At 59.5% G+C, this 57,671-nt stretch carries 52 protein-coding genes and 1 tRNA gene (1 of these 53 only partly in view); 27 read left to right on the top strand and 26 right to left on the bottom strand.

Annotated elements, in window-relative coordinates:
• Positions 1–51 precede the first annotated feature (51 nt).
• Positions 52–333, top strand: coding sequence for an MliC family protein (locus ACP15V_RS12385; protein ID WP_424944010.1), 282 nt, complete (start codon positions 52–54; stop codon positions 331–333).
• A gap of 45 nt (positions 334–378) precedes the next feature.
• Here the strand turns inward: ACP15V_RS12385 and grxD are convergent, their stop codons facing one another.
• The 5 genes from grxD to ACP15V_RS12360 form a co-directional block, all read right to left on the bottom strand.
• The gene (gene grxD / locus ACP15V_RS12380) at positions 379–741 is read right to left on the bottom strand and encodes a Grx4 family monothiol glutaredoxin (RefSeq protein ID WP_424944009.1); all 363 of its coding nucleotides are present in this window, start codon (positions 739–741) and stop codon (positions 379–381) included.
• A 123-nt stretch (positions 742–864) separates the two neighbouring features.
• Complete coding sequence (locus ACP15V_RS12375; protein ID WP_424944008.1) at positions 865–1,101, bottom strand: BolA/IbaG family iron-sulfur metabolism protein; 237 nt, start codon at positions 1,099–1,101, stop codon at positions 865–867.
• 191 nt (positions 1,102–1,292) lie between these two features.
• Positions 1,293–1,805: a hypothetical protein gene (locus tag ACP15V_RS12370; RefSeq protein ID WP_424944007.1), complete on the bottom strand. Its 513-nt coding sequence runs from the start codon at positions 1,803–1,805 to the stop codon at positions 1,293–1,295.
• Positions 1,806–1,819: 14 nt separating this feature from the next.
• Positions 1,820–3,979 carry a phosphoribosylformylglycinamidine synthase subunit PurL gene (purL, locus tag ACP15V_RS12365; protein WP_424944140.1) on the bottom strand — a complete coding sequence of 720 codons (2,160 nt, stop codon included), beginning with the start codon at positions 3,977–3,979 and terminating at the stop codon, positions 1,820–1,822.
• A gap of 375 nt (positions 3,980–4,354) precedes the next feature.
• On the bottom strand, positions 4,355–5,248 hold the full coding sequence (locus ACP15V_RS12360; RefSeq protein ID WP_424944006.1) for a LysR family transcriptional regulator: 894 nt from the start codon (positions 5,246–5,248) through the stop codon (positions 4,355–4,357).
• Positions 5,249–5,460: 212 nt separating this feature from the next.
• On the opposite strand from ACP15V_RS12360, the gene ACP15V_RS12355 reads away from it, so the two are divergent.
• From ACP15V_RS12355 to ACP15V_RS12300, 12 genes are all read left to right on the top strand, one after another.
• Positions 5,461–8,877: an indolepyruvate ferredoxin oxidoreductase family protein gene (locus ACP15V_RS12355; protein WP_424944005.1), complete on the top strand. Its 3,417-nt coding sequence runs from the start codon at positions 5,461–5,463 to the stop codon at positions 8,875–8,877.
• A 179-nt stretch (positions 8,878–9,056) separates the two neighbouring features.
• Positions 9,057–9,869, top strand: a complete 813-nt coding sequence (gene murI / locus ACP15V_RS12350; protein WP_424944004.1) for a glutamate racemase — start codon at positions 9,057–9,059, stop codon at positions 9,867–9,869.
• Positions 9,870–9,923: 54 nt separating this feature from the next.
• Complete coding sequence (gene argC, locus ACP15V_RS12345; RefSeq protein ID WP_424944003.1) at positions 9,924–10,952, top strand: N-acetyl-gamma-glutamyl-phosphate reductase; 1,029 nt, start codon at positions 9,924–9,926, stop codon at positions 10,950–10,952.
• Positions 10,953–11,016: 64 nt separating this feature from the next.
• The gene (gene ccmE, locus ACP15V_RS12340; protein WP_424944139.1) at positions 11,017–11,460 is read left to right on the top strand and encodes a cytochrome c maturation protein CcmE; all 444 of its coding nucleotides are present in this window, start codon (positions 11,017–11,019) and stop codon (positions 11,458–11,460) included.
• A gap of 65 nt (positions 11,461–11,525) precedes the next feature.
• A complete protein-coding gene (locus ACP15V_RS12335) occupies positions 11,526–12,137 on the top strand; it encodes a holin-associated N-acetylmuramidase (RefSeq protein ID WP_424944002.1) in 612 nt (203 codons plus the stop codon).
• Entirely contained in the window at positions 12,128–12,712 is a 585-nt protein-coding gene (locus ACP15V_RS12330; protein ID WP_424944001.1) for a holin family protein, read from the top strand. The genes ACP15V_RS12335 and ACP15V_RS12330 overlap by 10 nt, the downstream gene beginning before the upstream one ends.
• Positions 12,702–12,896, top strand: coding sequence for a hypothetical protein (locus tag ACP15V_RS12325; protein ID WP_424944000.1), 195 nt, complete (start codon positions 12,702–12,704; stop codon positions 12,894–12,896). The genes ACP15V_RS12330 and ACP15V_RS12325 overlap by 11 nt, the downstream gene beginning before the upstream one ends.
• Positions 12,893–13,018: a hypothetical protein gene (locus ACP15V_RS12320; RefSeq protein WP_424943999.1), complete on the top strand. Its 126-nt coding sequence runs from the start codon at positions 12,893–12,895 to the stop codon at positions 13,016–13,018. Before ACP15V_RS12325 ends, ACP15V_RS12320 begins: the two co-directional genes overlap by 4 nt.
• Complete coding sequence (locus ACP15V_RS12315) at positions 13,015–13,437, top strand: hypothetical protein (protein WP_424943998.1); 423 nt, start codon at positions 13,015–13,017, stop codon at positions 13,435–13,437. The genes ACP15V_RS12320 and ACP15V_RS12315 overlap by 4 nt, the downstream gene beginning before the upstream one ends.
• Before the next feature lie 117 nt (positions 13,438–13,554).
• A complete protein-coding gene (locus tag ACP15V_RS12310) occupies positions 13,555–15,528 on the top strand; it encodes a heme lyase CcmF/NrfE family subunit (RefSeq protein WP_424943997.1) in 1,974 nt (657 codons plus the stop codon).
• A gap of 8 nt (positions 15,529–15,536) precedes the next feature.
• Positions 15,537–15,995, top strand: coding sequence for a cytochrome c-type biogenesis protein (locus tag ACP15V_RS12305; protein ID WP_424944138.1), 459 nt, complete (start codon positions 15,537–15,539; stop codon positions 15,993–15,995).
• Between the two features lie 164 nt (positions 15,996–16,159).
• A complete protein-coding gene (locus ACP15V_RS12300) occupies positions 16,160–16,936 on the top strand; it encodes an enoyl-CoA hydratase-related protein (protein WP_424943996.1) in 777 nt (258 codons plus the stop codon).
• Between the two features lie 6 nt (positions 16,937–16,942).
• Here the strand turns inward: ACP15V_RS12300 and ACP15V_RS12295 are convergent, their stop codons facing one another.
• From ACP15V_RS12295 to gltX, 4 genes are all read right to left on the bottom strand, one after another.
• Positions 16,943–17,311: a GFA family protein gene (locus tag ACP15V_RS12295; protein WP_424943995.1), complete on the bottom strand. Its 369-nt coding sequence runs from the start codon at positions 17,309–17,311 to the stop codon at positions 16,943–16,945.
• A 68-nt stretch (positions 17,312–17,379) separates the two neighbouring features.
• A complete protein-coding gene (locus ACP15V_RS12290; protein WP_424943994.1) occupies positions 17,380–17,880 on the bottom strand; it encodes a GNAT family N-acetyltransferase in 501 nt (166 codons plus the stop codon).
• 67 nt (positions 17,881–17,947) lie between these two features.
• Entirely contained in the window at positions 17,948–19,243 is a 1,296-nt protein-coding gene (gene gltA, locus ACP15V_RS12285; RefSeq protein WP_424943993.1) for a citrate synthase, read from the bottom strand.
• 57 nt (positions 19,244–19,300) lie between these two features.
• On the bottom strand, positions 19,301–20,704 hold the full coding sequence (gene gltX, locus ACP15V_RS12280; protein ID WP_424943992.1) for a glutamate--tRNA ligase: 1,404 nt from the start codon (positions 20,702–20,704) through the stop codon (positions 19,301–19,303).
• Positions 20,705–20,792: 88 nt separating this feature from the next.
• On the opposite strand from gltX, the gene ACP15V_RS12275 reads away from it, so the two are divergent.
• The 4 genes from ACP15V_RS12275 (at position 20,793) to ACP15V_RS12260 (ending at position 25,994) form a co-directional block, all read left to right on the top strand.
• The gene (locus tag ACP15V_RS12275) at positions 20,793–22,859 is read left to right on the top strand and encodes a ComEC/Rec2 family competence protein (protein WP_424943991.1); all 2,067 of its coding nucleotides are present in this window, start codon (positions 20,793–20,795) and stop codon (positions 22,857–22,859) included.
• 64 nt (positions 22,860–22,923) lie between these two features.
• Positions 22,924–23,886 carry a LysR family transcriptional regulator gene (locus ACP15V_RS12270; protein WP_424943990.1) on the top strand — a complete coding sequence of 321 codons (963 nt, stop codon included), beginning with the start codon at positions 22,924–22,926 and terminating at the stop codon, positions 23,884–23,886.
• Positions 23,887–24,061: 175 nt separating this feature from the next.
• Entirely contained in the window at positions 24,062–24,367 is a 306-nt protein-coding gene (locus ACP15V_RS12265) for a DUF1992 domain-containing protein (protein WP_424943989.1), read from the top strand.
• A 103-nt stretch (positions 24,368–24,470) separates the two neighbouring features.
• Entirely contained in the window at positions 24,471–25,994 is a 1,524-nt protein-coding gene (locus ACP15V_RS12260) for a malonate--CoA ligase (RefSeq protein WP_424943988.1), read from the top strand.
• An 84-nt stretch (positions 25,995–26,078) separates the two neighbouring features.
• Here the strand turns inward: ACP15V_RS12260 and ACP15V_RS12255 are convergent, their stop codons facing one another.
• From ACP15V_RS12255 to ACP15V_RS12230, 6 genes are all read right to left on the bottom strand, one after another.
• A complete protein-coding gene (locus ACP15V_RS12255) occupies positions 26,079–27,398 on the bottom strand; it encodes an NAD(P)/FAD-dependent oxidoreductase (RefSeq protein WP_424943987.1) in 1,320 nt (439 codons plus the stop codon).
• Positions 27,399–27,418: 20 nt separating this feature from the next.
• Entirely contained in the window at positions 27,419–28,765 is a 1,347-nt protein-coding gene (locus ACP15V_RS12250) for a glutamine synthetase family protein (RefSeq protein WP_424943986.1), read from the bottom strand.
• Positions 28,765–29,574, bottom strand: coding sequence for an ABC transporter permease (locus ACP15V_RS12245; RefSeq protein ID WP_424943985.1), 810 nt, complete (start codon positions 29,572–29,574; stop codon positions 28,765–28,767). The genes ACP15V_RS12250 and ACP15V_RS12245 overlap by 1 nt, the downstream gene beginning before the upstream one ends.
• Before the next feature lie 76 nt (positions 29,575–29,650).
• A complete protein-coding gene (locus tag ACP15V_RS12240) occupies positions 29,651–30,541 on the bottom strand; it encodes an ABC transporter permease subunit (protein WP_424943984.1) in 891 nt (296 codons plus the stop codon).
• Positions 30,538–31,683 carry an ABC transporter ATP-binding protein gene (locus ACP15V_RS12235; RefSeq protein WP_424943983.1) on the bottom strand — a complete coding sequence of 382 codons (1,146 nt, stop codon included), beginning with the start codon at positions 31,681–31,683 and terminating at the stop codon, positions 30,538–30,540. Before ACP15V_RS12235 ends, ACP15V_RS12240 begins: the two co-directional genes overlap by 4 nt.
• A gap of 72 nt (positions 31,684–31,755) precedes the next feature.
• Positions 31,756–32,841: a polyamine ABC transporter substrate-binding protein gene (locus ACP15V_RS12230; protein ID WP_424943982.1), complete on the bottom strand. Its 1,086-nt coding sequence runs from the start codon at positions 32,839–32,841 to the stop codon at positions 31,756–31,758.
• A 163-nt stretch (positions 32,842–33,004) separates the two neighbouring features.
• Here ACP15V_RS12230 and ACP15V_RS12225 point away from each other — a divergent pair, with 163 nt between their 5' ends.
• Both ACP15V_RS12225 and ACP15V_RS12220 read left to right on the top strand, forming a co-directional pair.
• Entirely contained in the window at positions 33,005–33,664 is a 660-nt protein-coding gene (locus tag ACP15V_RS12225; protein WP_424943981.1) for a GntR family transcriptional regulator, read from the top strand.
• Between the two features lie 97 nt (positions 33,665–33,761).
• The gene (locus ACP15V_RS12220; RefSeq protein WP_424943980.1) at positions 33,762–35,156 is read left to right on the top strand and encodes an aspartate aminotransferase family protein; all 1,395 of its coding nucleotides are present in this window, start codon (positions 33,762–33,764) and stop codon (positions 35,154–35,156) included.
• Between the two features lie 61 nt (positions 35,157–35,217).
• Here ACP15V_RS12220 and ACP15V_RS12215 read toward each other — a convergent pair whose 3' ends face one another.
• Together ACP15V_RS12215 and speB are read right to left on the bottom strand one after the other, a co-directional pair.
• Positions 35,218–36,225, bottom strand: a complete 1,008-nt coding sequence (locus ACP15V_RS12215) for a GlxA family transcriptional regulator (RefSeq protein ID WP_424943979.1) — start codon at positions 36,223–36,225, stop codon at positions 35,218–35,220.
• A gap of 183 nt (positions 36,226–36,408) precedes the next feature.
• Complete coding sequence (speB, locus tag ACP15V_RS12210) at positions 36,409–37,374, bottom strand: agmatinase (protein WP_424943978.1); 966 nt, start codon at positions 37,372–37,374, stop codon at positions 36,409–36,411.
• A 164-nt stretch (positions 37,375–37,538) separates the two neighbouring features.
• Here speB and ACP15V_RS12205 point away from each other — a divergent pair, with 164 nt between their 5' ends.
• A complete protein-coding gene (locus tag ACP15V_RS12205) occupies positions 37,539–38,444 on the top strand; it encodes a LysR family transcriptional regulator (RefSeq protein WP_424943977.1) in 906 nt (301 codons plus the stop codon).
• A gap of 107 nt (positions 38,445–38,551) precedes the next feature.
• Positions 38,552–39,844 (top strand): polysaccharide biosynthesis/export family protein, encoded by a 1,293-nt coding sequence (locus ACP15V_RS12200; RefSeq protein WP_424943976.1) that lies wholly within the window; start codon positions 38,552–38,554, stop codon positions 39,842–39,844.
• 260 nt (positions 39,845–40,104) lie between these two features.
• On the opposite strand, the gene ACP15V_RS12195 is transcribed toward ACP15V_RS12200, so the two are convergent.
• From ACP15V_RS12195 to ACP15V_RS12165, 7 genes are all read right to left on the bottom strand, one after another.
• The gene (locus tag ACP15V_RS12195) at positions 40,105–40,329 is read right to left on the bottom strand and encodes a hypothetical protein (protein WP_424943975.1); all 225 of its coding nucleotides are present in this window, start codon (positions 40,327–40,329) and stop codon (positions 40,105–40,107) included.
• A gap of 54 nt (positions 40,330–40,383) precedes the next feature.
• The gene (locus ACP15V_RS12190; protein WP_424943974.1) at positions 40,384–41,136 is read right to left on the bottom strand and encodes a hypothetical protein; all 753 of its coding nucleotides are present in this window, start codon (positions 41,134–41,136) and stop codon (positions 40,384–40,386) included.
• Between the two features lie 161 nt (positions 41,137–41,297).
• Positions 41,298–42,449 (bottom strand): glycosyltransferase, encoded by a 1,152-nt coding sequence (locus tag ACP15V_RS12185; RefSeq protein WP_424943973.1) that lies wholly within the window; start codon positions 42,447–42,449, stop codon positions 41,298–41,300.
• 1 nt (position 42,450) lies between these two features.
• Entirely contained in the window at positions 42,451–44,724 is a 2,274-nt protein-coding gene (locus tag ACP15V_RS12180) for a hypothetical protein (protein WP_424943972.1), read from the bottom strand.
• Between the two features lie 506 nt (positions 44,725–45,230).
• Complete coding sequence (locus ACP15V_RS12175) at positions 45,231–45,959, bottom strand: sugar transferase (protein ID WP_424943971.1); 729 nt, start codon at positions 45,957–45,959, stop codon at positions 45,231–45,233.
• 251 nt (positions 45,960–46,210) lie between these two features.
• The gene (locus ACP15V_RS12170; protein WP_424943970.1) at positions 46,211–47,467 is read right to left on the bottom strand and encodes an O-antigen ligase family protein; all 1,257 of its coding nucleotides are present in this window, start codon (positions 47,465–47,467) and stop codon (positions 46,211–46,213) included.
• A complete protein-coding gene (locus ACP15V_RS12165) occupies positions 47,464–48,882 on the bottom strand; it encodes a GumC family protein (protein WP_424943969.1) in 1,419 nt (472 codons plus the stop codon). Before ACP15V_RS12165 ends, ACP15V_RS12170 begins: the two co-directional genes overlap by 4 nt.
• 452 nt (positions 48,883–49,334) lie before the next feature.
• Here ACP15V_RS12165 and ACP15V_RS12160 point away from each other — a divergent pair, with 452 nt between their 5' ends.
• From ACP15V_RS12160 to ACP15V_RS12150, 3 genes are all read left to right on the top strand, one after another.
• Positions 49,335–49,982 carry a GntR family transcriptional regulator gene (locus ACP15V_RS12160; protein WP_424943968.1) on the top strand — a complete coding sequence of 216 codons (648 nt, stop codon included), beginning with the start codon at positions 49,335–49,337 and terminating at the stop codon, positions 49,980–49,982.
• Positions 49,983–50,112: 130 nt separating this feature from the next.
• On the top strand, positions 50,113–51,489 hold the full coding sequence (locus ACP15V_RS12155) for a glutamine synthetase family protein (protein WP_424943967.1): 1,377 nt from the start codon (positions 50,113–50,115) through the stop codon (positions 51,487–51,489).
• Between the two features lie 54 nt (positions 51,490–51,543).
• On the top strand, positions 51,544–52,845 hold the full coding sequence (locus tag ACP15V_RS12150; protein ID WP_424943966.1) for an NAD(P)/FAD-dependent oxidoreductase: 1,302 nt from the start codon (positions 51,544–51,546) through the stop codon (positions 52,843–52,845).
• 202 nt (positions 52,846–53,047) lie between these two features.
• On the opposite strand, the gene ACP15V_RS12145 is transcribed toward ACP15V_RS12150, so the two are convergent.
• Positions 53,048–53,121: transfer RNA gene (locus tag ACP15V_RS12145), tRNA-Cys, on the bottom strand.
• Between the two features lie 209 nt (positions 53,122–53,330).
• On the opposite strand from ACP15V_RS12145, the gene ACP15V_RS12140 reads away from it, so the two are divergent.
• The 3 genes from ACP15V_RS12140 to ACP15V_RS12130 all read left to right on the top strand — a co-directional run bounded on the left by ACP15V_RS12140 (position 53,331) and on the right by ACP15V_RS12130 (position 56,781).
• Positions 53,331–53,984: a protein-L-isoaspartate O-methyltransferase family protein gene (locus tag ACP15V_RS12140; protein WP_424943965.1), complete on the top strand. Its 654-nt coding sequence runs from the start codon at positions 53,331–53,333 to the stop codon at positions 53,982–53,984.
• Between the two features lie 76 nt (positions 53,985–54,060).
• Entirely contained in the window at positions 54,061–55,452 is a 1,392-nt protein-coding gene (locus tag ACP15V_RS12135) for a TolC family outer membrane protein (protein WP_424943964.1), read from the top strand.
• A gap of 156 nt (positions 55,453–55,608) precedes the next feature.
• A complete protein-coding gene (locus tag ACP15V_RS12130; protein WP_424943963.1) occupies positions 55,609–56,781 on the top strand; it encodes a hypothetical protein in 1,173 nt (390 codons plus the stop codon).
• Between the two features lie 3 nt (positions 56,782–56,784).
• Here ACP15V_RS12130 and ACP15V_RS12125 read toward each other — a convergent pair whose 3' ends face one another.
• On the bottom strand, positions 56,785–57,671 hold the 3' portion of the coding sequence (locus ACP15V_RS12125; RefSeq protein ID WP_424943962.1) for a cobyric acid synthase. 559 nt of this gene lie beyond the right edge of the window; 887 of the gene's 1,446 nt are visible here — the last part of the coding sequence; the start codon falls outside the window, past its right edge; it ends in the stop codon at positions 56,785–56,787.

Here is a 57,671-nt window from a genome sequence, read left to right as displayed (position 1 = left end):
CTGTGTCTGCTTGCCCCAATGGCGCCACGCCTTGCATGGGCGGGGGTGGCAATGAACGGCGATGTTTATGACTGTGCCCGGGGGGCTGTGGTTCAGGCCACCTATATGAACGCGGGCGATGCGTCATATGCGGTTGTCCTGGTTGAGGGCCGTCAGGTGGGCATGGACCGGGTGCAATCGGCATCCGGTGCAAAATACGCGCAAATTCAAGAAGACGGCAAAGATGCGGCCGGGTATGTCTGGTGGACCAAAGGGGACGAGGCGTTCTTGCTTTGGGTTGACCCTGACACCGGAACGGACGACATGATCCTGACGGGGTGCAAGGCGCGATAAAGGGGCCGCGCCTCGCGTTTGATGTCAGATACTACGCTGTGCCGATCAGGCGTTCGCTTCGCGGATCTTGTCGGCGGCTTCTTTGGAATAAGCCACACCATTGTCGTCAAAGAGCGTGTCCAACTCACCCGACAGGGTCATCTCGGTGACGATGTCGCAGCCGCCGACAAATTCGCCCTTTACGTAAAGCTGCGGGATGGTCGGCCAGTCGGAGTATTCTTTGATGCCATTGCGGATCTCTTCATCCGCCAGCACGTTCACGTCGGCGTAATCCACGCCCATGAAGTTCAGAACGCCGGCCACGCGCGAGGAAAACCCGCATTGCGGCATGTCCTTGGTGCCTTTCATGTAAAGCACCACGTCGTTGGATTTGACGAGTTCATCAATTTGGGTTTTTGCGTCAGTCATGATTGTTGTCCTTACGCGCTTTGGCGCTTTCTTTCATTTGAGAGATGTATGGGAGTAATTTCAGCCAGATCAGCGCTGCAAATATGCAGATTGCCAGTGCTGATATACCCCAATCGTGTAGGTTCACTCGGGTGCCTTTGTGGTCAGCGCCAGCGCGTGCAGTTCTCCACTGTCGATCTGCGCCTTCACCGTGGCGTTCACCGCGCGTTGCTGCTGCACGCGGTTCATATTGCGAAAGCTTTCGTCCACCACCTCGGCCGCCCAGTGATTGCCGTCGCCGGCCAGGTCGGTGATGGTGATTGTGGCGTCAGGAAAACCTGCGCGGATCAGGTCTTCGATGTGTTGCGCTTCCATGGCCATGTGGCGGGATCCTTGTTCATGCGTTTGTTGGAGCAAATCTAAGTGTGCGGAGCGGGGGCTTCAAGCCAGAAGCGTGTTTGGGGGTGTCTTCTGAGGTCTCGCTGCTGGATTTTCACTAGAAAACTAGAAAACTAGAAAACTAGAAAACTAGAAAACTAGTTTTGTGCTAGATGGTCACACGCGATGCAGGGCTATTCCTTGCGGGCATATGCGGACCGAAAGCTGCTGAGCGCCTTTTGCAAATCGGCAAACAGCCCGTTGGCCTCGGCTTCTATCAGGTCGTCAACACTCCATCCGTCTTCCGGTGCCAGCAAGGATAAGGCGCGCTTGCGTGTGGCCTCTTGATCCGCGTCAAGTGGAAGGGATGCGGCCAACGTGAAGATTTCCAGCAGGTCATGCACCCGGCGCAACCGGCGATAGCTTTCCGCCATCTCCGCCTTCAAGTCCGGGCTGTCGCGCCAGGATTTCCCGGGATAGAGCACTTGGCTCAGATATTGTCCGGCGCCCTTGCAGTCAAAGGCCTCGCAGGCCGAAAACCCGTGCCATTTCAGGTTCTTGTGGATCTTGCATCGGTTCTTGTCATTCAGATGCGGGCAGGGGGTGAGCGCGGGTTTGGAGAGCGCAAACCCGTCGCTTTTGTCGAAGGCGGGGGCCACGCAGCAGATGCCTATGCAGGCAGAACATTCCGCCTGCAGCGCGGGCATGGCCCCAGCCGCCATCAACGATGGGCCTTGTCAAATCCGGTGCGATAAATCTCGCGCAGCTCTTCCAGCGACGCTTCTGAACCACCCAGTTTCACCGTGTCGCCTGTGAAGCGGCCCACCGAGGTCAGGGTCACGCCAGCTTGGCCCGCCGCAATCATCAGCCCTTCGGCCTGATCAAAGTTCAGCGCCACAAGGTAGCGCCCCTGATCTTCACCAAACAGCGTCGGCGTGTCGGCGGCATCAAGTTGGACGCCCACCCCACCGGCTTCGGCCATCTCGAACGCGGCCATCGCAAGGCCCCCATCCGAGATATCGGTGCAGGCTTTGATCAGGTCGCGGTTATTGCGGATGAACTCGCCGTTCTTCTTCTCGACCTCCAGATCCACATGCGGCGCGTCGCCATCTTCGCGGTTGAAGACTTCGGCCAGCAGGGCGGATTGGCCCAGATGCCCAACCATGTCGCCCACCATCATCGCCACGTGACCGTCGCGCGCATCGCCCCCGATCAGGTTGTCGAGATCGTCGATCAGCCCCACGGCCCCAATGGTCGGGGTCGGCAGGATCGCCTGACCGTCGGTTTCATTGTAAAGCGACACGTTGCCCGACACGATTGGCACGTCCAGCGCGGCCACGGCTTCGCCGATGCCTTTGATCGCGCCCACAAACTGCCCCATGATTTCAGGCTTTTCCGGGTTGCCGAAGTTCAGGTTGTCGGTGGTGGCGAGCGGTTTGGCCCCCACCGCGGTCAGGTTGCGATAGGCCTCGGCCACCGCCTGACGCCCGCCTTGCAGCGGGTTGGCGCGCACGTAGCGGGGCGTCACGTCCGAGGTGAAGGCCAGCGCCTTGTTGGTGCCATGCACCCGCACGATGCCCGCGCCCAGACCCGGGGCGCGCACCGTGTCGGCCATCACCATGTGGTCATATTGTTCATAGACCCAGTTTTTCGCGGCGTAGTTGGGCGAGCCCAGCAGCGCTTTCAGCCCGTCAATCCCGTCGATCTCCGGCACATCGGCCAGTTCCTCGGCCTGCGGGGTTTCCACCCAGGGGCGGTCATACTCAGGCGCACGGCCCGACAGCGGCGACAGCGGCAGGTCGGCTTTCACTTCGCCGTTGTGCATGATCAGGAAGCGGTCTTCCGGCAGGGTTTCGCCCACGATGGCAAAATCCAGATCCCATTTTTCAAACACCGCGCGGGCCGCGTCTTCCAGTTCAGGGTTCAGCACCATCAACATGCGTTCCTGGCTTTCCGAGAGCATCATCTCGTAAGCGGTCATGTTTTCTTCGCGCTGCGGCACATCTTCGAGGTTGAGCTTGACGCCCAGCCCGCCTTTGTCGCCCATTTCCACGGCGGAACAGGTCAGGCCAGCCGCGCCCATATCCTGGATCGAAATCACGGCGCCGGTCTGCATCAGCTCCAGCGTGGCCTCCATCAGGCGTTTTTCGGTGAACGGGTCGCCAACCTGCACGGTGGGGCGCTTTTCTTCGATTGTGTCGTCAAATTCAGCTGACGCCATCGTGGCGCCGCCAACGCCGTCACGACCGGTTTTTGCGCCAAGATACACAACGGGCATTCCGACGCCGGAGGCGGCCGAGTAGAAGATTTTATCCGCGTCTGCCAGACCCGCCGCAAAGGCGTTCACAAGGCAGTTGCCGTTATAGGCCGGATGGAAACGCACTTCGCCGCCCACATTCGGCACACCGAAGCAGTTGCCATAGCCGCCGATCCCTTCGACCACGCCATTGACCAGCGTTTTCGTCTTCGGGTGATCAACCTCGCCAAAGGACAGCGCGTTCATCGCGGCAATTGGACGGGCGCCCATGGTGAACACGTCGCGCAGGATGCCGCCCACGCCGGTGGCCGCGCCCTGATAGGGTTCGATATACGAGGGGTGGTTGTGGCTTTCCATCTTGAAGATGACCGCCTGACCGTCGCCAATATCCACCACGCCCGCGTTTTCGCCGGGGCCACAGATCACCTGCGGGCCTTCGGTGGGCAGGGTGCGCAGCCATTTCTTCGACGATTTATAGGAACAATGCTCGTTCCACATGGCCGAGAAGATGCCCAGCTCGGTGAAGGTGGGGTCGCGGCCGATGATCTCCAGGATCAGCTCATATTCATCCGGTTTCAGCCCGTGGGCTTCAATAAGATCGGTGGTGATCGCTGGTTCTTGCATCTGGCGCATGTCCCTTACTTGCGCGCCCGAAGGGGTCAGATCCGCGGGCGCATTGGCAGTTGCGGCCTCTCTTATGGGAAAAGAAGGCGTGTGGGAAGCCTGTAGCGGCGGTTCTGGGCAAGAAGGGGGAAAAAGCCCGCCCCCGGAAGATCGGGAAGGCGTTTGGGCAAAAAAAAAGGCCGGGCATAGCCCGGCCAAGTCCAACAGGGAGGTAAAAGCCGAAGGGCAGAGCCCGTACTCGACTTTGAACCTGATTTAGGCTTTGGTATGGCTTCGCGCAAGTGCAAATGCTGCATTGCGGCTATGCGTCACATGCATGGCTATGGGGGCGTGCGCGCCCTGTATACATGGGCTTTGCAGTAAGTTGCCGTAAGGTCAGGGTTTTTTCCGTTTGCGCTGCGCAATGATCTCTTCTGTCACAAAATCCCTAAACGCCGCGATGCGTTGGGATTGGCGCAATTCCTCGGGGTAGGCGAGGTATACCGGGATGTCTTTGCTTTCCGCCTCGGGCAGGACGCGCTGCAATTCCGGGAAGTCTTCGATGATGTAATCGGGCAAGACGCCGATGCCCAACCCGTTCAGGGCGGCCTGCAAGACGCCAAAATAATTGTTCACGGTCAGGCTGGATTGCACCCCATAGGCCAAAAGCTCGCGCACAAGGGCGGCGCCCGCAGACACCTGATGGGCTGAGGTGCTTTGGCAAATGATCTTGTGCTGTTTCAGGTCCTCATAGCTTGTCGGCGTGCCATGGCTTTCCAGATAGGCGGGCGAGGCGTAAAGGCGCATATGCACGTCCATCAGCCGCTTGCGAATGAGGTCCGCCTGGCTGGGTTCCTTCATGCGGATCGCCACGTCGGCTTCGCGCATCGGCAGGTCCAGCACCCGTTCTTCCAGCATCAGGTCAATTGTCAGATCCGGGTATTTTTCATAAAATTTCGGCAGGCGCGGGGCAAGCCACAGCGACCCGAAGGCGGTGGTGGTGGTCACGCGCAGCTCGCCATAGACCTCTTCCTTGCTGTCGCGAATGCGCGCCACGGCGGCCTCGAGCCGGTGCGACATGGCATTGGTGGCTTCAAACAGCAGTTCACCCTGTTCGGTGAGAATCAGTCCGCGGGCGTGGCGGTGAAAAAGCGTGGCGTTCAGGCTTTCCTCCAGCGCGCGGATCTGGCGGGACACGGCGGATTGCGACAGATGCAGCGCGTCCCCCGCATGGGTGAGCGAGCCCGCATCCGCGACCGCGTGAAAGATTCTGAGTTTGTCCCAATCCATCGTGAAAGAACCAGTAAGCTGTTAGCGCATATATTTCCCAAGTGTTATCGCGGGAATTGTGTCAAAATCCAATGACTAATCCGACAAATCCCCTTGGAAACGTCCGGGACGTGGCGGAAATAAAACAATTGAAAGGTCAGAAATTATGACCTAATATTGAGGTGAGATCGCAATCAGGCCAAATCGCCAGGTCATATCGTCGGGAGGACGTCATGGGCAAGCAACAGATCACATTGAACGACAAGTTCGACCTGTCCAAAGAGCAGGTGCTGCTGAATGGCACGCAGGCGCTGGTGCGGCTGATGTTGATGCAAAAGGCGCGCGACGAGGCGGCAGGGCTGGACACGGCGGGCTATGTGACCGGTTATCGCGGATCCCCCCTTGGGGCGGTGGACCTGTGGATGTCGCGGTCGGATAAAATCCTGAAAGAACATGATGTTCTGTTTCAGCCGGGCCTGAACGAAGACCTGGCCGCCACCGCGCTTTGGGGCAGCCAACAGGCTGAACTGCGCGGCGAGGGGGCGCATGATGGCGTCTTTGGTCTGTGGTACGGCAAAGGGCCGGGGGTGGATCGCACCGGTGATGTGATGCGCCATGCCAATATGGCGGGCAGCGCGCCGCATGGTGGGGTGCTGATGGCGATGGGCGATGACCATACCGGGGAAAGCTCCACCGTGTTGCACCAGTCCGACTGGGCCATGGTGGATGCCTATATCCCGGTTCTGTCGCCCGCTGGCGTGCAGGAAATCCTTGATTTCGGGATTTATGGCTATGGTCTGAGCCGCTTTGCCGGCGTTTGGGCGGGGCTGAAGGTGATGAAAGACACGGTCGAGGCAACCTCGGTTGTGGATGGCCGCCCGGACCGGATGCAGTTGGTCACGCCGGAGTTTGACATGCCCGAAGGGGGGCTGAACATTCGCTTAGGCGATGCACCGGTGGTGCAAGAAGCGCGGATGATCGACTATAAACGGTTCGCGGCAGAGGCCTATGCCCGTGCCAACCGGATCGACAAACGGGTTTGGGGCACGCCCGGGGCCAAGATCGGCTTTGTGGCCGCGGGTAAGAACTGGCTGGATCTGGTCCATGCGCTGAACCTGCTGGGCATTGACGGCGCCGAGGCCGAACGGCTGGGCATCACCACCTATAAGATCGGTCAGACCTTCCCGCTGGATATGCAAAGCTTTGAGGAATGGGCCGAAGGGCTCGATCTTATTGTTGTTGTTGAAGAAAAGCGCAAACTGATCGAGGTGCAGATCAAAGAGGCGATCTTTGACAACCGGCAAGGCCGTCGGGTGTATGGATGGCACAAAGGCGAAAAGACCGAGGGCGGAAAGCCGATTGAGCTCTTTCCCACCCGCTATGCGCTGGACCCGATCATGATTGCCGAGAAACTTGGCGGCATCTTGATCGAAGAGGGGCGTGGCACCGACGCGGTGAAGGCGGGGCTGGACAAGATCAGCGCGGCCAAACTTGCCGATAATGCGCCCAATATCGCCGCCCGCCTGCCGTTTTTCTGCTCGGGCTGTCCTCATAATACGTCGACCCAACTGCCGGACGGGTCCCGTGCCTATGCCGGGATCGGCTGTCACTACATGGTGCAATGGATGGATCGTGACACGGTCGGCTTTACCCAGATGGGCGGCGAAGGCGCCAATTGGGTGGGCGAAGCGCCGTTTTCCAAAACCAAACATGTGTTCCAAAACCTCGGCGATGGCACCTATAACCACTCCGGCATCCTGGCGGTGCGCGCCGCTTTGGCCGCAGGCACCACAATCACCTACAAGATCCTTTATAATGACGCCGTTGCGATGACCGGCGGGCAGACCAACGAAGGCGATTTGGACGCCGTGCGCATTGCGCGCGAAGTGCAGGCAATGGGGGTGAACGACATCTTCGTGGTCTATGACGACAAGGAAGATGTGGATGCGGCGCAGTTCCCCAAGGGGCTGTCCTTCCATACCCGCGACGAGCTTTTGGAGGTTGAGCGAAAATGCCGCGAGATCAAGGGTGTATCGGTAATCCTTTACATTCAGACCTGTGCCGCCGAAAAGCGCCGCCGCCGCAAGCGGGGGCTCTATCCCGACCCGGACAAGCGCATCTTCATCAACACCGATATCTGCGAAGGCTGTGGCGATTGCGGCGTGCAGTCAAACTGCGTGTCGATTGTGCCGGTGGAAACCGAGCTGGGCCGCAAGCGCGCCATTGATCAGTCGTCCTGCAATAAGGATTTTTCCTGCGTGAACGGGTTCTGCCCCAGCTTCGTGTCCATCGAAGGGGCCAAGATCAAGAAGGCGGCGACGGCGGCTTTGGACCTGCCCGAGATGCCCCTGCCGACGCTGCCCGCAATCAACGGCACGTTCAACACCGTGGTCACCGGGGTGGGCGGCACTGGGGTTGTGACCATCGGCGCGATCCTCGCCCAGGCCGCGCATATCGACGGCAAAGGCGCGGGGATGATGGAAATGGCCGGGCTGGCGCAAAAGGGTGGGGCGGTCACCGTGCATTTGCGCCTTGCGGAAAAGCCCGAAGAAATCTCGGCCATCCGCGTCGCCACCGGCGAGCTGGATGCGCTGATCGGGTGTGAACTGGTGGTCTCTGCCGCCTCGACCACGTTGGGTCTGACCCAGACGGGGCGGACGGGGGCCATTGTCGACAGCCATGAAACCGTGACCGGAGAGTTCACGCGCGACAAGGATTTCACCATCCCGGGCGATCAGTTGCAGCTGTCGCTTCAGGCGCGCCTGCAAGACAAGGTGCACCTGTTTGATGCGACCGAACTGGCCCGCGTGCTGATGGGCGACAGTATTTTCTCGAACATGATGGTGCTGGGGGCCAGCTGGCAGGCGGGGATTGTGCCGCTGACCCATGAGGCGCTGATGCAGGCGATTGAACTGAACGGCCAGGCCGTTGACCGCAACACACGCGCGTTTGAGATTGGGCGCTGGGCGGTGCTGCATCCGGAAGAGGCCGCCCGGTTTATCGAGGCGGATGTTGTGGATCTGCCCAAGACGCTCGAAGAAAAGATTGCCTTCCGCGTGGATCACCTGACCAAATATCAGGACGCGGCTTACGCGGCGCGGTATCGCGCCTTTGTCGACCGCGCCCCGGACGCGCTGCGCGAGGCGGTGGCGCTGGGCTATCACAAGCTCTTGGCCTACAAAGATGAATACGAGGTCGCGCGCCTCTTGTGTGACACACGCGATAAGGCGAAGGCCGAGTTCGATGGCGACCTGAAACTGACCTACCACATGGCGCCCCCGATCTTTGGCGGCGAGGATGCCAATGGTCGCCCCAAAAAGCGCGCCTTTGGGACCTGGTTTGAACGGGTGGCCCCGCTTTTGGCGCGGATGAAATCCTTGCGCGGCACGGCGTTGGATCTGTTCGGCAAGTCCGAAGAACGCCAAATGGAGCGCGCGCTGATCGACCAGTATGAGGCGGATATGGGCGAGGTGATGACCCGCCTGACCCCGGACACCTTGTCACTGGCCAAAGCGCTGGCGGAACTGCCGCTGGAGATCCGCGGCTTTGGTCCGGTAAAGGCCGAGAATGCCCGCAAAGCCGCAGCGAAGCGCGAAAACCTGTTGGCGCGGATCCGGGAAGGGCGTGGGGTGACACAGGCCGCAGAGTGATATTGGTTGCAGAGAGAGATTTGCGGCAAAGGGTTGCCCGTTTGCGGACAGAATCTGTGTCAGTTCAAATCGATGATGGATTTCTGCCGCGAACGGACCTATGCCTTGTGTAACGCCTTTTGGGGCCGATGAACGGACCCTGACGGGCATGTTGGACGACAAGCACAAGGAAGAGGCAGATGGCAGTAGGGGTATTCGATTCGGGTCTGGGCGGTTTGACGGTTCTGGACGCGGTGGCCAAGCGCCTGCCAGAGGTCGATTTCGTCTATTACGGTGACAATGCCCACGCACCTTACGGGGTGCGCGACGCTGATGATGTCTACAACCTGACCACCAAGGCGGTGGAACGGTTGTGGGAGGAAGGCTGTGATCTGGTGATTCTGGCGTGTAACACCGCCTCGGCCGCCGCGCTGCGCCGGATGCAGGAAGCGGGTATGCCGGAAGGCAAGCGGGTTCTGGGCGTGTTTGTACCGCTGATCGAGGCGCTGACCGAACGCGCTTGGGGCGACAACACCCCGCCGCGTGAGGTGGAAACCAAGCATGTGGCGCTGTTTGCCACCCCCGCCACCGTCGCCAGCCGTGCCTTTCAGCGCGAGTTGGCGTTCCGCGCCATCGGTGTGGATGTCGAGGCGCAAAGCTGTGGTGGCGTGGTGGACGCCATCGAGGAAGGCGACATGATCCTGGCCGAAGCCTTGGTGAATTCCCATGTGGATGCCTTGAAACGCAAAATGCCCAATCCCGAGGCTGCGATCCTGGGCTGCACCCATTACCCCTTGATGGAGAAGGAGTTTCAGGCAGCACTTGGCGCGGATGTGAAAGTGTTCAGCCAGGCCGGTCTGGTGGCCGAAAGCCTGGCCGATTACCTTGATCGCCACCCGGATATGAAGGGCGAGGGGACGCAAAGCAGATTTCTGACCACGGGAAACCCCGCGCAGGTGTCCTCGCGCGCGACCCAGTTCTTGCGACGAAAGATCACGTTTGACGCGGCCTGATTGAAGCGGGCGCCCAAAACCATTAGATCATTCGCAACTCGCAAGGAGGTCGTGATGACCCATAAAATCGCTATTCTTGGCGCCTCTGGCTATACCGGCGCCGAACTGGTCCGGCTGATCGCCACCCATCCGACCATGGAAATTGTCGCCCTGTCTGCGGATCGTAAGGCGGGGATGGAGATGGCCGAGGTCTATCCGCATCTGCGCCATCTGGATCTGCCGAAACTGGTGAAAATGGACGAGATCGACTTTTCAGATGTCGATCTGGCCTTTGCCGCGCTGCCCCATGGGTTGTCGCAGGCGTTGGTGCGCGATCTTCCCGAACATGTGAAAGTGGTCGATCTGGGCGCGGATTTCCGGCTGCGTGATCCGGCGGCGTATCAGAAATGGTACGGGGCGGAACATGTGGCGGTAGAACTGCAGAAAACCGCGGTCTACGGCCTGACAGAGTTTTACCGCGACAAGATCAAATCGGCGCGGCTTGTGGCGGGCACCGGGTGCAATGCCGCGACCGTGCAATACGCGCTGCGGCCGTTGATTTCCAATGGGTTGGTGGATCTTGATACAATCATCTGTGACCTCAAGAACGGCATTTCGGGGGCCGGGCGGTCGCTGAAGGAAAACATGCTCTTTGCCGAACGCTCGACCGATGTGATGGGCTATGCACAGGGCGGCAAGCACCGCCATTTGGGCGAGTTCGATCAGGAGTTTTCCCTGCTGGCGGGCCGCGATGTGCGCATCATGTTCACCCCGCATCTGGTGCCGGTGAATCGGGGCATTTTGGCCGATTGTTACGTGCAAGGGGATCCGGACGCGATACACGCGGCCCTTGTTGATGCTTATCAAGACGAGCCCTTTGTGACCGTGCTACCCATGGGCCAATTGCCCGGCATGGGGCAGGTGATGGGGTCGAACCAATGCCATCTGGGTGTTGTCGGCGACCGCGTTCCCGGCCGTGCCTTGGTGGTGTCTGCGCTTGATAACCTGTGCAAAGGGTCGTCCGGGCAGGCGCTGCAAAACGCCAACCTGATGCTGGGCGAAGAGGAAACAACGGGGCTGATGCTGGCGCCGGTCTTCCCGTAAGGCCCGCCGCAACCGGATCGCCCCGCGCGCGAACAGAAAAAAGGAGTGTCCCACCATGGCTGGGATGAAGAACCTGAAAAAAACCCGTCGGATCCAGATTATCGTTCTGGCGTTTGTGGCCTTGGCGATTGCCACCGGGCTGATCGGATACGCTCTGCAGGACGGGATCAACTATTACCGCTCGCCGAGCGAAGTGATTGCAGAGCCGCCCGCGTCAAACGAGGTGTTCCGCATGGGCGGGCTGGTCACCGAAGGCTCGATTGTGCGGGGCGAAGGCGAAACGGTCAGCTTTTCTGTCACCGATGGGGCAGAAATCGTGCCCGTGCGCTTTACCGGCATCCTGCCTGATCTGTTTGCCGAAAATCAGGGCATGATCGGCACGGGGACTTACGTGGACGGCACCTTTGAAGCCTCTGAAATTCTTGCCAAACACGACGAGAATTACATGCCGAAAGAGGTGATGGACAGCCTGAAGGAAACCGGGGTCTACGTGGACCCGAACTCCTGATTTCAACAATCTTAACGTAATTTAACGAGCCTCTTCCCCGTGTTTTAAGCGCGGGGAGAGACCCGATGAAAAGCGTTCAAGAGATTGCAGACGAGATCATTGCCCGCGAAGGCGGCTATGTGAATGACCCCGATGATCCCGGCGGGGCAACCAAATACGGGGTCACGATCAAGACCATGCGCGGGTTGGGGATGGACCTGACCGGTGATGGCAAGATCACCACGCAGGATGTGAAGGCTCTGACACGCGCCCAGGCGCGCCAGATCTTTGTGCGCCACTATTTCCATCGCCCCCGCATCGCAGAATTGCCTACATCGCTGCAGCCCAGCGTGTTTGATATGTATGTGAATGCGGGCGGGAATGCGGTGCGGATCCTGCAAAGGCTTCTGGGCAAGATGGGCTATCCCGTTGCGGTTGATGGCGCGTTGGGTCCGCAATCGCTTGGCGCGGCGCGGTTGGCGGTGGCCGCGGCCCCGGATCATCTGGCCGATGCTTATGGGATCGAACGGCGCAATTACTACTACCGCCTCGCTGATCAGCGCCCGAAATCCCGCAAATATGCCCGCCGTCGCGACGGTGGGAAGGGCGGATGGATCACACGGGCTGAAGAATTCATCTCCCCCAAATATCACTTTTCGAACAGAGAACACCGCGAAAGGGTCGCAAAATGGGGCTGATTGGTGGAATTCTCAACATTCTTTTTGGACAGAGCAGAAACGTGATCCGCGAAACGGCAGAGGTGTTTGTGGAGAACCGCGAAGCAGGGGCCACACGCGATGCGGACCTGCATCGCGCCACGTTGGAGGCCTATGCGGCCGAGTTTCTGCATCCCCGCAAGGGGGTGTTTGACCGGTTCATGGATGGGCTCAATCGCTTGCCGCGCCCGGCCATGGCGCTGGGCACATTGGGGTTGTTCACCGCTGCGATGGTCGACCCGCATTGGTTTGCGGCACGGATGCAGGGGGTGGCTTTGGTGCCGGAACCGCTCTGGTGGCTTTTGGGCGCAATTGTCAGCTTTTACTTCGGGGCCCGTCATCAGGCGAAGGGGCAGATGTTTCAGCAAGAGATCGCGGCGACCCTGGCGCGTGCGCCACAAGTTCTGGCGCAGATACGCCCGGATCAAGAGGCGCAAAGGAGAGTTCCCGCCCGCCCCGTACCCGCGCGTCGTGCCGAACCTGGCCCGGTGGATGTGACCGGCAATGCCGCCCTTCGCGACTGGGTGGCCGCACAAAGGGGGCCGCATGGCAAGTGACCTGATTCTCAAACTGGTCTCGGAACACGGACCCTGGGTGTTGTTGGTCTTTTACCTTCTTTACCGGGATCTTCAGAAAGATCAGGCGACGCGGGCAGTGCTCGACAAGAATTCATCCATCCTGATCGAGATCACCACGATCATCCGCGAACGGCTGCCCGCCGGCGGGGGGCGTAACCGATGAAACGCCTGATCTCCGCCCTGAAAGAGCTGATGTTTGGCGCCAAGCTGCGCCAATCCATTGAAAGAAACAAACATGCCGCCGCCGAACTGGATGTGGTGGTGCGAGAGGTTTTGCAGAAATGAAACAAGCCTTTGCGTTGATGATGCTGATCGCCGTGCTGCTGCAACTGGGCTATCTTTGGGCAGGTTATGAGGCGATGTATCAGATCGGGTACGGCGCGATCACCTTGATGGGGTTGATGATTTCGCTGACGTTCCTGTGGCTTTACGTGGTGCGCGCCACCCCCTTGGCGCTGGGCATGGCCTATAGCTGGTCTGGGGCGAGCCTTGTTCTGGGCTGGTGGTGGATTTATTCTGTGCTGGGGGAACCGGCCTGGGCCAGCGAAAGCCCTGTCCATTTCGTCTTTCTCGCCCTCTATCTGGTCGGTGCCCTTCTACACTTTTCCGTGATCAACCGGTCCTTTGGCCTGCATGGGGCCATGTTTTTATGGCCCGTTCTGGGGGCGCTTTGTCTGTCGGGCTTGATTTACATCATGACCTGAGGGGGCAAGCTGCTGTTTAACGGCGAAGCACGTCAGTCAGTGGCGTGACCAGTCGCCACAGGGCAAGATCCTGAACGGGGGCTGGTCGGCCCCCGCGAGAAGGATTAGACTTCGCCCATGATTACAGAACTTGGACATTTTGCGCTGATCCTGGCGCTGTGCGTGGCAACCGTTCAGATGGTGGTGCCGCTGATTGGGGCGCATAAAGGCTGGCGCAGCTGGATGGAGATGGCGGTTCCTGCCGCCACCCTGCAGGTCGTCTTGGTGGGCACGGCGTTTGCCGCGCTGACCTATGCCTTTGTGACCTCGGACTTCTCGGTGCAGTTGGTGTACTTCAACTCGCACACGGCGAAACCGATGATCTACAAGATCTCGGGCGTGTGGGGGAACCACGAAGGATCGATGCTGTTGTGGGTGATGAGCGTGTCGCTGTTTGGTGCCATGGCCGCGTGGTTCGGGGGCAATTTGCCGCTTCGCCTAAAGGCCCGGGTGTTGGCCGTCCAGAGCTCGATCGCGGTGGCGTTCCTGCTGTTTATCCTGCTGACATCCAACCCGTTTTTGCGGTTCGAAAGCCCGCCCTTTGATGGACGTGACCTGAACCCGCTGTTGCAGGATATCGGCCTCGCCCTGCACCCGCCGTTCCTCTATCTGGGCTATGTGGGCCTTTCGATGGCGTTTTCCTTTGCGGTGGCCGCCCTGATCGAGGGACGGATTGACGCCGCCTGGGGCCGCTGGGTGCGCCCGTGGACGCTGGCCGCCTGGGTCTTTCTGACCATCGGCATCGCGCTGGGGTCGTGGTGGGCCTATTACGAGCTGGGCTGGGGCGGTTTTTGGTTCTGGGACCCGGTGGAAAACGCGTCCTTCATGCCTTGGCTTTTTGCCGCAGCGCTTTTGCACTCCGCCATTGTGGTTGAGAAACGCGAGAGCCTGAAAAGCTGGACCATCCTTTTGGCGATCCTCGCCTTCGGCTTCTCATTGATTGGCACTTTCCTGGTGCGTTCGGGCGTGATCACCTCGGTCCACGCCTTTGCATCAGACCCGGAGCGTGGGGTGTTCATCTTGCTGATCCTCGGGATTTTCACCGGCGGAGCCCTGACGCTTTACGCTGCCCGCGCCAGCGCGATGGAGGCGAAAGGTGTCTTTTCCATTGTCAGCCGTGAAAGCGCATTGGTCTTCAACAATGTGCTGCTGGCTGTGGGCTCGATTGTTGTCTTCATCGGCACGATCTGGCCGCTGATCGGCGAGATGTTCGACCGTAAAGTGTCGGTAGGTGCGCCGTTCTTCAACGCGGCCTTCACCCCCTTCATGGTGGTGCTGGCGCTGATCCTGCCCATCGGGGCGATGTTGCCGTGGAAACGGGCGAAGCTGGGCCGGGTGGTTAAGCAATTGATCCCGGCCATGGCGCTGGCAATTGCGGTCCTTGCCCTCGTCTGGGCGATGCAAACCGGTAAATCTGCGCTTGGTCCCATCGGCATGTTCCTGGGCACCTGGCTTTTGGCAGGATCGGTCACTGATCTGGCCGGTCGCACAGGCCGCGGGGCCATCTCGAACCGCCTGTCGCGCCTGACCCGTCTGCCGCGTGCCGACTGGGGTAAATTCCTCGCCCATGTGGGGCTTGGGGTGACCATGATGGGCATTTCGGGGCTGGAAGCCTGGCAGCACGAAGACATCCGCACCACGATGATCGGCGACCCGTTTGAAGTGGCGGGTTATACCGTGACCTTGGAAAGCGTGACGCAGGAACAGGGGCCGAACTATCTGTCGACCTTTGCCACCACGCGGGTGGAGAAAGGCGGCGAAACCGTCGCCCTGTTGCATCCTGAAAAACGTGTCTATCCGGTGCAGGCCATGCCCACCACCGAAGCGGCGATTGCCAACGGGTTCTGGCGCGACATCTATGTCGTGATCGGTGACCCGCAGGACAATGGCGGTTGGGCGGTGCGCACCTTCATCAAACCATTCGTGAACTGGATCTGGATCGGCTGCACGCTGATGTCGCTGGGTGGGCTGGTCAGCCTGTCGGACCGCCGCTTCCGCGTCGCGGCCGGTGCCGCCAAGTCCCGGACCCCGCAAGGAGTGCCCGCCGAATGATCGTCTGCATGAAACGCCTGATGGCATCCCTGGCCGTTCTGGCCTGTCTCGCCACACCCTCGTTCGCCGTGAACCCGGATGAGGTGCTGGACGACCCGGTGCTGGAAGAACGTGCGCGCGAGATCTCGTCCGATCTGCGCTGCGTGGTCTGCCGGGGGGAAAACATCGACGAAAGCAATGCCGAGATCGCCAAGGACCTGCGCCTGTTGGTGCGTGAACGTCTGGTGGAGGGCGACAGCAATGACGAGGTCGTCGATTTCATCGTTGAGCGCTACGGCGAGTATGTGTTGATGAAACCCACCGCAACGGGGGCGAATATCGTCTTGTGGCTGGCCGGGCCGGTGCTTTTCCTGATCGCCGCGATCACCGGCGTGGTCTATCTGCGCCGCCGCGCACAGGCCGGGGACAGGTCCGATGGGCTGTCCGCAGATGAAGAAAAACGCTTGCAAGAGCTGATGAAAGACTGAGCCTTTGCAAAGTAACGTCAAGACACGCCCCGATTTGGGGCGTGTTTTCGTTTGCGAGGGGGATTATACCGGTGTGACGGCACGTTCCCCCTTTTCCCGTCCATTTGGTCGGTTATAGTGGCGACACCCGCAGAGGCACAGATCAGGACAGAAAAGAGGATCCGATGATTTACGACACGATCACCTATGAGATCACCGAAGGGCTGGCTGTTCTGACCCTGAACCGCCCCGACAAGATGAATGCGCTGAACACACAGATGCGCGCCGAGATCGCCCATGCGGTGACGGATTCGGGCCAAAATGCACGTGCCCTGGTGATCACCGGCGCAGGGCGTGCCTTCTGCTCGGGTCAGGATCTGGGGGATCGCGCCAATGCAGGCGATGTGGATCTGGAACGCACCCTGAAGGATGAATATGAACCGCTGCTGCGCGCGATCTATGACGCGCCGATCCCGGTGATCTGTGCGGTGAACGGGGCCGCTGCCGGGGCCGGGGCCAATATCGCCCTGGCCGCTGACGTGGTGATCGCCAAGGAAAGCGCCTATTTCATGCAGGCCTTTTCGCGCATTGGCCTGATCCCCGACGCGGGCGGCACCTATTGGATGCCGCGCACCATGGGCTTTGCCAAGGCGATGGGGGCGGCACTTTTTGCCGAAAAACTGCCCGCAAAAGACGCCGCAGATCTGGGGCTGATCTGGGAGTGCGTCGCGGATGACGATTTTGAAGCGGCCTGGAAAGCGCGCGGGGAATACCTTGCCAAAGGCCCGACCATGAGCTTTGCCAATATCAAGAAGGCCATGCGCGCCTCGCTGACCAATTCCTTGCAAGAACAACTGGCGCTGGAGGCCCATCTGCAGGGCGAATGCGGCCGGTCGCGTGACTTCAAAGAAGGTGTGATGGCCTTCCTCGAAAAGCGGACGCCGGACTACGAAGGGCGGTAGGCAAGGCTACGAATCCCAATCGTGACGTCGATCTTCAAATACATCATTACCGCGTGTGTAAATCGATGGATCATCCAGCGCCCCGGCATATATGGCGATGGCATCGGGCATCCGTGTGGTAGATTTCACAAGCGGTGATCCACATTCTGCGCAGAAGGTGAAGGCAAGCGCGTGTCCCGATGCAGCCTTGCTGTGGTAGGTCTTGAATGGACCTTCTGTTCGAAGCCTGCTGCGATCGACCACCATCTGAGGTGCGTGTCCGGCCCCCGTGGCGTGCTGACAGTCCCGGCAGTAACATTGAATGGAAAAGCGCACGTCACCGTGGTATTCAAAGCGGCAGGCACCGCAGAGGCACCCTCCCTTAAACTGCGACATCTGTTCTCCTTTATCTGGATATTACGCAGGCAAGGATAACATGGAGAGCGGAAAATGCTCGAAACGCTTCAAGCAGGACGAGAAAGCGCCATGTAAAGGCTGTCGGTCCAGACCCCGCCCACGCAATAGGTGTTCTTCGCCCGTCCGGTTTCGTGAAATCCCAAGGATTGCAGCAGCCCCTCTGAGGCCTTGTTGCGCGGGTCAAGATCGGCCTTAAGCTCGGTAAAGTCTGTGCTGTTCCAAAGATGGACTATCACCGCCCGCATCGCCTCTTTCGCCATGCCTTTGCCCCAGACATCTGGATGCAGGATATAACCGATTTCATTGCCGCTATGTGCGCCGCAATTGCCCACCACACGCCCCTGATACACCACCGAGAAATAATGTGGCCTATGTGCAAAATCAGGGATCCAGCGATCCAGCCGGTCCTTGGTCACGGACCGATCTTCATGGGGCAGGGTGGACCAATACGCCATCGCGCGCGGATCACTGTAGATCGCGAAGAGATCATCCAAATCCTCTGGATGTGGACCGCGCAGGGTCAGGCGTTTGGTGGTCAGTGTGGTCATGCACAAGGAGTACGGCAAAAGAAAAGGGGCCGCCAGTGGCAGCCCCTCAAAATCAGTTTTCCAGCGCTTAGCGGTTTTCCACATCCGTGTAGTCGCGGGCGGTGTCGCCGAGATACAGCTGACGCGGACGGCCGATTTTCTGACCCGGATCGCCCAGCATTTCTTTCCACTGCGAAATCCAGCCCACGGTGCGCGACAGCGCAAAGATCGGGGTGAACATCGAGGTCGGGAAGCCCATCGCCTCCAGAATGATGCCGGAGTAGAAATCCACGTTCGGGTAAAGCTTCTTCTCGACGAAATACGGATCTTCCAGCGCGATGCGCTCCAGTTCCTTGGCGACTTTCAGGGTCTCGTTGTTTTCGATCCCCAAAAGGCCCAGCACCTCGTCAGCGCTTTCCTTCATCACCTTCGCGCGCGGGTCGAAGTTCTTGTAGACGCGGTGACCAAAGCCCATCAGGCGGAACGGATCGTCCTTGTCCTTGGCGCGGGCCACATATTCCGGGATGTTCTCAACCGAGCCGATTTCACGCAGCATTTCCAGGCAGGCCTGGTTGGCGCCACCATGGGCAGGGCCCCACAGGCAGGCGATGCCGGCAGCGATACAGGCAAACGGATTGGCGCCCGACGACCCGGCCAGACGCACGGTCGAGGTCGAGGCGTTCTGTTCGTGATCGGCGTGCAGGGTGAAAATCCGGTCCATCGCGCGGCTCAGGATCGGGTTCACCACATATTCTTCGGCCGGCACGGCAAAGCACATGCGCAGGAAGTTCGACGCGTAATCCAGATCGTTCTTCGGATACACAAACGGCTGGCCGATCGAGTATTTATAGGCCATCGCCGAGATGGTCGGGATCTTTGCAATCATGCGGATCGCGGCCACTTCGCGCTGCCAAGGGTCATTCACGTCGGTGCTGTCGTGATAGAAGGCCGACATCGCGCCCATCACACCGGTGATGATCGCCATCGGGTGCGCGTCACGACGGAAGCCCGTGAAGAACTTCGACATCTGTTCGTGCACCATCGTGTGGTAGGTCACGCGGCTTTCGAAATCTTCCAGCTCGGTGGCCGAAGGCAGTTCACCGTAGAGCAGCAGGTAGCACACTTCGAGGTAATGCGATTTTTCCGCCAGCTGGTCGATCGGATAGCCGCGATAGAGCAGCTCGCCCTTGTCGCCATCAATAAAGGTGATGGTCGAATCGCAGCTTGCCGTCGAGGTGAAGCCGGGGTCGTAGGTGAACACATCACCCTGCGCATACAGTTTGCGAATGTCGATCACGTCCGGGCCAGCCGTCGGCGAGAACATCGGCAATTCCAGTTCCTTGTCCCCAAATGAGAGTTTCGCGGTTCCGGTTGGTTCAGCCATTCTTGTTCCCTTCCTGCAAGACCCGGCCCATCCGGGCGGGTGGTGTCGTATTGGTGCTCAGGCGCTGGCCTCTTCCAAACGGGCAATCGATTCTTCGCGCCCAAGGACCAACATCATGTCAAAAACGCTTGGGGTCACAGCGCGGCCCGCAAGGGCGGCGCGCAGGGGTGCGGCCAATTTGCCGAACTTCAATCCGTGGGCCTCTGCCAGACCGTTCAGGATCCCCTCAAGCGTGTTGCGATCCCAGCTACCATTTTGCAGCTGCGGCGTCAATTCTTTCAGTATACTACGGGATACATCATCCAGCGCCTTCTCGGCCTTCTCATCGCGCTCCAGGGGGCGGGACGCCAGGGCAAAGTGAGCCTTTTCAGTGAGTTGCGGGAAGGTCTTTGCGCTGGTTTTCAGCACAGGCATTGCCTTCGCCAAAAGTTCAGATTGCTGCGGCTGCAGCACAGATTCCCCTGTGACGTTACGGAACTCGATATAGGCCGCCAAAACGGCGTCATCTTCCATTGCCGCCATGTGCTGACCGGACAGGTTATCGAGCTTCTTGAAATCGAACCGGGCCGGAGATTTGCCGATTCCCTTCAGGTCGAACCACTCCAGCGCCTGCGCGTCCGAAAAGAACTCGTCATCGCCGTGGCTCCAGCCCAGACGCGCCAGATAGTTGCGCATCGCCTGCGCCGGATAGCCCATCGCCTGATATTCCTCGACCCCCAGCGCGCCGTGGCGCTTCGACAGTTTCTTGCCATCCGGCCCGTGGATCAGCGGGATATGCGCCCAGACCGGCACATCCCAGCCCATCGCCTGATAGACAAGCTGCTGGCGGGCCGCATTGTTCAGGTGGTCATCGCCGCGAATGGCGTGGGTCACGCCCATATCGTGATCGTCGACCACCACCGCAAGCATATAGGTGGGGGTCCCGTCGGACCGCAGACAGATCATGTCATCAAGCTGATCATTGCGGATGGTCACATCGCCCTGCACCGCATCCTTGATCACCGTCACCCCGTCGCGCGGGGCCTTCAGGCGCACGACGTAGGGCGCATCCGGGTGGGTCGCCGGGTCGGCGTCGCGCCAGGGCGATTGATAAAGGGTCGATTTCCCCTCGGCCTTGGCCTGATCGCGGAAGGCTTGGATTTCATCCTGGGTCGCGAAGCATTTATAGGCATGACCGTTTGCCAGCATCTCATGCGCCACCTCGGCGTGGCGGTCCGCGCGGTCAAACTGCGAGATCACTTCGCCGTCATGGTCCAGCCCCAGCCACGCCATCCCCTTCAGGATCGCCGCCGTCGCTTCGGGGGTTGAACGCGCCCGGTCGGTGTCTTCGATCCTGAGCAGGAACTTGCCGCCGCGACTGCGTGCGTAAAGCCAGTTGAAAAGCGCGGTGCGTGCGCCGCCGATATGCAGATAGCCGGTGGGCGAGGGGGCGAAACGGGTGACGACCTGATCAGAGTTCATGAGATGTTAACCTTTTGGAAACCATGCGAGGCGTATGCCTGAGGAGTGTTAAGGGCGTGTTAAAGCAAAAGGGAGGCCAAGAACAAGCGTGCTGGCCAAGATCATCCCTGCGATCCCCCTCGCAATCCTCACGCGCGTGGAACGCGAACGGGGGCGGTTTCTGCATTGGGTGCCGATCTTTCTGGCCATGGGGATCGGGATCTATTTCCTATTGCCGATGGAACCCTCGCGCCTGGTCTATGCAGTGCTGGTCGGGTTTATCCTTTTGAGTTTTCTCGTTTCCCGGCGTTGGCCCTGGGGCATCGGGCCTCTGGCCAACGCGCTGGCCCTTGTGGCGGCGGGGCTGTGCCTGGCCGGGGCGCGCGCCCATCAGGTGGCCGCGCCCGTGTTGGAGTTTCGGTATTACGGCGCGGTGGAGGGGCGGATCATCGCCATTGACCGGTCGCAATCTGACGCGGTGCGCCTGACCCTGGATCAATTGCGGCTGGCCGATATGTCCCCTGACCGCCACCCGGATCGGGCGCGGATTTCGCTGCACGGCGCGCAGGGGTTTGTCACGCCCGGGATCGGGTTGCGCATTGCCACAACGGCGCATCTGTCCGGTCCCAATGGTCCGGTCGAACCCGGCGGGTTCGATTTTCAACGCATGGCGTGGTTTCGCGGCATCGGCGCGGTGGGCTACACCCGCAATCCCGTCTTGGCGCTGGACCCGCCCGGCGGGGGCGGGGTGGCCGTGGCCGTGAACCAGCTGCGCATGGCGTTGTCTGGATGGGTGCAGAGCATCTTGCCCGGTGAAACCGGCGCCTTTGCCGCGGCGATCACCACGGGGGACCGATCCGCAATGAGCCGCGCGACGATGGACGCGCTGCGCGGGTCGAACCTGGCGCATTTGCTGGCGATTTCCGGGCTGCACATGGGGTTGCTCACCGGGTTTGTCTATCAGGCGGCACGTTATGTGATGGCCCTGTTTCCCGGATTTGCGCTGCGGCGACCCACCAAGAAGATTGCCGCCTGCCTGGCGATTGGGGCGGGGGCATTTTACCTGCTCTTGTCCGGGGGAAACGTGTCGACGGAACGCGCGTTCATCATGGTCACCACCATGTTTGTGGGGGTGCTGTTTGACCGGCGCGCGCTGAGTTTGCGGGCCGTGGCGATGGCGGCGGTGATCGTTCTGATCCTGCATCCAGAGGCCCTGACCGAACCCGGATTTCAAATGTCCTTCGCCGCGACAACGGCACTTGTGGCCGTGTTTGGCTGGCTTGCGCCATTGCGGCGTTACTTTGGCCCGAAATGGCTGCAACCGCTGTTGGCCGTGGTGATCTCCTCCGCGGTGGCGGCGGCGGCCACCGCGCCGATTGCGGCGGCGCATTTCAATCAGGTCAGCCATTTCGGCCTTCTGGCCAACCTTTTGTCCGTGCCGTTGATGGGCAGCATCGTGATGCCCGCCGCGGTGTTAGCGGCGTTGCTTAGCCCGTTTGGTTTGGGCTGGCTGGGCCTCAAGATCATGGGGCCGCCGATCAACTGGATCATCGGGGTGGCGCATCACGTGTCGTCGATGGACGGGGCGATCGGCCATGTGCCACAAGCGCCCGCCCATGTTCTGCCCGCCCTAGCCCTTGGCGGTTTGCTGACCGTGCTGCTGCGCAGGCGGGAAAAGCTGCTGGCCGTGCTACCGATCGGGCTGGGGGTGCTGTTGTGGGTCGGGGCAGAGCGGCCCCCGGTGCTGATCAGCCAGACCGGCGGTCTGGTCGGCGTGATGACCGACGCGGGGCGCGCGCTGTCCAAACCCAAGGGGGACGGGTTCGCTGCTCGGGTCTGGCTGGAAAATGACGGGGCTCCGCTGGCACAGGATGTGGCCCATGGGCTGGGGGCATTTGCAGGTGAAAGGGGCTTTGTCACAACAGAGATTGGCAAGGCGTCGCTGGTGCATTTAAGCGGTAAACGCGGGGAGCAGCAGATCGAAAGCGCATGTCGGCCCGGCAGCCTTGTGGTGATGAACCGAAGCCCGGTCGGCCAGGTGCCGACGCGCTGTCAGGTGGTGGAGACCGGAATGTTGCGCAAGACCGGTGCCCTTGCAGTATGGCCCGAGGCGCACGGCTGGCGCATTGAAAGCGCACGTGATCATCAGGGGGATCGGCTGTGGACCAGATGGTGAAACCGGGCATTGATCGATATCTTCAAAGCGCCTAGCCTGCGGCCAAATATAAGGGAGCGTGCAGATGGTCGAAACCGCAGGTCGGATCACCCTGTGGGGCGTGGAAGTCTTTGTTGCCACTGCCGATGAGCGTTCGTTGTCATTGGCCGCACGCCGGTTGGGGGCCAGCCCTTCCTCGGTAAGTCAGCAACTTAGCAATCTGGAAACGGCTTTAGGGGCGGTCCTTTTGGACCGCTCAGCTCGCCCTTTGGGCCTGACGCCGGCGGGCGAGCTTTTCTTGAAACGCGCGCAGGCGATTTTGAACGAAGCGGAACAAGCGCGCGCAGAATTGGCGCGGGGGGCATTGGCCAGCCTGACCCGCCTGCGCCTTGGTGTGATTGAGGATTTTGATGCGGATGTAACCCCACGTTTGCTCACTGGATTGGCAGAGCAGCTTTCCGGGACACAGTTTCTGCTGGAAACCGGAGCGTCGCACCGGCTTTATGATCAACTGGATGCCCGGGCCCTTGACGTGATCGTGGCAGCCGATACCGGGGTCGGTGCAGTGGGAATGGAATGGCATCCGCTGCTGGAGGAGCCTTTTGTGGCGGCAGTGCCAAAAGGGCGGGTGGATCCAGATAATCCCATGGCGCAGCTACGGGACTTGCCGTTGGTGCAATACACAGCGCGACACCATATGGGGCGGGTGATCTCTGATCATCTGGCGCGGCAAAACCTGCGTCTTGATAACCGGTTCGAGCTGGACAGCTATCACGCCATTATGTCGATGGTGGCAAATGGGGTTGGGTGGACGATCCTGACCCCGCTGGGGTATTTCCACGCGCAACGTTTTCGCGCCGAGACCGATTTGATCCCCCTGCCATTTGGTCCCCTGACACGACGTATATCTTTGGTCGCGCGCGAAGGGGTGTTGGGGGAGCTCCCTGCCGAAATGGCCGAAAGCCTGCGTGCCATTTTGTCCGATATGGTGGTGAACCCTGCGCTGCGAACGGCGCCTTGGTTGGACGGGCAGTTGCGTCTTTTGTGAAGATAAACAGCGTGTTGTGTCGCCTGCCAAGGCCTTGACTTCGGGTGAGGGGCGCGCATTTCGAAGAAAACTAGAAAACTAGAAAACTAGAAAACTAGAAAACTAGAAAACTAGAAAACTAGAAAACTAGTTTTCTGGTTTTGTTTCCTGTGGTCAGACCCGCTATATTCCGCCCATGGATCACCCACTTATCGACCTCATTAATCTAAAGATCCGCGAAGCGGAGCAAAATGGAGACTTCGATAATCTCGAAGGAGCGGGTCAGCCTTTGGACCTTGATGGTGACCCTGAAAATGCCTTGTTCAACCGCCTGATCCGCGAAAACGGAGCGGTGCCGGAGTTTGTCTCTTTGTCACGGGAGTTAAAAAAGCTGCGGGAAGAGCTGGCCGAGACAAGCGACCGGACCCGCAGGCGCGATATCATGAAGGACATGTCGATGATGGAAGCGCGCATCGAGATCGCCCGAAAATCGTATCGTTAACGCACCCGGAAAACTCCCCTGAAACCCCGGCCCGATTGACCGTTTGGTCCTCGCAGGTTAACTCCTTTTCCAAGTTGTTCCGGCACGTGAATTGGAGACCCCCATGTATGACGCCAACCATCTTGCCCGCGCCATTTCCCGCGCGTCAGACGGACGCCACGATGCTCCCTTTCTGACGGATTTTGCCTCTGGCGAGGTGGTGACATATGGCGCTTTTTGGGACAATTCGGAAAAAATGGCTGCGGCGTTGGTGCGGCTTGGGGTGAAACCGGGGGATCGGGTGGCGGTTCAGGCCCCAAAAGCGATCCCGATGCTGGAGCTTTACGTGGGCACGGTGTTGGCGGGCGCGGTGTTTTTGCCGTTGAATACCGCTTACACCGCTGAAGAAGTGCGGTATTTCCTCGGGGATGCGACCCCGCATGTGTTTGTTTGCGATACGGCCAAGATGGATGATTTATCCCCCGTTGCAAAAGCCTGCGGTGTGGATCATGTGCTGACCCTGGGTCAGGGTGGTTCCGGAACATTGGTCGCCGCACGAGATGCGGAAGCCCCGGGCTTTCAAGCCGTTCGGCGAGCGGCGCTGGACCTTGCGGCGATCCTCTACACCTCGGGCACGACAGGGCGATCAAAAGGCGCGATGTTGACCCACCGGGCGTTGGCGTCCAATTCGGAAACCTTGCGCGAGTTCTGGCAGTTCACTGACCGCGATGTGCTGATCCACGCGCTGCCGATCTTCCACACGCATGGTCTGTTTGTGGCCACCAATGTCACGCTGATGGCCGGGGCGCAGGCGATTTTCATGGGCGGGTTTGATGCGGATGCAATCATAGCATCCATGCCGAAGGCCACCGCACTGATGGGGGTGCCGACCTTTTATACGCGGCTTTTGAAAGATCCGCGCCTGGGGGAGGCGTCCCGGAATATGCGGCTCTTTGTGTCCGGGTCCGCGCCGCTTTTGGCGGAAACCCATGATCGTTGGCGGGAGGTGACGGGCCATGCGATCCTCGAACGCTATGGGATGACCGAAACCAATATGAACACGTCGAACCCCTATGACGGTGATCGTCGGGCGGGCACGGTGGGGGTGCCGCTGCCGGGGGTTGAGCTGAAAGTGTGCGACCCCGAAAGCGGCACGACGCTGCCCACCGGCGAGATCGGCGTGATAGAGGTGCGCGGCGACAATGTGTTTGCGGGCTATTGGCAGATGCCGGAAAAGACCGCGGAAGAGCTGCGCGAGGATGGCTGGTTCATCACCGGGGATCTCGGGTTTGTGGATGACGACGGCTATGTCACCATTGTGGGTCGCGGCAAGGACCTGATCATCACCGGCGGCTTCAACGTCTATCCGAAAGAGGTGGAAGGGGTGATCGACGATCTGCCCGGCGTGAATGAGAGCGCGGTGATCGCGGTGCCGCATGAAGATTTCGGCGAAGCGGTTGTGGCCGTTGTGGTGCCTCAGGACGGGGCGCAGTTGGACGAGGCGCAGGTTCGGGCGGGGGTTGAGGGCAAGCTTGCCAGGTTCAAACAGCCCAAACAGGTGATTTTGGTTGAGGAATTGCCGCGCAATACGATGGGCAAGGTGCAGAAAAACGTGATGCGCGAGACCTATAAGGATCTGTTTGCCTGATCCGGGGAAGGGGCGCTGCCCCTCGGCGCTTTGCGCCTCACCCCGAGGTATTTCGGGCAAGAAAAAGAGGCGGCGGTCTCGGTTTTACGGCGCGGGGCCGTCTTTCAGGCGATAGGCCCAGAAGGCGGGGCGCAGATAGCTGCGGCGTAGGCCGGCGAAGGGAAAACGGGGGAGCGGGCTTGCGTGGACCTTTGTTCCGGCGGGTTTTCCCATCGCCATACGCGCGAGTTGCTGCCCGGCCCAGGTGGCAATTGAGACGCCATTGCCGTGGTAATTCAGGCCCGCCCAAGCATTGTCGAGATCTCCAAGCGACCCGACATAGGGCAGCAGATCGCGCGACATGCTGATCAAGCCGGACCAGAAATGGGGTGTTTCGACCCCGGCCCAGGCGGGAAACATCCGGGCGAGATCACGCGCGGTGCGGGCGCGCATGTCGGCCTGTTTCGCGGGGCTGGCGGCGATATTGCCGCGCATTCCCAACAAGAAGCGTCGATCCGGCAACAGCCGGAAATAATGCAGCAGGTGGCGGCTGTCATAGGCCATGAAATCGGTGTGCCAGCCCTGTGCGGCAATTTCGTCATCGCTCAGCGGGCGGGTCACGAGGATGTTGGATTGGACCGGCAGGTATCGCCCCCGGAGCCAATTCGGCAGGTCATCGGAAGAGTAGCCATTGGTGGCCAAGATCAGTTTGCGGGCGGTGACGCGGCCTTTGGGGGTGGTCAGGACGTGGCGCCCGTTTTCTTGCGAGATTTTCGTGACCGGGCTTTGGGCGCGGATGTCGGCCCCGGCCTTTTGGGCTGCTTCTGCCAAGCCGATGACAAACTTCCCCGGGTTGAGCGCAAACCCCAAGGGCAACACGAGCCCCGCGTGAAAAGCGCCATTCATCCCTTCGCCAGCGAGGTCTTCTTTTGGAATAAAGCGCGGCGTTTCCCCAAGCTCCGACCAGTCCTGCGCCTCGGCCTTGAGGTTTGCGACCGCAGTCGCAGAATGGGCGAGGAGCAGTTCGCCATCCGAGTGTCGATCCACGTCGATCTGGTGCCGGTCCAGTAGATCGGCCACCACCTCCACCGAGCTTTGTTGGGCGCGAAAATAGTCCAGCGCCGCCTTGTTGCCGAACCGTTTGCGGATGGTGGACAGGCCCGCCTTATCGCCGCCGCCCATGCAGAACCCGCCATTGCGGCCTGATGCCCCCCAACCGGGGACATGCGCCTCAAGCACCATGCACTCCACGCCGTCCTCGGCCAGATGCAGCGCGGCAGAGAGGCCGGTATAGCCGCCGCCGATGATGGCGATTTCGGTGTTCAGATCCCCGTCGACCGCATTCCAATCGCGATGGGGCAGGGGCCAGATGCATTCCGCCCGCGCGGCGTCGGAATAGGCGTAATCTTCATAGATCCGCTGCATCTGGCCCAATACCCCCGGTGTTACAGCCGTCCCAGATAGGCGCGGTATTCGATCTGGCTGATTTCATTGGTCAGCTGGTCAATCTCATCCAGCCGCACGGCGGCATAGATGTCGCGGTAGCGTGCCCCGAAAATGTCGGCGGCCACGTCGGATTGCGAAAAGCGATCCACGGCGCGGATCCAGTCCGCGGTCAGGCGCGGGGCGGCTTCGGAGTTCGGGTCATCCAGCGGTAGGGGCAGGGCCGGCTTGGTCTCGAGCCCGTTCAGCATGCCGCCCAGAATGGCGGTGATCACCAGATAGGGGTTCACATCCGCCCCGGCGATGCGGTGTTCCAGCCGCGCGCCCGGCCCGGAGACCTCTGGCAGGCGCACCCCGGCGGCACGGTTGTCATAGCCCCAGTCGGGGGCCGAGGGGGCGAAGCTCATCGGGCGATAGCGGCGGTAGGAATTGAGGTGCGGGGCAAAGATCGCCTGCAGGTCGCGCATGGTTTCCAGCGTGCCACCAACGGCGGCGCGCAGGGTGTCGGAGGCCTGACCGCTGCCATCATCAAAGATGTTCTTGCCATCGCCATCGACCACCGAGGCGTGCAGGTGCATCCCGTTGCCCGGGAAATCCGCATAAGGTTTGGCCATGAACGTGGCCTCTAACCCATGGTTGCGGGCCACCCCGCGCACCAGCCGTTTGAACCACAGCGCGGTGTCGGCGGCCTTCATCACGTCGTCGGTGTGGTGGAAATTGACCTCGAACTGGCCGGGGCCATATTCGGCAATCAGCGTGTCGGTGGCCAGACCCTGTTTCGCGGCCACGGCCAGGATGTCATCGAGCACGTCCTGGGTGCGTTCCAGCACCTCAAGGTCATAGTTCTGCGCATCGGGGCTGCGGTTGGGCGGGGTTGGGGCCGCGTCTTCGCTGTCGCGCGGCTGGATCAGGTAAAATTCCAGCTCGCTTGCCAGCACCGGATGCCAGCCCTTGGCGTGGAACCGATCCACCATATTGGACAAGAGCTTGCGCGAGGACAGGTCGCTGATCTGATCGGTGTCAGGGTCGAGCATTTCGACCTGGACCTGGGCCATATTGCCCTTGGCCCATGGCACCGGTTTCAGCGATCCGGGGATCGGCGTGATGCGCCCATCGGGATCGCCCACCACGATGCCCAGCCCGGTTTCCGACACTTCGGCGCCAAGGATGTTGGGGGCGTAGGTCGAGAGGGGCAGGCGCACCGCCCCTTCCGACAGTTTCTTTTCATCATCGCCCGGCAACCACTTGCCGCGCAGGACCGCGTTGACATCGCACAGCATCAGCTCGATCCGGTCGGGCCGGCCGTAGGTGTCGCAATAGGCGGCATATTCTTGCAGAAAATCACTCATCAGACTGCGTCTCTTTCATCTTTTTGTTTGCGCGCAATGGCCCGTTTCGAGGTCAGCGACGCGCCGATCACGCCGATGGTGACAAGCCCGATCATGATGGTCGACAGGGCGTTGATCTCGGGCGTGACCCCAAGGCGCACCGCCGAGAAAATCTTGATCGGCAGGGTGGTGGAGGAGGGGCCGGAGGTGAAGGAGGCGATCACCAGGTCATCCAGCGACAGGGTGAAGGCGAGAAGCCAGCCGGAGATCACAGCCGGCAAGATGATCGGCAGGGTGACAAGGCGGAAGGCCTCGAACCCGGTGCAGCCCAGATCCAGCGCGGCCTCTTCCAGCGACTGGTCAAAGGTCACGAGGCGCGAGGAGACCACCACCGAGACGTAACACATCGAAAACGTCGTATGCGCCAGGACGATGGTCATCACGCCGCGATCAAGCCCAATCGCGATGAACAGCAGCAGAAGTGACAGGCCGGTGATCACCTCGGGCATCACCAGCGGCGCATAGATCATGCCCGAAAACAGGGTCCGTCCCCGAAACCGCCCGGCGCGCACCATCACATAGGCGGCCATCGTGCCCAGAACGGTGGCGATGGTCGATGACAAGACCGCCACTTTCAGGGTGACCCAGGCGGCCTGCAGGAACGCTTCGTTCTGAAACAGCTCGCCATACCATTTGAACGAGAAGCCCGACCAGACGGTGACCAGCTTGCCCGCGTTGAACGAATACAGGATCAGGATCAGCATCGGGATATAGAGGAAGGCAAAGCCAAGGGTCAGGCTGAGCGTATTGAACCAGCTGAGACGTCTCATGCGCGATCCTCCGTGGCGGTTGGCACAAATTTCTTCCCAGAAATTTGCCAAGAAAATTCGAATTTTCTTTGGGTGCTCATTTGCCGGCCTCCCGCTGTTTTTCTTCGTTTCGTTGAAACAGCACAATTGGGATGATCAGGATCAAAAGCAGCACCACGGCCACCGCCGAGGCCACCGGCCAGTCGCGGTTGGCAAAGAACTCTTCAAACAGGACCTTGCCGATCATCAGGGTTTGCGATCCGCCCAGCAGAGCCGGGATCACATATTCACCCATGGCCGGGATAAAGACGAGGAAGGACCCCGCGATTATGCCCTGTTTCGACAGGGGCAGGGTGACCAGCCAAAAGGACGAGAGGCGCGAACAGCCAAGGTCTTCGGCGGCCTCCAGCAGGCTTTCATCCAGCCGTTCCAGCGCCGAATAGATCGGCAGCACCATGAAGGGCAGATAGGTGTAGACGATGCCAATATAGACGGCCGCGTTGGTGTTGAGGATGATCAGCGGTTCGCTGGTCAGGCCCATCCCCATCAGAAGCTGGTTCAGGAACCCTTCGTTCGACAGGATCGCCTTCCACGAATAGACGCGGATCAGGAACGAGGTCCAGAACGGCAGGATCACCAGCATCATCAGGGTCGGGCGCCATTCATCCGGCGCGCGCGTCATACCATAGGCAATCGGAAAGCCAACCAGCAGGGTCAGGATGGTTGAGGTGATGGCGATCTTCAGGCTCGACAGATAGGCCTTCCAGTAAAGGTCATCTTCGGTCAGCCAGACAAAATTCTCCATATCCAGCCCGGCCCACCAGTCGCGCACGCCAGCCCAGCCTTGCGAGATATCCAGCTGCGGCGTGTAAGGCGGGATTGACAATTCCGTGTCCGACAGGCTGATCTTCAGCACAATCAGGAACGGCACCAGAAACAGCGCCAGTAGCCACAGATAGGGGATTGAAATCAGGGTAAAGCGTTTCATGTGGTCAGCACCACGCCGGCGGTGTCGGTGAAGGACAGCCAGACCTCTTGCTCCCAGGTGATCGCACGGCGCGCGATGCGGCGGGTGTTGGCGGCCTGCGCCTTGATCAACTGGCCATTGGCGGTTTGGATCACATAGGTCGACATATTGCCCAGATAGGCGATGTCATGCACTTTCCCGCTGATCACATTGGTCATGCCTTCGGGGCGTTCGGTTGAAATGTTCACCTTCTCGGGACGCACGGCCAGCGTGGCACGGGTGCCCAAGGGGATCTCGTCATGGGCGATGCCGATCAGATCCTGCTGCCCTTCGGCCCAGTTGATCGAGGCGTGATCATTGCCGGACCGGGTGACATTGCCCTCGATCAGGTTCACATCGCCGATAAAGTCCGCAACGTAAACCGAGGCAGGCTCTTCATAAATCTTAGACGGGGTGTCGACCTGGATGATCTTGCCGTGATCCATCACCGCGATGCGCGATGCGACGGTCATCGCCTCTTCCTGGTCATGGGTCACGATCACAAACGTCGTGCCGGTCTTTTCCTGAATGTCCATCAGTTCAAACTGCGTGTCTTGCCGCAGCTTCTTGTCCAGTGCCCCAAGGGGTTCGTCCAGCAACAACAGCTTCGGCGCCTTGGCCAGCGAGCGCGCCAGCGCCACCCGTTGCCGTTGCCCGCCGGAAATCTGGTGCGGCTTGCGGTTTGCAAACTTGTTCAGCTGCACCAGGCTCAGCATTTCGTCGACCCGCGCGGCGATGCGATCTGCGGGCATCTTGTCACGCTTCAGGCCAAAGGCGATGTTTTCCGCCACTGAAAGATGCGGAAACAACGCATAGCTTTGGAACATCATGTTCACCGCGCGCTTGTTGGGCGGCACCGCTGACATGTCCTGCCCGTCAATGGTGATCGTGCCCTCGGTCACCGTTTCAAACCCGCCCAGCATCCGCATCATCGTGGTCTTGCCACACCCGGACGGGCCAAGCAGGGCAAAGAACTCCTGCGGGTAGATGTCAATCGTCTGATTGTCGATCGCGGTGAAATCACCATAGCGTTTGGTGACATTCTTGAATTGGATGATCGGTTCGGCGGCGGGATCATCCCAAGGCGCAAAAACGGGCGCCAATGCGGTTGCGGCGTCGGACATGGGTATTCCTCGGGAAAAGTGGGAAATCCCTCTGCGCCCGGATGTTGTGCGGGGCGCAGAGGGGAAATGGGCTTAGGTGCCCGATTTGATCTTGGTCCACAGACGGGTGGCTACCCGTTGAACCTTGGACGGGTAAGCGCCCTTCACATAAAGGTTCTCCAGTGCCGCGGCAGACGGATAGATCGCCGGATCGTTGATCACATCCTCTTCCAGGTGTTCTTGCGAAGCCTTGTTGCCGTTTGCGTAGTAAACATAGTTCGACGCCGCCGCCATGTTCTGCGCATCCATGATGAAGTTCAGGAACTTATGCGCGCCTTCGGGGTTGGGCGCATCCGCCGGGATCGCCATCTGGTCGAACCACATCAGCGCGCCTTCCGTCGGGGCGTTATAGGCGATCTCGACACCGTTTTCCGCTTCGGCCGCACGATCACGCGCCTGCAGCACGTCACCCGACCAGCCGAAAGCGACGCAGATGTCTCCATTGGCCAGCGCGTTGATATATTCCGAGCTGTGGAATTTCTGCACATAAGGCGCAACGCTGGTCAGCACCGGTTCCACCTTTGCAATCACATCAGGGTCATGGCTGTTGGGGTCTTCGCCCAGATATTTCAGCGCGGCCGGGATCACCTCGTCCGGGGCGTCGAGGAAATGCACGCCGCAGCTGGCCAGTTTTTCCATATTGGCCGGATCAAAGATCAGGGCAAGGCTGTCAATGGGCGCGTCCTCGCCCAGCACTTCTTTGACCTTTGCGACATTCACACCAAGGCCCGTGGTGCCCCACATGTAGTTGATCGAATAGGCGTTGCCCGGGTCAAACTGTGCAGTGCGCTCGGCGATCACGTCCCACATGTTGCCCATATTGCTCAGCTTCGACTGGTCCAGCGTCTGGAACACGCCTGCTGCAATCTGACGTTCCATGAACGAGGCGGTCGGAACCACCACGTCATAGCCAGATCCCCCGGCCAGCATCTTGGTTTCCAGCACTTCGTTGGAATCAAAGACGTCATAGATCAGGTCGATGCCGGTCTCTGCCTCGAACTTCTCCAAGAGGCCTTCGTCGATATAGTCGGACCAGTTGTAGACCCGAACCTCTTCTGCGGTGGCGGCGGTGGTGATCAGTGCCAGAGCAGTGCTCAGCTTGAGCGTTTTGGATTTCATTTTTCTCTCCCTGTGTGTTGGGCGGTTTGGCCCGTTGGCTGTATTTGATCAAAAAACGGGGCATAACGCAATATGGTAAAATTTTGCATGCCGCGTTAGGGTGCAGGAAAAGAATATCGCTGAGGCCAAAATTGGCAAAGAGATTGTGACAGGAGCCCCGCAGGTGACCGAGAAAACCGTCAAGCTGCCCGACCATCAAAAAGTGTATCGCAAGCTGCGCGACATGATTCTTTTCGGGGAGCTGGCACCGGGACAGCCCGTGACCATTCAGGGCCTGGTGGCAGAGCTTGGGGTGGGCATGACCCCGGTGCGCGAAGCGATCCGCAGGCTGACCTCGGAAGGGGCGCTTGTGTTCAAGGGCAACCGGCGTGTGTCCGTGCCGCAACCCGATGTGGATCAATGGGATGAAATTGCCTTTGCCCGCCTGTCAGTAGAGCCAGAGCTTTCCCGAAAAGCTGTTGATAATATTGAAGAAGATGATCTTGCGCGCCTGGTGGAGTATGATGATCAGGTGAATGCGGCCATCGCCCGTGGGGATGTGCGGGGGTATCTGGAAAACAACTATCGGTTCCATGCCTATCTTTATGAACGGGCGGGGACGGATGTGTTGCTGTCGATTGCGAATATGCTGTGGCTGCGGGCAGGTCCGTCGCTGCGCGTGGTGTTGGGGCGGTACGGGACAGCCAATCTGCCGGACAAACACGCCGAAGCGCTGGCGGCGCTGCGGGCAAAAGATGCCGAAGGGGTGGCGGCGGCCATTCGCGGGGATATCGAGCAGGGAATCACCCAGGTTCGCGAAAGCCTGTATTCCGGCGAAATGTGATCATATTAAATCACCCCCGTTGACAGCGAAAAATATGATCATATTCTGGTGCCAAAGATAAATGACCGGGTCGAATCCGGTCAAAGGAGTGCCAGATATGAATAAAATCACGAATCACCTGCCCACGGCAGAGCTGCAAGCCATTGACGCTGCTCATCATATGCACCCTTTTACCAACGGGGATGAGCTTGCCGAAAAAGGTGCGCGGATCATCACCACGGCGAAGGGCGTCTATTTGAAGGACAGCGAAGGGGAAGAGATCCTCGATGCCATGGCGGGTCTGTGGTGTGTAAACATCGGCTATGGTCGGGATGAATTGGCCGACGTGGCCGCGCGTCAGATGCGCGAACTGCCCTATTACAACACGTTCTTCCAGACCACCCATGTCCCGGCCATCGCGCTGGCGCAAAAGCTGGCGGAACTGGCGCCGGGCGACCTGAACCACGTGTTCTATGCCAATGGCGGGTCGGATGCAAATGACACCAATATCCGCATGGTGCGTGCCTATTGGGACGAGAAAGGCAAGCCCGAAAAAAAGACCATCATTTCGCGCTGGAACGCCTATCACGGGTCGACCATTGGCGGCACTTCGCTGGGTGGTATGAAGGGGATGCACGGGCAGGGTGACCTGCCGATCCCGGGCATCGAGTTCATCGAACAGCCGAACTGGTGGGCCGAAGGGGGCGACAGTGACCCCGAGGAATTCGGCCTGGCCCGCGCGCGTGAGCTGGAAGAGAAAATCCTGGAACTGGGCGAAGACAAGGTGGCCGCCTTCATCGCCGAACCGGTGCAAGGTGCGGGTGGTGTGATTGTCGCGCCTGACAGCTACTGGCCTGAAATCCAACGCATCTGTGATAAGTATGACATCCTGCTGATCGCCGACGAAGTGATCTGTGGCTTTGGGCGTACCGGTGAGTGGTTCGGGTCACAGACCCTCAATATCCGCCCGGATATCATGACGGTCGCGAAGGGGCTCAGTTCTGGTTACGCGCCGATTGGGGCGTCGATCGTGTCCGACGAGGTGGCCAGGGTTCTGGATGCCTGCGAGTTCAACCACGGCTACACCTATTCCGGTCACCCGGTGGCCTGTGCGGTGGCGTTGGAAAACCTGCGCATCCTGGAAGAGGAAGGCGTGGTGGATCACGTGAAAAACGTGGCCGCGCCCTATCTGGCCGAGAAGTGGCACTCGCTGGCCGATCACCCGATGGTGGGCGAGACCAAGATTGTCGGCCTGATGGCCTCGCTTGCGCTGACCCCCAACAAGGAAACCCGTGCGCAGTTTGCGGCGGATGCGGGCACCGTGGGCTATATCACCCGCGAATGCAGCTTCGGGAACAACCTGATCATGCGTCATGTGGGCGACCGGATGATCATCGCGCCGCCCTTGGTGATCACCACGGATGAGATCGACATCCTGATCGACCGGGCGCGCAAATCGCTGGATGAGGCCTATGAAAAGGTTCAGGCACAGGGGCTTTGGGTCGAGGCGTGATCAACCTCGACATTCGGAAAAGGCGGCCTTCGGGTCGCCTTTTTTGTTGCGGCTGCGCGCGTTAGTCGTGCCAGGTTTTGCGAAACGAGGACGGGGAATGCCCAAACCGTTTGCGAAACTGGTTTGCCAGTTGCGAGGTGCTGGTAAAGCCCGATGCCGCGGCGATTTCGGTGATCGACAGGCTGGTTTCATTCAACAGCGCATAGGCGCGTTTCACCCGCAGATCGGCGTAGAATTGCAGCGGTGAGGTGCCCACGTAGATCTTGAACAGACGCTCCAGCTGGCGGCGCGAGATGTTCACATGATCGGCAACTTCGTCCATGCTGACCCCGTCCTCTAGCTGAGCATTCATGAACTGCATCGCGTTGATCAGATGTTGATTGCGCACGGAAAGTGCTTCGGAATAGGCGGATTTCTGGGGGGATTTCCGGGTGTTGGACCGCGCATGAATGCACATGTCGGAGATGATCACCGCCAGGTCCTTGCCGTGATCGCGCTCGATCATATGCAGCATCATGTCCAAAGACGCGTTGCCGCCGCCGCAGGTCATCACCCCGTCGTCCACTTCGAACAGATTGTTGGTGGGGGTCAGGCCCACAAAATGCTCTTTGAAAGCCGGTTGGTTTTCCCAATGCAACGTGAACTCGCGCCCGTTCAAAAGCCCGGCTTTTGCGAGTGTGAAGGCCCCGGTGCAAATCCCGCCGATTTGGCACCCAAAGGCGCGTTGGCGTGAAATCCAGTTCAGGATGCGCGGGCTGGTTGTGTCGGCGGGTTCCACGCCTGCGACCACAAAGGCCAGCGAGGATTTTGGCAGATTCATCAGGTCGAAATCCGGGGTGACCGCAATGCCGTTCGAACAGCGCACCGGCTGCCCGTCCTCTGACAAAAGATACCAGCGATACAGTTCTTTGTTGGTGACCTGATTGGCGATGCGCAACGGTTCTACCGCGGCGCTGAGCGCCAGCATGGTGACCTTGGGCAGAAGCAGGAAATAGATATCTGCGGGGGGGGCGTCATGGTCGATCGGAAACGAGGCCGCCCCTCTGGAAATGAAGCTGCGCTCGCTCACCGGGACACCTCCCGTTTCAGGGGCGGTGAGGGTGTCGTGTGAGGGCAAGGCGACATGGCAGGTCTTTCCGGTCGGGTCTGGCCTCAAGTCCAGCAGGTTTGCCCGGAAAAGTCGCTCGATTTTGCGTCAATAGTCGTGATTTTGCGACATTATCCCCTTTTCCCGCCCCCTTTGGCCTCTGCCTCATGCCCTATTGTGAAAGATGAACCCGATGAAATTGAGCAAAAGCTGCGCCGCCAGGATCTGGGTGCTTTCTGACGGGTCATAGGCGGGGGCCACCTCGACCAGGTCTATCCCCACCACATCACCGCGTTTGGACAGCCCCTGCAGGATTTCCAACACATCGTAATATAAGAACCCGCCATGGGACGGCGTGCCGGTTCCGGGTGCAATCGAGGGACAGAAGGCATCAATGTCGATGGTCACGTAATAGCGCGCGCCTTCGGGGATCCGTTCCAATACGCCGTCTGTTCCCAGTTTGCGCACCTGACGGACCGACAGAATGTCCGACCCGCGTGCTCGGGCATCTTCATATCCATCTTTGGCGGTGGAAGACACATTGCGAATGCCCAATTGGGTCATGCCGCAAACATAATCCTTCTCAATCGCGCGGCGCATCGGGTTGCCATGCCCATCGGTCACACCTTTGCGGTTGTCGACGAAATCAAGATGCGCGTCGATCTGCACCACATGGATCGGGCCGTATTCGGCGCAGTCTTCGGCGAAGGCATTGATACAGGGAATGTTGATCGAATGGTCGCCGCCGATGGTCACGGGAAGGGCCCCGGCCGCAAGGATTTTCTGCACGCCGTAGGCGATATTTGCATGGCTTTCCTCGGTCCTGGTGTGGATGATGTCTGCATCCCCGCAATCGACAATGCGCACATCTTCACCCAGATAGGTGGCGTCGTCTTCGTGGTCGTAGGCCCCGGCATGACCGAAGCTGAAGAGGGTTGACGCTTCGCGCACGGATCGCGGCCCAAACCGCGCGCCCGACCGAAACTGGCAGCCAAAATCAAACGGCGCCCCAAGGATCGCAACATCCGCGTCGATCTCGTCCCAGTTTTCCACATATGGCCTTTTGCCAAAGGTGGCGATGCCTACAAATGGCAGGTTCAGGCGGCCGGTTTCGTAACCATGTTGGGACATATCAGGTTCCTGTGTGATGCAGAGGTCGGAGGGCGGTCTGCTCAGCAAAACATGGTTCTATACATGAATCCATATTGAAATACTTTTGCTTACATTCGTAAAACTCATGTATGCTTGGGGCAGCGCACCCATAGTGAACCCGCTGAGAAAAGGCTAGGTTTCGCATGAAACTGCTGGAAAGCACCCTGTTAGAAACCTTCGTGACCGTGGTCGAATGCGGCGGTTTCAGCGATGCGCAATTTGCGCTGGGCATCACGCAATCTGCGATCAGTATCCGAATTCGAGACTTGGAAACCGCGCTTGGGTATCGGGTTTGTGAACGGGGGCGCGGCGGATTTCGTCTGACCGAACGCGGAGAGGTCGCCTATCGAAAGGCGCGCGAGATCCTGCGCAGCGTCCGCGATTTTGACGCCGAGCTTCTGGAACTGCGTGGCAGCATCACCGGCGAGTTGCGCATTGGCATGGTGGATGCGGTCAGCGGCTTGCCGGGATTTGATCTGGCACAGAGCCTGGAGACCTTCCTGTCGCGTCCCAGTGACGTGCAGCTAGAGCTTGTGGTTGCTTCGCCCTCTGACCTGACGCAAGGGTTGCTGTCGGGCAGCCTTCATGTGGCCATCGCCCCGTTTCGCAACCGTGTTCCGGAGGTGAGATACCGGGATCTGTGCCAGGAGCACCACGCCCTATATTGTGGGCGGTCCCACGCGCTGTTCCAATGTGCGGATCATGAGGTCACACCGGATCTGGTGAAGGGGTATCCCAGCTGTCAGCGCTCTTACGACAGCTCGTACGCCATTGGTGCTGACGCCCCTGATCTGTCCGCCATCGTGTCGAATATGGAAGCGATGGCGCTGATGGTGGAAAGCGGTCAGTTTATCGGGGTGCTGCCCCGACATTTTGCCGAAGACAGGCGGCGCCTCGGGCGGATGCGCGAACTTGCCCATCCAGATTTGCGATGGAGCTCCACCGTCCAACTGGCCACGCGGCGCAACGCGGTGTCGCGGCGGGCGGTGGATCTGTTTATGCGCGATTGTCTGGCTCAGATCCCTGTGGGGAAACCCAACGCCGGATGATCCGCAAACCGGTGGCGGTCTGGCGCTTTTTACCGGGTTTTGGGGCTTCCTTGAAAAATGACCTGAAAAAGTGGTAAAATTCCTTATTCATAAAAGGAAATTGAGACATGAGACTGCGGTTTTCTGTGGTTCTTCACCACCTGTTATGGGCTTTGGCCCCGGCTCTGTTGCTCGGCACGGCGGCCCAGGCCGATTATGTCCTGGCCCCCGGGGATCGAATTGCAATGGAGGTGGTTGGCGTGCCCGATCTGGGAACGATCGCAATGGTGGACACGGAAGGTCGGGTGAACCTGCCGATCGTGGGGCGGGTGTCCGCCGCAGGTCGCTCTGCTGAGGCGCTTCAGTCTGACATTGCCAGATTGCTAAGCCTGAAACCGATCCGGATACCCGGCGGCGGAGAAGAGGCCTGGATCCAGCTGGATGACTTTCGGATCTTCGTGTCCGTGGCCGAATATCGCCCTGTCTTTGCGACAGGTGATGTGCGGGCCGGGGGCGAGATAAGCTTTCGACCAGGGATGACCGCCCGCCAGGTGCTGGTCAGTGCCGGGGGAATTGGCGCAGTTGGCGGAGAGGTCTCGACTGCAGAGATTTCGCAAACGCGGGCGGAGCGTCAGTTGGTGGCGGATCGGCTGGCCCTGGCCCGGGCGGAACAGTCCAGATTGGAAACGGCTCTGGCCGATCTGCAGATGGATCAACCGCAGCAAGAGGTCGAGGTGCAGGTCTGGGATCAGACCGCAGATGAACTGCGCCGCTTGGAAACATCCCTGGCAGAGCTGCGCACCAATCAGACACAGGACGCGCAGCTTGCGCAGGTCGGAGAGGAGGGGACCGCGGAGGAAGTTTGGCGCGTTGCCCGAAACAACCTGCGGCACCTCAGGGCCCGCACGGCAGATTTATCTCTGCAACGCATGAAGGAACGGCTGGCCGTTCTGGAAAAGCTGGCGGAGGTGGACGAGGCGGCCCTGCAATCCTACGAAGCGGAGTTTACCCGAGTCACTGGCCTGACAGAGCGAGGCATCGCCACCGCCAACGCGTTGGCCGAAGCAGAGCGGGGGGTCTTGTCGATTTCCAGCCGGGCGCTTGAAACCTCGGCAGAAACCCACAATCTGCGGGTGGATATTTCTCAGGCGGCAGATCGCACGCAATTGGAACAGACCATAGAACAGATTGAAATCCTTGATGCCCTGCTGCGCGAGAGCGTTCAGGTGAAAGAACAGGAGGCGCAGCTAAAGGCGCTGGATATGCAACTGACGCTGCTGGGCGTGTCGGCGCCCGCTGGCGATGTCCAAGCGGTGATTTACCGGGGCACGGGGGCACAGGCCCAACAGTTGCAAGTGCCGTTGGATGCGGTGGTTGCGCCGGGGGATGTGATCTCGTTTTGGCACGGAGCCGACAAATAATCAGCCGATGCTCAGTTCAAGACACGCCCCACAGGACATCGCCTCTGGAAAGAATGCGTGACAAAGAATGCGTGACAGGGGGCTGGAAGGGATGGCGGCACGGCGCGTCGCCGGGCGCGCCGCGTTCATTCGCAGTCACGCCACATGCTCTCACGGTCGGATCGGGCACGAAAACCGGTCAGGGATACCGGACGGGAAACAAGCCCGCGCGCGGCGACCGACAGCTGTTGTCGATGCCTTCCGGGGCAAGGGAATGCTGATCAGGTCTTGCTCACGCCGTTTTGGTCCGAATAGCCAACGCCAGGTTTTTCGTCCTTGCAGTCCGAATTTTGGAGGGCGCGCAGGGCCAGCAACAGCGTGGTGATAGAGCCCGCGCCAAAGGCGATGACCAGCGTCCCCATAACTCCGAAATTGAGAAACCAGATTGAAACAGCGGCCGCAAACACCGACACCAGAATGCCAATCGTGATCGTGACGACGATCATGTCTGCTCTCCTCTTCATGCCCGATTTTTGGGGCCGCCCGGTTGATGGGCTTTCTTATTGTTCTGACCTGTTTTTACTAGAAGTGTTGCAGGTGAGTAAATGTTTGGCGTGATCAGCTGTGTTGCCCTGCGGATTTCCACCGATGGTGAAATCCGTGGGCGCGGGCGCAGGGCGGGTTGGCTGTGTCGGGGCGGGGGGGATGTTCCCGAGATGGCGCAAGATATGCCGGGCAGACCGTTCCGGCGTCAGATCGCCGGTTTGTACCCGGATCAGGTCTTTTTGCTTCCCCTGCGATGAAGGGGGCAAGTGTTTGATAAGATATGACAGATTTTCGCGCGCATGCGCCCAGACATCTGGCCGGGCGAGGGTGGTTCCCGAATGCAGGCGTGAGTGGTTTACAGGGCGCTGTGCCAGCCGTTCGCGCAAGATGTCATCGGGGGCATCCACAAAAACGAGGTGCCAATGGTGATCCGGCAACAGGGTCTGCATTTTGCGCAAGACTTTGCCGGTATCACCGGGGTTGGGGGACATCAGCATCGCGGACCAGACCGCCTGCATCGGACCCTGATCCAACACGGCACTTTGCCCAAGGCGCGCGAATCGGGACAACAGGGATGCGGTGGTCAGGCAGACATGCAGGCTTTTCAGACGGTCTTTCAGCCGAGCTTGTGGCCACCCCAAAACCGGCCCCAGGACAGGAAGAAGCCGCCAAAGGTGAGGCATTTCGCGAAGGATCATGGCAAGTCGCACAAAGGTGCGCATGGGCTGAGCCCAATTGTCGTGAGTCAGATCGGGGCTGTATGCCATATTCACCCCTTGGCCCCGCAGCCCATCCAGAACGATCTGGGAAATGGTGGTTTTACCTCCGCCGGGCATTCCAAAAAACTCAACCACAACGGGTTGGCTCGTTGCAGGGGTGTGTTTATCCGGGGGCTGTATGACATGGGCCCGTTTGTCCGCGGCCCGTTTCATGGCTGCGCTTCTTTTTGCAGGCTGCGATAGAACGCGGTGGTTTGGCGGCCCATCACGGTCCAATCCCAGTTTGACAGGTCGGTGCGTGCCGCCTGATCTGACAGGTTTTGACGCCGTTGCGGGTTGCCAACAAGCTCTTGAACAGCTTTGCCAAAACCAGCCCAGTCATCTGGCTGGATCACAAGCGCATTCCGGTTCGGGGTGATCACCTCGCCCAAGCCGGGCAGGTCAAAAAGCACCACTGGTTTAGCAGATACCAGATACTGCAAAACAGAGCGGGGCAGGCCTTCTTGCCCGGACGACAACAGGCAAATATCACTGAGGGCAATGATCCGTTCGACATCGGGGCGATACCCCAAAAGACGCACCGATCCGGCAATCCCCAACTGTTCGGCACGGTGGCGAATGGGGGCTGCTAGGGGCCCTTCGCCGGCAAAGAGCAGGCGGATCCGTGGCTGTTGGCGGATCAAAGGTGCCAGGGCGGTCATCAATTCCAGATGCCGTTTGCGCCCTTCAAGCGCGGCCATCATCAAAAGCACCATTGGGGGGGGATCAGAGCAGTGCGCCCCAAGGATTTCTGCGGCGTCATCCGCAGGGGGGGCATCCCGAAACCGGGCCAGATCAAACCCGGAATGAACCACCTTATGCGGAACCTGTTGCCCGATTCCGTGATCACGACATCCGTTGAACATACCGTTGCTGACATGGATATACCCATCGGTGATCCGGTCAGCCGCCCGTTCTGCGGCCAGATAAAGTTTCCGCTTCAGGCCGGATGTGCCGATATAGGGCAGGATATGTACCCCGTGCACGATGCAACGCACTGCGGCGGATTGGGCGGCGAACCGGCCCAGGATGCCCGCCTTGGATTGATGGGTGTGTACGACATCCGGGCGCAGATTTTGCAGGGTGCTGCGTATCTGGCGATAGGCGGCGATGTCTTTGAGGGGATGGATGGGGCGCACCATCGGGGGGATCTCGATCAGCCGGGCCTTCGGGGCAAGCTTCTGGGCAAGGGCAGGGGTGGAGTCCGCACCATATATCAGGGTGACCTCATCCCCGGCCGCGATCTGGCCGGCCGATGTCAGCAGGATGTTTTCCTCGGATCCGGCGCGCAACATACGGGTCAGGATGTGAACGATATGCATGTCACACCTCTTTTTCCTGACGAAGCCGCGGGCGGGTCAGTGCAAAAGCCAGCCCATCTGCAACGAACCGCAGCATCGAGATGACAAGGATCACCGCCCCCGCCCCCACAAGCCCGCTTTGGGGGATGATCAACCAGCTGAGGATGATCAGGACCAGCACGTAAAACCCTTCGCGCACAAACAGGCTGACAGCGCGGCCATAAGCGTGGTTGAGGCTGCCGGTCACGGCGTTCAACATGCGAAAAGTCAGCGCAATGGTGACGATCAAAAGCAGCGTTTCATGCTGTGCCGTCTCTGCGCCAAAGGCCAGATGCAGAAGGGGGGCGCCCAGTTGGTACACAAAGAAGATCCCCAGCAATGATACACCAAGGATGCTGACCAGCAGGATAAATGTCGTGTTGTAGGTGGCAGAGAAATCGGCTTGCAGGCGCAATTTGGTAAACCGTGCTGCCAGGAAATGCCGGATCGAGTTCGATACCATCGCGCCTGCCTGAAAGACCGCACTGACATTGGTGAAAACACCCAGGGCCGCCAGTCCGAAATAGCTTTCAACAAACAGACGCAGCAGGGCCGGTTGCAGTCCGATCAGAAATCCGGTGCCGCCGATGGGAAAGGTGCGCCGGGCAATGGATCGGATGAGGGGCCAGGTGATGCGGATCTGCGCGGGGCCGCGGTCGTTCAACTGCCAGGCCATCGGCAGATCAAGGATAAGGGCCACACTGGCCCAGACCAGAATCTGTGCCAGAAAGGCCGCCCACAGCGGCAGTCCCATCCAGAGCAGGCAGAAAAACACGAGGGCGGTTAAGACGGAGCGATACAGGTAGGATCTGAACACCAAATCGACCCGTTCATGGGTCAGGAAGGTGCCATAGGACAGGCTGCTGATGCTTTCAAAGCCCTTGGCGACGGCGTAGAGCAGGATGATCGGCAGCACCGGCCCCCCCCCGGTCAGGGCAAACCCCAGCAAGATACAGGTGAGAAGCGCCGCAAAAGTGGTGACAACGCGAAACCCGGCATAATCCGCGAACGAGAACTCTCGTTCCTGATCGATGGCTTGCGTGGTGCGCAGCCCCATATTTGCCAAGATGAACACCGGGGTCACCAGGGACAGAGCAAGCCCAAAGGCACCCACAGCACTTACGCCTTGCAGATGTGAGATCGAGGTCAGGATCGCCAGCTGCCCCAATGTGTGAACAACCTGCCCGCTGATGGCATGGTTTAACGGGCGGCGCAGGTTCTGGTTTTCCGGGCGGCGGTTTTGCGTTTGGTCACCCGTCCCCCCCACGGCCAGCCGCCCCCACAGGGTTTGCATCAAGTCGTTGTGCACCTCGTCGAAACTGCGGTTGCTGTTCATGACAACGATCGACGGATCCTGCCTGCGCATCGCGTGCAACAGAGCTTGGCGCTGCGCGTGGGTTTGCGGGGTCAGTTCACCGGGTTTGCGTGCCTCTGTCACGTCGTAAGGGGCCATCAGGTGGATGGTCAGATCAGGGGCATAGCGTTTCATGCGCCTGTACAAACGGGTTTCGACGGCAAAAAGCCTGTCGATCCAAGGCCAGGTTTTCACGGTTTTGCGCCTTATCGGTCCGTCCAGAAGCCCGCGTTCCAGGTTTTGCGGCCAGCGATCACAAAGGACGATATACCCGCGTCGCGCCAAGGAATGGGTGCGGTGCAGGATGTAGAGGCGATAAAGCGCCAGCCAGAGCCCCCAGACGGCGCGGGCCACGTCTTCGCAGGTCTCGCGCAACCCTGTGGTTTGCCCTTTTGCCTCCGATATACAGGCATCTGATGGCTGTGCGGGACCTCGCAGAGCGAAGACAATCGAAGACAGAATGCCGCTTGAGCCGAGATAGAAGCGGCGGGTGCCAAACAGGGGGGACAGCGTTGTGTAAAGCGCGTTGAGCTGCGTGCTCTTGCCCACGCCATCGGTGCCACGAACGGCCAGAACGATCCCGCCCCCATCCGGGCGCCGGTTTGGCAAGGGGGACGACCCGATCTGATCAAGCAGACGGGTGACCCCATGGCAGGTCATATTCCGAAAATGAGTGCGCCACAGCCTTCTGCTGTCTTTACGGCCAAATCCGGCCTCACGCAAAAGGGCATGGCGCAGGGTCCAAAGCTCTTTAACGCGGATATGAACCCGGCCCGGAGATCGGTGCCGCGGGGTGATTTGAACCCCCATCAGCTTTTGCGGTTGCGCTGCATGTTCTGATGCCGCCGGAAGTGAGATCGATCCGAAGGGCAATACCGCACGCAGGCGAAATGCCGCGTTCATCAGGGATTGGTGAAACTGGACCCGCGAAGAGGCCGCAGGGGGGCTCTGGCCCTCTGCCCGCGTTTCCGGGTGTTGTGGGGATGTGTCCAGATCGTGAAGGAGAAGGTGTTTGGCAAAACGCGGGCCGGCATTCCAGCCAAATTGACACTTAAGATGCTGCAGTGCGCCAGTTGCAGGGTTTCGCACAAACCAGTCTTCCCGATTGGGAGAGGTATTGGCGCGGCAGGGATGTGGTTGTGCGCACACCCCCCCTTCGTCCTGAAGTCCGGACCGGAGGCGTGCCCGATCGTTGGGATTAACAAGCAGATCAATTTCCTCCGGACCGCCCGATGCGTGATCGACCCGGTCCGTCCGTGGCAGGACCCAGCAATTAAGTCTTTGAAGGATGTTGGGAAGGTCGGGCGAGGGGGGGGCTGGCGGATTATTCATCGCGCCGCACCTCTGGGCACGGTTGGGCGCTGGCAAGGCGCGGCCTTGGTAACAAGTCGACACAGGCCGGGGGCATATCAGCAGCCCCGGGCGTGCAGGACTTCCGGCACCGTCCTGAGCAGGATGCTCATGTCTCTTTTGAAAGACAGGCTGTGCACATAGGCGGCATCGATTTCGGCGCGATGTTCGAAATCATTCTCTTTTCGCAGCGTGACCTGCCACAGGCCGGTCAGGCCGGGGCGGACCATGGCATAGGCGGCGGCGCCGTCCTTGTCATACTCATCCAGCTCGTCTTGGGTGATTGGACGTGGGCCGATCAGGCTCATCTCCCCCTTCAGCACGTTAAAGAGTTGGGGCAGCTCATCCAGACCCGTTTTGCGCAGCTTTTTCCCGATTTCGGTCACCCGCGGATCATCGCGCAGTTTGTGGGTTCTTCGCCATTCATCCGCCCGAGCCGGATCGGTGGCCAGAACGTTGCGCAGTGCCTGATCGGCATCCGGTCGCATGGTGCGGATCTTATAGCAGTTAAAGGGCACGCCCTTGCGCCCGATACGTGGATGGGCATAGAAAAACGCCCCTCCATCGCGGCGCACTTTCACATAGAGGTAAAGGAAAAGAAGAGCCACAAGCGGCAGGCCCAGGACCACCAGGATGACATCCAGTGCGGGCTTGATGATGCGCGCGTAAAATCCCCCGGCACCCGACGACAGGATGCCACGGCTAGCTCTTTTGTTTAGCAACAAAAACAGGCTTGGATGCTCCTGAAGCCATGCCCCCTGCTTTTTGTGTTCAATATCCCCGCTCAAAACCACGTCTCCTTCCCAAACAAAAGGGACACACGCAAACACGCAACCAATTCTTTCTGTTCTGGGATTCCCCCTCCCCGGTGCACAATGTGTCGAAAGTGTCAAAACATGAGAAATATGTGACAGAATTGAAATATTTTATGCGCTGGTCCGATACCGGTCAATTGAACCTTCTATTAGGCAATGTGGTGGTGGTGGGGTTCTCGTTATCCGGGAAATGGTGGGGCAGGCGCGTGTCCGGTGGGGCGGGGTCACGTCGCGCGCAACAGAAAACCACGATTGGCAAGGCCCAAAAACAGGGTGGCATACAGAAAAGCGCTGGTGGTCGGGCCAAAGGAATCGCTGGTGAAATTGGCTGCAATATAGGCCAGTGGCGACAGCGCAAGCCCGATGCACACACACCGCCCCTCAAGCGGAGCCCCCTTCGCCAAAAGGGATTTCCGGATCGTGTCAAAACAGCAGATGGTGATCGCCAGGATCAATATGGTGATCAGCACCAAACCGGGCACACCCAAAGTACGTGCAAATTCCAACATGACGTTGTGACTGTGGGACACGCCAGACTGGATCGGCTGTCCCGCCCCGACCCCCAGGATTGGGTTCTGGATGAAAAGCGCCAGGCTGTCTTCCCATAATCCCATGCGGCTATCCACCGAATGCGGGGTATCCCCCTGGAAGAACTGTTGCAACAGGGCCAGAGCGCGTGGATTGAGCACGCTCAGGACCGTCAGGGCCAGCGCCATTGTCGTGACATAGGCGACCACCGCAAGGACGAGCCTGACCACGCGTTCGCGTCCCTGATAGGCCAGGATACACCACAAGATGAGAAGGGTCAGCACGGACGCGACCGAGATCATCAGGTTGGTTTTTGACCCGGATGCGATCAGGCCGAGGATCAGGCAGATCAGCGCCGCCGCCCACCAAAGCTTGTGCCGGTTGGATAAAAACAGCGCTGCCGTTGGGGGCAGAACCGTAGACAGGGCAATGCCGAACTGATTGGGGTTTTTGAAAAACCCCGAAGCCCGGTCGGCCCCACGAAAGATTGCCGCGTTCAGGCCGGGTTCGAAAAAGGCCAGGAATGACAGGATGCAGACGCCAACAAGCGCAAGGCTTAGCGTTGCCAGCAACAGGTGCAGACGCCCGGGCGTGGCGGTGCCATTCATCATGGTAAACATCGCAAATGCGGTGCTGAAAGAGACCACAGTGCGCGCCACACGAAACGGCTCGGCCGCGATGAACGCCGACAGAATGGCGCACAGGACCATCATCCCGCAACATCCAAGGATAATCAGAATGGCGAAGCGACCGGAATGATCAAACGCAGGCACAGGGCGTTGGGCGCTTGCCAGTGCCCAGACCGGCAGGCAGATCAACATCAATAGATGGCCCGGGGTGACGTCCTGCGGGAATGCCACCAGGGCGGGATATGCGATGGTCACCAACAGGCACAGGCCCAGAAAGGTCGACAGAGGCGCCAACCCGGGAAGTTGCCGGGTTGCTGTGGTCATCTCCAATCTCGTGACTTGGGATCGGCAGGTATGGGACCGGTCTCGGAGGGCAGCCGATCCTCTTCATCAAACTGCTCCCACCGTTCGCGCAAGATCTGAAACTGGCTGCCCATTCCCCTGGGCAGGCGCTGATCAACGACAATCCCCCATTCGCGCCAGACCGCAATGACCGCGCCAATACCGATCCCGCCCAACAGGGCCAGAACCAACAACAGCTTGTATTGCGGCCAGACCGGGATCGGGTTCGGACGGGCCGGGGACAGAATATGAACCGGGGTCGCCAGCGCGGTTCTCTGCACCACCTCCAGATCTCGCAGGTGGTCGGCATATATGTTTTCCAATATCCCCGCTTCATATTCGGCGATCCGGATTTTTGACCATTCCTGACCATTGATCAGGTCCATGGCGGCGTTCAGATCCGCTGAAATGCTGTTGCGGCTTGCCACAAGAATCCTGAGCTCCTGTTCCAGCGCCACCAGTTTTTGTTGCCGCAAAAGCTCCAGATCGTCGCGCAGGGTATTGGCCTGACGCTCCAGTTGCACTGCGGCTTCGGTTCGCGCGCCATTTTGCTGCATTTGGGCCAGTCTCATCTGGGTGTTCACAAAGGCCGCATGAAGGTTTGCCCCGCGTTCGGTCTGCATCGCCGCCAGTTTCAGGCTTTCCGGATCCTCCCGATCCTGCAGCTGCCGCACCTGTTCTTGCAGACCGATCAGGGATTGGTCACTTTCGGAGAGGGCCAAGGTCAGCTGCAGAATGCGCGCCTCAAGATCCTGCACCCCACCGCGCCCGTCCTTGAGGCTGGACCGGATTTCCTGGGCTTCGGTGAACAGGCTCTCGATCGCCTGGCGCAGTTCCACCAGGCGGGATTGCGAAAACGACAGGGCTTGTTGTGTTCTGCTCTGCGTCTGCTCCCTGATCTGGGAAATCAGGGTTTCGGCATATAGGTTTGCCAGATCTGCTGCACGTTGTGGCGAGGTGTGCCTGTAAATGACTTCCAGTATGGCCGTTTCGCGCACGCGCCGGACCACAAGGTCTTTCTTGATCTCATCCACCAGCAAGCTGCGACGTTCCAGGTCGGTCATTTCCGTCTGCGCCGCGCCACCCAGCGCCCTGCGCAGCCCGCCAAACAGCCGCACCAACCTGCTGCGCTGGGCCTCCGGCAAGCTGCCAGGGGGCAATTGGTCAATGACAAGTGATGTAACCTCATCCGAGGTCATCGCCGCCACATGTGACATCAGCTGCGGTTCCAGATCCGTGCGATCTTCGACCTCACCCAGTTCGACCCGCAACAGGGCTTTTGCCGAATGGATTGGGGTGGCGATGATGAAATACAGCCCGCATAGCAAAAGGCATGCCGCCGGAAAGGCAACAAGGGGGACAAACTGTCGTTTCAATAGTTCCCTGATATACGTCATCTTGATCTTCCGGGAGCTCTGGACAAAATACGGTCGGATGAAAAGCTTGGTGAAAGCACCATCCGTTCAATGCAAAAATAACCTTGAGAATTGAAAGCATAGCCGCGGAAGGGCGTTTCGGCAACTCCGGGCTCTTTGCCGCGGTTGGGCCATGCTTTGCCGTGGAAGGAATTTGCCCCTTCAACGGCTTGATTGATCTCAGTGTCTTACCCGTCAGACGCATTGCACGTGCAACCGGTCGGGCCGCGTGGGTTCACCGGATATGTCTTGTGGATTTGCGGCACCTTTGCGCTCTGGATGTGCCGTCTTGAACGTGGCGGCCTCAATGGCCTAGGCTTTCTATATTCAGGTTTTGATCAAAAACTTTCGAAGCAAGGGATGAAACACAGATTTGATAAAAAGATAGGGGTCGCGTAGAGTTGGGTCGGACATTGCCAAAGCCGGACCGACAAATGAGCAGATTGACAGGGCGTCGCCCAGTACATGAAACCTATTACACCCAGATCAAGGAAAAGATCCTGTTTGGCGAGGTGATGCCGGGACAGCCCTTGACCATACATGGCTTGGCCGATGCGATTGGGTCCGGGGTGACCCCGGTCCGGGAAGCGATCCGCAAGCTGACCACGGAAGGAGCGTTGGAGGTTTTGGAAAACCGCCGGGTGGCTGTGCCCGTCATGACGCGCCAGCGGTTGGAACAGTTGAATATTCTTCGCATGGCGATCGAACCGATTTTGGCCGAAAAGGGCGCAAAGACCATAGATCTGCCGGGTATAAACGAACTGGAGCGGATTGATGACGAGATGGGGGAGGCCATCGAGTCAGGGGATATCCGCGCTTACCTTGAAACCAATTACCGATTTCATTTCAGGCTGTATTCCGAAGCGGGTGCCGACATCCTGTTGCGCCACACCGAAATGATCTGGCTGCAGCTTGGACCTTCCTTGCGGGTCGGGTGCGGGCGATTTGGGACGTCGAATTTCAGTGACCAGCATATCGAGGCCATCCGCGCCCTGCGCGAAGGCGATGTGGCGGCCGTGAAGGCGGCATTTGAAGAGGATATCTCTCAGGGCATGGGGTTTGTCGAAAGGTCTCTGTCCTAAAATTAATGATCAAAACAGTATGCCAGTCGCATAGACTTGACATGTTTGCAGATTTGATCAAAAGTGCGCCAAGATCTGATCGACGTTGCCGTGTGCCTGTAAGGCGCGGGCGGCGATCAAAGGAGGGATCATGAAACAGGATCGTCACGGGGGCTGGGTCAGCCAGCTGTCTTCAGAATTTGCCGAATATGCCCAAGGGCGCCGTATTGAAGAGGTGGAATGCATCATTCCCGACCTTGCCGGCACCTCGCGCGGCAAGGCAATGCCCGCGGTGAAATTCAATCCCGATGCGGAACTGGCGCTGCCCATCTCGCTCTTTTACCAAACGATATCGGGCGAATATGTGGATATGGAGATCGAGAACCAGTGGCTGGAGCGCGATATTGTCCTGCGCGCCGACATGTCCACCGCGAACGCAGTTCCTTGGTCCGAAGACGTGACGGTGCAGATCATCTGCGACATGTTCAATCGTGACGGAAGCCCCTTGGCGATCTCGCCGCGCAATGTGCTCAAACATGTGGTGGACCTGTATTCGGCCAAAGGGTGGAAACCTGTCGTCGCACCAGAGCTGGAGTTTTACCTGACCAAACCCAATCACGACCCCAACGAGCCGATTGAACCGCCGATCGGACGCACCGGACGGCAAGGGGCAAGCCGTCAGGTCTATTCCATGTCGGCGGTGGATGAATATGGGCCGGTGATTGACACGATCTATGATTATGCCGAGGCGCAGGGGCTTGAGATTGATACGGTGATCCAGGAAGGCGGGGCCGGCCAGATTGAGATCAATCTCAATCACGGGGACCCTGTTCACCTCGCCGATCAGGTGTTCCTGTTCAAACGCACGATCCGCGAGGCGGCGCTGAAAAACGGTGTCTTTGCCACCTTCATGGCCAAGCCAATCCGCGATGAGCCGGGCAGCGCGATGCATGTGCATCAGTCGATTGTCGAAGAGAAGACCGGCCAGAACATTTTTTCGAACGAGGATGGCAGCGCGTCTGATCTGTTTCGCTGGTTCATCGGCGGGTCGCAAAAATACATGATGGATGTGGTGCCCTTGCTGGCGCCCTATGTAAATTCGTTCCGCCGCATCACGGTAGAGGGGCAATCGGCCCCGGCAAATCTGGAATGGGCAGCGGACAATCGCACCACCGGGCTGCGTGTTCCGCATTCCGGCCCCGCCGCGCGTCGGCTGGAAAACCGGGTGATCGGCATGGATTGCAACCCCTATATCGCCATCGCCACCTCGCTGGCCTGCGGATATCTGGGCATGATGAACAAGGTGGAACCGCGCCCGGAAGCCACCAAAGAGGTGTGGGAGGCGGAAGAACCCTTGCCGCCGTCCCTGCGTGAGGCGCTTGATCTGTTTGACCAGGCGACAGAAATCCGCGCGGTGATGGGAGAGGAGTTCTGCAAGCTCTATTCCGACATCAAATGGGCCGAGAACGAGGAATACCAGCGCGAAATCTCGCCCTGGGAACGTCGCCACCTTCTGCTGAATGCCTGATGGCCGCTAGGCCCCGTCCAACAATTTGGCCCTGCCTGATGAAATGAGACCGATATGGACCTGCTGACCGTAAATGATCGCCCGGGGCAATACCCGCAATCCTACTACGCGGCCACCGCGACACCGCTAGACAAGTTCCCGCGTGCCGAAGGCGAGATCAGATGTGACGTTTGCGTGGTTGGCGGCGGCTTCATGGGACTGTCGACCGCGCTGCATCTGGCGCAGAAAGGCTATGACGTGGTGCTGGTGGACGCGCAGCGCGTGGGCTTTGGCGCCTCTGGCCGCAATGGTGGCCAGGTGGGGCAGGGGCAGCGGGTCGATCAGGACGAGCTGGAACAGATGGTCGGCAAGGATCACGCACAGGCGCTGTGGAAACTGGCCAACCAATCGGTAGATCTGGTGCGCGATCTGTCCAGATCAGATCAGGTGCGCGCAGAGTTCCATGACGGGGTGCTGCACACCGATCACCGCAAACGATATGTGGCGCACAGCCGGGACTATGCACAGAAGCTCCGCGATGATTATGGATATGACAAGATCCGGTTTGTGGACGAAGAAGAATGCCGCCATCTGGTCAACTCGCCTGCCTATTATGGTGGCACGCTGGACATGGGGGCGGGGCATATTCATCCGTTGGAGTTTGCTCTTGGTCTGGCGCGGATGGCGGTTCAGGCCGGGGCGCGGATTTTTGAAGAGACCAAGGTGACCGCGATCAACGAGGGCGATCCGGCCCAAGTGGTGACCGAGGCGGCCCGAATTTCGGCCAGCTACGTGGTGATGGGCTGCAATGGGTATCTTGGTACCATGCAAAAACATGTGGCCGAACGGGTGATGCCGATCAACAATTACATCGTCGCCACCACCCCGATGACCCCAGATCAGCAGGAAGAGCTGATCCGCAACAATTACGCCGTGGCAGACAGCAAGTTCGTGATCAATTACTTCCGCTTCTCGGATGATCATCGCCTGCTGTTTGGTGGAACCGAAAGCTACCGCTACAAATTTCCCACTGATATTGCCGCTGCGGTGCGCCGCCCGATGGAGGAGATTTTTCCGCAGTTGAAAGATGTGGGCATTGAGTATGCCTGGGGCGGCACCCTGGGCATCACCATGAACCGGATGCCGCATTACGAACGGATCAGTGGCAATATCCTCACACTTTCCGGGTTTTCAGGCCACGGGGTGGGTATGGCCACCCTGTCGGGTCAGATCGCGGCAGAGGTGATTTCCGGTCAGGCCGAACGGTTTGATCTGCTGGCAAAGGTCCCCACCCACCCCTTCCCCGGTGGCCCGGCCCTGCGCACGCCGCTTTTGGTGCTGGCAATGCTGTGGTTCAGTCTGCGCGATAAGCTCTGATCCAAAATGCGGAAGGCGCCGCGGGGCTAACCCCTGTCATTGTCGTGATTTCATCGGCGTTGTCGCGACCGCGCCCGATCCGGTGGTGTTGGGAGAAAGCTTTGGTATGTCAGTGGCTTGGAAGACGGCCTGGCGTTCAGGCCCAAAAGAACTCTGATCCGCACCCGGTTTGGGGCAAAATATGAAGAAACACCTGAAGTTTTGGAGGCGAGTACCGGAATCGAACCGGTGTACACGGATTTGCAATCCGCTGCGTCACCACTCCGCCAACTCGCCATCCGTGGTGTGCGGCTTCTCTAGCGCCATTTGTCCGGGAATGTCCAGAGGGGAGTTGTCAAGAAAGTGGAAAGATTTCAGAAATTCCGTCCTGCTGAAATGTTTCGAAATTAGTGGCTTCCGGGTGACAGTTAATAGCTTGTGGGATTGCTGGTCTGGTCTATCTATGCCAAAACGATCAAGATGTTTATGACAAGATAGGCCTGACCATGACCGACTTTGCCGCTCGCCGCACGATGATGGTGGACACGCAGGTGCGCCCCTCGGATGTAACCAAGTTCCCGATCATCGACGCGATGTTGTCTGTTCCGCGTGAGGAATTTGTCCCCGATGCAAAGCGCGAAGCCGCTTATATGGGGGAAAATGTCGATCTTGGTGGCGGTCGCGTTGTGCTGGAGCCGCGCACCCTGGCAAAGATGCTGGATGCGCTGGACATTCAACCCGACGAGATGGTTCTCGATCTTGGTTGTGGTCTGGGGTATAGCGCTGCGGTTCTGGCGAAGTTGGCAGATTTTGTTGTCGCCGTGGAAAGTGATGAAACCATGGCGGCAGATGCGCAAACCGGCCTGTCTGAATTTGGGGCTGATAATGTTGCGGTGATCGCGGGCGATCTTGCCGACGGCAACGCCAAAAACGGCCCATATGACGTGATTATGGTTCAGGGCGCCGTGGAACAGATTCCGACCGGTCTATTTGATCAGTTGAAGGATGGTGGCCGGATGACGGCAATCTTTGCCGACGGAAAACTGGGCACTGTGCGTATTGGTTATAAAATTGATGGCGAGATGGTGTGGCGACACGCTTTTCACGCCGGTGCTCCGGTGGTGGCCGGATTTGAAGCGTCACGCGCGTTTGCGCTTTGACAGGCCTTGCCCCGACAAACCGGGGCAGGCGCAAAGCTTGGGGCATTTGAAACGCTAGAACAAGTGGATGGAAAAAATGGGTTTCAAGACAAAACTGGCAGGGGTGGCAACCATTGCATTGATGGTCATAAGCCCGGCTGCCTGGGCCGAGAGCCTGTCAGATGCGATGGCATCGGCATATAAGAACAGCGGCCTTCTGAAGCAAAACCAGGCGGTGTTGCGCGCGGCCAGTGAAGATGTGGCAGTTTCACTGTCGTCTTTGCGCCCGACCATTGAATATTCGCTGACCCATGGATGGGCGGATACGGATGGCGCGGGCCCGCTTCCTGACGTGCGCTCGACCCAGGCCGACCTCACGGCAAGCATACTGATCTACAGTTTTGGGCGTGGGAAACTGGGCGTGGAAGCGTCAAAAGAGCTGGTCATGGCGTCCCGCGATATTCTGGTTAGCGTGGAGCAGAACATCCTTTTGCGGGCAGTTCAGGCCTATCTGAATGTACGCTCAGCCAGTGAAAACGCCGCCCTGCAGGCCAATTCCGTTCGGGTTTTGACCCAGGAACTGCGCGCGGCAAATGACCGTTTTGAAGTGGGCGAAGTCACGCAGACTGACGTGGCACAGGCCCGGGCGCGCGTGGCATCGGCCCGCTCCAACGAAGCGTCCGCCGTCGGGCAGCTTGCGATCGCCCGCGAAGAATATCGCGCCGCTATCGGCCACTTGCCGAAAGGGTTGGCCACCCCGCCGCGCCTGCCGCGCACGGCCAACTCTTTGAACGAAGCCAAAGCGATTGCGCGCAAACGTCACCCCGATATTCTGGCGGCAGAGCACCAGGTGGCTGCTGCGGATCTGGGGATCGAGATCTCGAAAAAATCCATGCTCCCCTCTTTGGTGGGGTCGGCGAAAACCTCATACACTGATGTGATCGGGGACGGCACAAACGGGAATTTCGACAACCGCATTGGCCTGACCTTGAAAGGTCAGATCTATGCCGGCGGCAAACGTTCGGCCGAATATCGCAAATCGATTGCCCAGGCAGAGCAGGCCCGCGCCGGACTGCAGCTTGCCCGGGTTGCCGTGGATCAGAACGTGGCAAATGCCTGGTCTCAGATGGCCATCGCAGCCGCCAGGCTGGAGGCCGCGGACCGTCAGATCCGCGCCAGCCGCGTGGCCCTTCGCGGTGCCCGTGAAGAAGCGTTGCTGGGGTCGCGGACCACGCTGGACGTGCTGAACGCCGAACAGGAATTGCTGAACGCGGAAACCGCGCGCATTTCCGCGCAGTCCGAGCGGTACTTCGCCGCCTATCAGCTGTTGTCTTCGATGGGTCTTTTGACTGCCGAACACCTGAAGCTGGGTGTGGTGACCTATGACGCTGAGGCCTATTACAATGCCGTGCGCAACGCACCGGTGCGCCGGGTCAGCCCGCAAGGTGAAAAGCTGGATGCCATCATTTCGATTTTTGGCAAACAGTGATCATCAGGTGATCACCTGACGAGAACGACGTGACGGGGCGCTTGGCGCCCCGTTTGCGTATCCCTCTGTTGTGAGAATCATGTCCGGCTTGTAAACTGCACCTGTAAACCTCGGCAAAACCGGGAAAAATAAAAGTTTGTAAGCAGGTATTCAGGCATGTCGGACCCCGTATCCAATGCAGAGATCGAGGACGTTCTTTCCTCGATTCGTCGTCTCGTATCCGAGAATGCGACGCCAGAATTGGGGCCGGTTGCCAAAGAGGCCGCCAAGCCTGGGGCGGCTGAAACTGCGGACCAGGATGCCGGGGCGCATGATATCAATGACAAGCTGGTTTTGACCCCGGCCTTCCGCGTGCATGAGGCGACGGACCCAATTGATGCACAGCATCAAGAGGACACAGATGTTTCGCGAATTGAGGACAACGAAGATCCCGGCGTGCCTTCGGAAGACGGGCCGGTTGCCCCCGCTGTCCAGACGCTTCACCTGACCGGGGCGCTGAGCGTCACTCAGGAGGACGGTAGCGCAGATGAGGTGACATCTTTTGATGCGGAAACAGCCCCGTCTTCGGATGCGGTGTTTTCTCATCGCGGCGTGAATGAACCCCAGGTGAATGATCCGGAAGGGGAGCGGGACACCGATACCGGGGACATGGATACCGGGGACATGCAAACTGACGAAACACCGGGTGTGGTGCAGGCCGCGGTCGAAAGCCACGCCGATGACGACCCCTCTGCGTCGGAGGGTCTTTGGGACCCGACAGAGACGGCAGAACCAACTGTTGAGCCCGACGTTCAGGCCGTGCAGGAAAACCCCTCTGACGACCCGCCGGACCAACATGCGCAAACCCTTGATCACCGCGTGGCGGAACTGGAAGCTGCGGTAAATGACAGTGCGGTAGAGTTCGAGCCTGATCTGGGCGATGCGGTTGAGGATCTTGGCCCGGGAATATTCCTGCGCCGTCGTGCCGAGGCAGAGACGGAGTTGGGGCAGGGCGAGGCGGAAGAGCCTTGCGAGGAGGCCCCAAATGTGAACCGTCCGGACCAGAACTGGGAAGAATTTGACGCGGAAGTAGAGGCCTTTGTTTCAGGACCGGACGAGATTGAAGGTCATGCGCAGCCCGTTGATCCGGCAGATGAGAACCCGGAAGACGCCATTTTGAGCGACGAGGAAGAGATCGATCTTCTGGACGAAGATATGCTGCGCGACCTGGTCACCCGACTGGTCCGCGAAGAACTTCAGGGCGAGGTTGGGGAAAAGATCACCCGCAATGTGCGTCGGCTGGTGCGCCGCGAGGTCGAACGGGCGCTGACGCTCAAATCGCTCGAATAAAATCTATTTTGCTAACTCGTAGAGCCGGTCGAGATCCAGATGGGTCTCGATATGCTGTGCCAGTGCGTCCAGCGTGTCTTCCACCTGAACTTCATATCCCGCGTGGGCGACAGTGGCCCCAAGCGATTGCAGATAGTGGCGGCGAAACCCGTCCGCTGAAAACAACCCGTGCAGGTAACAGCCGCGCACGCGACCCGTGGCGTTCATCGCCCCCTCTTGACGTGCGCCGATCTCCAACCAGGCCCGGGCGCAATCCGGCCCATCGGTTTGGCCCAAGTGGATTTCATACCCCTCAACGGTTTCGCCGCTGGTCAAATCCCGCGCCGAGGTCAGGGCGAGGGTTTTCTTCGGCTCCAACCGCGTGACCACATCCAGATGCCCCAACCCGGCAACGCGCCCCGGTGCGCCTTCGATGCCCGCGTCATCCCGGATCTCGCGCCCCAGCATCTGATAGCCACCACAAACCCCCAACACATCCCCGCCACGACGGATATGGGCGGACAGATCAATGTCCCACCCATGAGCGCGAAATTCGGCCAGATCGGCAATGGTAGATTTGGATCCGGGGATCAGGATCAGGTCGGCATCAAGGGGCAGGGGGCGCCCCGGTTCGATGATCTCGACCGTTACGTCCGGCTCGTTGACCAGCGGATCAAGGTCGTCGAAATTGGCGATCCGCCCCAGTTTGGGCACCACGATCTTAAAGCTGCCGCCCTTGCGCGTGGCAATATCCAGCACGTCTTCGGCGGGCAGGCGCCACGCGTCAGAAAACCAGGGCAGGGTGCCCAGATCAGACCAGCCGGTACGGGTGGCGATCTCGGTCGCGCCGTCGGCAAACAGCGTCACGTCGCCGCGGAATTTGTTGACCAGAAACGCCTTGATCCGGTCGC

This window comes from Aliiroseovarius crassostreae, assembly GCF_049803815.1.
Lineage (GTDB): Bacteria > Pseudomonadota > Alphaproteobacteria > Rhodobacterales > Rhodobacteraceae > Aliiroseovarius > Aliiroseovarius crassostreae_A.
Note: the sequence above shows the minus strand (reverse complement) of the source record. Positions and strands in the feature narration are given on the sequence as shown.

Coding starts and splice junctions, on each gene's coding strand:
- ACP15V_RS12250 (WP_424943986.1), bottom strand. CDS start 28,765: ATGAGTGATTTTCTGCAAGAATATGCCGCCTATTGCGACACCTACGGC.
- ccmE (WP_424944139.1), top strand. CDS start 11,017: ATGAAGAACCTGAAAAAAACCCGTCGGATCCAGATTATCGTTCTGGCG.
- ACP15V_RS12360 (WP_424944006.1), bottom strand. CDS start 5,248: ATGGATTGGGACAAACTCAGAATCTTTCACGCGGTCGCGGATGCGGGC.
- grxD (WP_424944009.1), bottom strand. CDS start 741: ATGACTGACGCAAAAACCCAAATTGATGAACTCGTCAAATCCAACGAC.
- ACP15V_RS12135 (WP_424943964.1), top strand. CDS start 54,061: ATGGGTTTCAAGACAAAACTGGCAGGGGTGGCAACCATTGCATTGATG.
- speB (WP_424943978.1), bottom strand. CDS start 37,374: ATGTCCCAACATGGTTACGAAACCGGCCGCCTGAACCTGCCATTTGTA.
- ACP15V_RS12265 (WP_424943989.1), top strand. CDS start 24,062: ATGGATCACCCACTTATCGACCTCATTAATCTAAAGATCCGCGAAGCG.
- ACP15V_RS12370 (WP_424944007.1), bottom strand. CDS start 1,805: ATGCCCGCGCTGCAGGCGGAATGTTCTGCCTGCATAGGCATCTGCTGC.
- ACP15V_RS12330 (WP_424944001.1), top strand. CDS start 12,128: ATGGGGCTGATTGGTGGAATTCTCAACATTCTTTTTGGACAGAGCAGA.
- ACP15V_RS12320 (WP_424943999.1), top strand. CDS start 12,893: ATGAAACGCCTGATCTCCGCCCTGAAAGAGCTGATGTTTGGCGCCAAG.
- ACP15V_RS12315 (WP_424943998.1), top strand. CDS start 13,015: ATGAAACAAGCCTTTGCGTTGATGATGCTGATCGCCGTGCTGCTGCAA.
- ACP15V_RS12375 (WP_424944008.1), bottom strand. CDS start 1,101: ATGGCCATGGAAGCGCAACACATCGAAGACCTGATCCGCGCAGGTTTT.
- gltX (WP_424943992.1), bottom strand. CDS start 20,704: ATGAACTCTGATCAGGTCGTCACCCGTTTCGCCCCCTCGCCCACCGGC.
- ACP15V_RS12235 (WP_424943983.1), bottom strand. CDS start 31,683: ATGTCCGACGCCGCAACCGCATTGGCGCCCGTTTTTGCGCCTTGGGAT.
- ACP15V_RS12155 (WP_424943967.1), top strand. CDS start 50,113: ATGAAACAGGATCGTCACGGGGGCTGGGTCAGCCAGCTGTCTTCAGAA.
- ACP15V_RS12130 (WP_424943963.1), top strand. CDS start 55,609: ATGTCGGACCCCGTATCCAATGCAGAGATCGAGGACGTTCTTTCCTCG.
- murI (WP_424944004.1), top strand. CDS start 9,057: ATGGCAGTAGGGGTATTCGATTCGGGTCTGGGCGGTTTGACGGTTCTG.
- ACP15V_RS12205 (WP_424943977.1), top strand. CDS start 37,539: ATGAAACTGCTGGAAAGCACCCTGTTAGAAACCTTCGTGACCGTGGTC.
- ACP15V_RS12295 (WP_424943995.1), bottom strand. CDS start 17,311: ATGTCGCAGTTTAAGGGAGGGTGCCTCTGCGGTGCCTGCCGCTTTGAA.
- ACP15V_RS12310 (WP_424943997.1), top strand. CDS start 13,555: ATGATTACAGAACTTGGACATTTTGCGCTGATCCTGGCGCTGTGCGTG.
- ACP15V_RS12160 (WP_424943968.1), top strand. CDS start 49,335: ATGAGCAGATTGACAGGGCGTCGCCCAGTACATGAAACCTATTACACC.
- ACP15V_RS12260 (WP_424943988.1), top strand. CDS start 24,471: ATGTATGACGCCAACCATCTTGCCCGCGCCATTTCCCGCGCGTCAGAC.
- gltA (WP_424943993.1), bottom strand. CDS start 19,243: ATGGCTGAACCAACCGGAACCGCGAAACTCTCATTTGGGGACAAGGAA.
- ACP15V_RS12195 (WP_424943975.1), bottom strand. CDS start 40,329: ATGATCGTCGTCACGATCACGATTGGCATTCTGGTGTCGGTGTTTGCG.
- ACP15V_RS12180 (WP_424943972.1), bottom strand. CDS start 44,724: ATGAACGCGGCATTTCGCCTGCGTGCGGTATTGCCCTTCGGATCGATC.
- ACP15V_RS12150 (WP_424943966.1), top strand. CDS start 51,544: ATGGACCTGCTGACCGTAAATGATCGCCCGGGGCAATACCCGCAATCC.
- ACP15V_RS12165 (WP_424943969.1), bottom strand. CDS start 48,882: ATGACGTATATCAGGGAACTATTGAAACGACAGTTTGTCCCCCTTGTT.
- ACP15V_RS12200 (WP_424943976.1), top strand. CDS start 38,552: ATGAGACTGCGGTTTTCTGTGGTTCTTCACCACCTGTTATGGGCTTTG.
- ACP15V_RS12190 (WP_424943974.1), bottom strand. CDS start 41,136: ATGGCATACAGCCCCGATCTGACTCACGACAATTGGGCTCAGCCCATG.
- argC (WP_424944003.1), top strand. CDS start 9,924: ATGACCCATAAAATCGCTATTCTTGGCGCCTCTGGCTATACCGGCGCC.
- ACP15V_RS12385 (WP_424944010.1), top strand. CDS start 52: ATGAACGGCGATGTTTATGACTGTGCCCGGGGGGCTGTGGTTCAGGCC.
- ACP15V_RS12230 (WP_424943982.1), bottom strand. CDS start 32,841: ATGAAATCCAAAACGCTCAAGCTGAGCACTGCTCTGGCACTGATCACC.
- ACP15V_RS12305 (WP_424944138.1), top strand. CDS start 15,537: ATGAAACGCCTGATGGCATCCCTGGCCGTTCTGGCCTGTCTCGCCACA.
- ACP15V_RS12355 (WP_424944005.1), top strand. CDS start 5,461: ATGGGCAAGCAACAGATCACATTGAACGACAAGTTCGACCTGTCCAAA.
- ACP15V_RS12255 (WP_424943987.1), bottom strand. CDS start 27,398: ATGCAGCGGATCTATGAAGATTACGCCTATTCCGACGCCGCGCGGGCG.
- ACP15V_RS12300 (WP_424943996.1), top strand. CDS start 16,160: ATGATTTACGACACGATCACCTATGAGATCACCGAAGGGCTGGCTGTT.
- ACP15V_RS12290 (WP_424943994.1), bottom strand. CDS start 17,880: ATGACCACACTGACCACCAAACGCCTGACCCTGCGCGGTCCACATCCA.
- ACP15V_RS12185 (WP_424943973.1), bottom strand. CDS start 42,449: ATGCATATCGTTCACATCCTGACCCGTATGTTGCGCGCCGGATCCGAG.
- ACP15V_RS12170 (WP_424943970.1), bottom strand. CDS start 47,467: ATGACCACAGCAACCCGGCAACTTCCCGGGTTGGCGCCTCTGTCGACC.
- ACP15V_RS12335 (WP_424944002.1), top strand. CDS start 11,526: ATGAAAAGCGTTCAAGAGATTGCAGACGAGATCATTGCCCGCGAAGGC.
- ACP15V_RS12140 (WP_424943965.1), top strand. CDS start 53,331: ATGACCGACTTTGCCGCTCGCCGCACGATGATGGTGGACACGCAGGTG.
- purL (WP_424944140.1), bottom strand. CDS start 3,979: ATGCAAGAACCAGCGATCACCACCGATCTTATTGAAGCCCACGGGCTG.
- ACP15V_RS12270 (WP_424943990.1), top strand. CDS start 22,924: ATGGTCGAAACCGCAGGTCGGATCACCCTGTGGGGCGTGGAAGTCTTT.
- ACP15V_RS12325 (WP_424944000.1), top strand. CDS start 12,702: ATGGCAAGTGACCTGATTCTCAAACTGGTCTCGGAACACGGACCCTGG.
- ACP15V_RS12240 (WP_424943984.1), bottom strand. CDS start 30,541: ATGAAACGCTTTACCCTGATTTCAATCCCCTATCTGTGGCTACTGGCG.
- ACP15V_RS12220 (WP_424943980.1), top strand. CDS start 33,762: ATGAATAAAATCACGAATCACCTGCCCACGGCAGAGCTGCAAGCCATT.
- ACP15V_RS12245 (WP_424943985.1), bottom strand. CDS start 29,574: ATGAGACGTCTCAGCTGGTTCAATACGCTCAGCCTGACCCTTGGCTTT.